At 42.7% G+C, this 45698-nt stretch carries 41 protein-coding genes and 1 pseudogene (1 of these 42 only partly in view); 24 read left to right on the top strand and 18 right to left on the bottom strand.

Annotated features, from left to right (window positions below; genetic code table 11):
* A partial coding sequence (locus QXD64_02335) for a hypothetical protein (GenBank protein ID MEM3396153.1) occupies nt 1-747 on the bottom strand: 747 nt, incomplete at its 3' end.
* Nucleotides 744-896 carry a DUF2080 family transposase-associated protein gene (locus tag QXD64_02330; GenBank protein ID MEM3396152.1) on the bottom strand — a complete coding sequence of 51 codons (153 nt, stop codon included), beginning with the start codon at nt 894-896 and terminating at the stop codon, nt 744-746. The genes QXD64_02330 and QXD64_02335, both read right to left, overlap by 4 nt.
* Before the next feature lie 204 nt (nt 897-1100).
* On the opposite strand from QXD64_02330, the gene QXD64_02325 reads away from it, so the two are divergent.
* Nucleotides 1101-2612, top strand: coding sequence for a tripartite tricarboxylate transporter permease (locus QXD64_02325; protein ID MEM3396151.1), 1512 nt, complete (start codon nt 1101-1103; stop codon nt 2610-2612).
* A gap of 1 nt (nt 2613) precedes the next feature.
* Here QXD64_02325 and QXD64_02320 read toward each other — a convergent pair whose 3' ends face one another.
* Complete coding sequence (locus QXD64_02320; GenBank protein MEM3396150.1) at nt 2614-3276, bottom strand: diphthine--ammonia ligase; 663 nt, start codon at nt 3274-3276, stop codon at nt 2614-2616.
* 1 nt (nt 3277) lies between these two features.
* A complete protein-coding gene (locus QXD64_02315; GenBank protein MEM3396149.1) occupies nt 3278-4051 on the bottom strand; it encodes a PAC2 family protein in 774 nt (257 codons plus the stop codon).
* A 58-nt stretch (nt 4052-4109) separates the two neighbouring features.
* On the opposite strand from QXD64_02315, the gene QXD64_02310 reads away from it, so the two are divergent.
* The 3 genes from QXD64_02310 to QXD64_02300 are packed head-to-tail and all read left to right on the top strand — an operon-like array spanning nt 4110 to nt 6432.
* Nucleotides 4110-4460: an FKBP-type peptidyl-prolyl cis-trans isomerase gene (locus QXD64_02310; GenBank protein MEM3396148.1), complete on the top strand. Its 351-nt coding sequence runs from the start codon at nt 4110-4112 to the stop codon at nt 4458-4460.
* Nucleotides 4461-4465: 5 nt separating this feature from the next.
* On the top strand, nt 4466-5293 hold the full coding sequence (locus QXD64_02305; GenBank protein MEM3396147.1) for a bifunctional 5,10-methylenetetrahydrofolate dehydrogenase/5,10-methenyltetrahydrofolate cyclohydrolase: 828 nt from the start codon (nt 4466-4468) through the stop codon (nt 5291-5293).
* 56 nt (nt 5294-5349) lie between these two features.
* Complete coding sequence (locus tag QXD64_02300; GenBank protein MEM3396146.1) at nt 5350-6432, top strand: hypothetical protein; 1083 nt, start codon at nt 5350-5352, stop codon at nt 6430-6432.
* Here QXD64_02300 and mptA read toward each other — a convergent pair.
* On the bottom strand, nt 6407-7300 hold the full coding sequence (gene mptA / locus QXD64_02295; protein MEM3396145.1) for a GTP cyclohydrolase MptA: 894 nt from the start codon (nt 7298-7300) through the stop codon (nt 6407-6409). The genes QXD64_02300 and mptA overlap by 26 nt on opposite strands.
* Before the next feature lie 96 nt (nt 7301-7396).
* Here mptA and QXD64_02290 point away from each other — a divergent pair, with 96 nt between their 5' ends.
* A complete protein-coding gene (locus QXD64_02290; GenBank protein ID MEM3396144.1) occupies nt 7397-7750 on the top strand; it encodes a hypothetical protein in 354 nt (117 codons plus the stop codon).
* A 4-nt stretch (nt 7751-7754) separates the two neighbouring features.
* Nucleotides 7755-9134 (top strand): phosphoglucosamine mutase, encoded by a 1380-nt coding sequence (locus tag QXD64_02285; protein ID MEM3396143.1) that lies wholly within the window; start codon nt 7755-7757, stop codon nt 9132-9134.
* A gap of 3 nt (nt 9135-9137) precedes the next feature.
* Here QXD64_02285 and rfbB read toward each other — a convergent pair whose 3' ends face one another.
* On the bottom strand, nt 9138-10109 hold the full coding sequence (gene rfbB, locus QXD64_02280; protein ID MEM3396142.1) for a dTDP-glucose 4,6-dehydratase: 972 nt from the start codon (nt 10107-10109) through the stop codon (nt 9138-9140).
* A 134-nt stretch (nt 10110-10243) separates the two neighbouring features.
* Between rfbB and QXD64_02275 the strand changes: the two genes are divergently transcribed.
* The 3 genes from QXD64_02275 to QXD64_02265 all read left to right on the top strand — a co-directional run bounded on the left by QXD64_02275 (nt 10244) and on the right by QXD64_02265 (nt 13636).
* Entirely contained in the window at nt 10244-11185 is a 942-nt protein-coding gene (locus QXD64_02275) for a hypothetical protein (protein MEM3396141.1), read from the top strand.
* A gap of 70 nt (nt 11186-11255) precedes the next feature.
* Nucleotides 11256-12920 carry a signal peptidase I gene (locus QXD64_02270; protein MEM3396140.1) on the top strand — a complete coding sequence of 555 codons (1665 nt, stop codon included), beginning with the start codon at nt 11256-11258 and terminating at the stop codon, nt 12918-12920.
* On the top strand, nt 12920-13636 hold the full coding sequence (locus QXD64_02265; GenBank protein MEM3396139.1) for a hypothetical protein: 717 nt from the start codon (nt 12920-12922) through the stop codon (nt 13634-13636). The genes QXD64_02270 and QXD64_02265 overlap by 1 nt, the downstream gene beginning before the upstream one ends.
* On the opposite strand, the gene QXD64_02260 is transcribed toward QXD64_02265, so the two are convergent.
* Nucleotides 13633-14709, bottom strand: coding sequence for a glycosyltransferase (locus QXD64_02260; GenBank protein ID MEM3396138.1), 1077 nt, complete (start codon nt 14707-14709; stop codon nt 13633-13635). The genes QXD64_02265 and QXD64_02260 overlap by 4 nt on opposite strands.
* A 104-nt stretch (nt 14710-14813) precedes the next feature.
* Between QXD64_02260 and QXD64_02255 the strand changes: the two genes are divergently transcribed.
* The 6 genes from QXD64_02255 to QXD64_02230 all read left to right on the top strand — a co-directional run bounded on the left by QXD64_02255 (nt 14814) and on the right by QXD64_02230 (nt 21034).
* On the top strand, nt 14814-15773 hold the full coding sequence (locus QXD64_02255) for a MoxR family ATPase (GenBank protein MEM3396137.1): 960 nt from the start codon (nt 14814-14816) through the stop codon (nt 15771-15773).
* Nucleotides 15770-17020, top strand: a complete 1251-nt coding sequence (locus QXD64_02250; protein MEM3396136.1) for a DUF58 domain-containing protein — start codon at nt 15770-15772, stop codon at nt 17018-17020. The genes QXD64_02255 and QXD64_02250 overlap by 4 nt, the downstream gene beginning before the upstream one ends.
* Nucleotides 17021-17163: 143 nt before the next feature.
* On the top strand, nt 17164-17529 hold the full coding sequence (locus QXD64_02245) for a hypothetical protein (GenBank protein MEM3396135.1): 366 nt from the start codon (nt 17164-17166) through the stop codon (nt 17527-17529).
* Nucleotides 17530-17584: 55 nt separating this feature from the next.
* Nucleotides 17585-18847: a serine--tRNA ligase gene (gene serS / locus QXD64_02240; protein ID MEM3396134.1), complete on the top strand. Its 1263-nt coding sequence runs from the start codon at nt 17585-17587 to the stop codon at nt 18845-18847.
* Nucleotides 18848-19169: 322 nt separating this feature from the next.
* The gene (locus QXD64_02235) at nt 19170-20216 is read left to right on the top strand and encodes a HEAT repeat domain-containing protein (GenBank protein ID MEM3396133.1); all 1047 of its coding nucleotides are present in this window, start codon (nt 19170-19172) and stop codon (nt 20214-20216) included.
* Complete coding sequence (locus tag QXD64_02230) at nt 20213-21034, top strand: MBL fold metallo-hydrolase (GenBank protein MEM3396132.1); 822 nt, start codon at nt 20213-20215, stop codon at nt 21032-21034. The genes QXD64_02235 and QXD64_02230 overlap by 4 nt, the downstream gene beginning before the upstream one ends.
* A gap of 1 nt (nt 21035) precedes the next feature.
* Here QXD64_02230 and QXD64_02225 read toward each other — a convergent pair whose 3' ends face one another.
* Both QXD64_02225 and moaC read right to left on the bottom strand, forming a co-directional pair.
* Nucleotides 21036-21539, bottom strand: a complete 504-nt coding sequence (locus QXD64_02225; protein MEM3396131.1) for a MogA/MoaB family molybdenum cofactor biosynthesis protein — start codon at nt 21537-21539, stop codon at nt 21036-21038.
* Nucleotides 21520-22686 (bottom strand): annotated as a pseudogene (moaC, locus tag QXD64_02220) (cyclic pyranopterin monophosphate synthase MoaC). Before moaC ends, QXD64_02225 begins: the two are co-directional and overlap by 20 nt.
* Nucleotides 22687-22814: 128 nt before the next feature.
* On the opposite strand from moaC, the gene lonB reads away from it, so the two are divergent.
* From lonB to QXD64_02200, 4 genes are read left to right on the top strand one after another with little or no spacing between them, the layout of a single operon-like run.
* Nucleotides 22815-24821 carry an ATP-dependent protease LonB gene (gene lonB / locus QXD64_02215; protein MEM3396130.1) on the top strand — a complete coding sequence of 669 codons (2007 nt, stop codon included), beginning with the start codon at nt 22815-22817 and terminating at the stop codon, nt 24819-24821.
* Between the two features lies 1 nt (nt 24822).
* A complete protein-coding gene (locus QXD64_02210; GenBank protein MEM3396129.1) occupies nt 24823-25068 on the top strand; it encodes a hypothetical protein in 246 nt (81 codons plus the stop codon).
* Nucleotides 25065-25595: a nicotinamide-nucleotide adenylyltransferase gene (locus QXD64_02205; protein MEM3396128.1), complete on the top strand. Its 531-nt coding sequence runs from the start codon at nt 25065-25067 to the stop codon at nt 25593-25595. The genes QXD64_02210 and QXD64_02205 overlap by 4 nt, the downstream gene beginning before the upstream one ends.
* Entirely contained in the window at nt 25570-26043 is a 474-nt protein-coding gene (locus QXD64_02200) for a CinA family protein (GenBank protein MEM3396127.1), read from the top strand. The genes QXD64_02205 and QXD64_02200 overlap by 26 nt, the downstream gene beginning before the upstream one ends.
* An 11-nt stretch (nt 26044-26054) precedes the next feature.
* Here QXD64_02200 and QXD64_02195 read toward each other — a convergent pair whose 3' ends face one another.
* Nucleotides 26055-30329, bottom strand: coding sequence for a CARDB domain-containing protein (locus tag QXD64_02195; GenBank protein ID MEM3396126.1), 4275 nt, complete (start codon nt 30327-30329; stop codon nt 26055-26057).
* A gap of 125 nt (nt 30330-30454) precedes the next feature.
* Between QXD64_02195 and QXD64_02190 the strand changes: the two genes are divergently transcribed.
* Together QXD64_02190 and QXD64_02185 are read left to right on the top strand one after the other, a co-directional pair.
* On the top strand, nt 30455-33124 hold the full coding sequence (locus QXD64_02190) for a tetratricopeptide repeat protein (protein MEM3396125.1): 2670 nt from the start codon (nt 30455-30457) through the stop codon (nt 33122-33124).
* On the top strand, nt 33124-35703 hold the full coding sequence (locus QXD64_02185; GenBank protein MEM3396124.1) for a carboxypeptidase regulatory-like domain-containing protein: 2580 nt from the start codon (nt 33124-33126) through the stop codon (nt 35701-35703). The genes QXD64_02190 and QXD64_02185 overlap by 1 nt, the downstream gene beginning before the upstream one ends.
* Nucleotides 35704-35718: 15 nt before the next feature.
* Here the strand turns inward: QXD64_02185 and QXD64_02180 are convergent, their stop codons facing one another.
* From QXD64_02180 to QXD64_02145, 8 genes are all read right to left on the bottom strand, one after another.
* Entirely contained in the window at nt 35719-36420 is a 702-nt protein-coding gene (locus QXD64_02180; GenBank protein ID MEM3396123.1) for an ATPase domain-containing protein, read from the bottom strand.
* 123 nt (nt 36421-36543) lie between these two features.
* A complete protein-coding gene (locus QXD64_02175) occupies nt 36544-36726 on the bottom strand; it encodes a hypothetical protein (GenBank protein ID MEM3396122.1) in 183 nt (60 codons plus the stop codon).
* Nucleotide 36727: 1 nt separating this feature from the next.
* Nucleotides 36728-37405 carry a DNA repair protein RadC gene (gene radC, locus QXD64_02170; protein MEM3396121.1) on the bottom strand — a complete coding sequence of 226 codons (678 nt, stop codon included), beginning with the start codon at nt 37403-37405 and terminating at the stop codon, nt 36728-36730.
* Between the two features lie 59 nt (nt 37406-37464).
* Entirely contained in the window at nt 37465-38622 is a 1158-nt protein-coding gene (locus QXD64_02165) for an MFS transporter (protein ID MEM3396120.1), read from the bottom strand.
* 4 nt (nt 38623-38626) lie between these two features.
* Complete coding sequence (locus QXD64_02160) at nt 38627-39841, bottom strand: 2,3-bisphosphoglycerate-independent phosphoglycerate mutase (GenBank protein MEM3396119.1); 1215 nt, start codon at nt 39839-39841, stop codon at nt 38627-38629.
* A gap of 5 nt (nt 39842-39846) precedes the next feature.
* Nucleotides 39847-40581: a DUF92 domain-containing protein gene (locus QXD64_02155; GenBank protein ID MEM3396118.1), complete on the bottom strand. Its 735-nt coding sequence runs from the start codon at nt 40579-40581 to the stop codon at nt 39847-39849.
* Nucleotides 40582-40617: 36 nt separating this feature from the next.
* The gene (locus QXD64_02150) at nt 40618-40770 is read right to left on the bottom strand and encodes a hypothetical protein (protein ID MEM3396117.1); all 153 of its coding nucleotides are present in this window, start codon (nt 40768-40770) and stop codon (nt 40618-40620) included.
* Between the two features lie 11 nt (nt 40771-40781).
* Complete coding sequence (locus QXD64_02145) at nt 40782-41573, bottom strand: S-methyl-5'-thioadenosine phosphorylase (GenBank protein ID MEM3396116.1); 792 nt, start codon at nt 41571-41573, stop codon at nt 40782-40784.
* A 166-nt stretch (nt 41574-41739) separates the two neighbouring features.
* Here QXD64_02145 and QXD64_02140 point away from each other — a divergent pair, with 166 nt between their 5' ends.
* The 3 genes in view from QXD64_02140 to QXD64_02130 are tightly spaced (at most 21 nt apart) and all read left to right on the top strand, a layout consistent with a single transcriptional unit that may run on beyond the window.
* A complete protein-coding gene (locus QXD64_02140; protein MEM3396115.1) occupies nt 41740-42864 on the top strand; it encodes a zinc ribbon domain-containing protein in 1125 nt (374 codons plus the stop codon).
* Between the two features lie 2 nt (nt 42865-42866).
* A complete protein-coding gene (locus tag QXD64_02135; protein ID MEM3396114.1) occupies nt 42867-43610 on the top strand; it encodes a hypothetical protein in 744 nt (247 codons plus the stop codon).
* 21 nt (nt 43611-43631) lie between these two features.
* Nucleotides 43632-45698, top strand: the 5' portion of a protein-coding gene (locus QXD64_02130; protein ID MEM3396113.1) for a hypothetical protein. It continues 612 nt past the right edge of the window; only the first 2067 of its 2679 coding nucleotides appear in the window; it begins with the start codon at nt 43632-43634; the stop codon falls past the right edge of the window.

Below are 45698 nucleotides of genomic sequence, written 5' to 3'. Positions count from 1 at the left end.
TTGTTTCAAGAAAACCAAGGTAGTTTCGCCACGAAGAATCGTTTTCTCTTTGTTCAATTCAAACTGATAATTAATCTTCTTTTTCTCTTGGTCAACCATTTGTTCTAGTTCTCGTTTAATTTGCTTGGTTTTTGGTACAAATATCAGGGATGGAGTGCTTGCATTACTAAGTGTTAACATCAGTTCTTTTGAATAAAATCCCCTATCAAAGAGGCAGAGTGAGATAGAATGAACAAGTGGTCTTATGATAGAAAGCATCCACATTACTTCTTTAGCCATATTCTGGCCTACACGAATAGGCACAGAGATCAAAGGAATCCGCTCAGGGATATCTGAATTCACTATTGCACAAGTAAGGAATTTGAATTTACCTCTGACACCGTTTTCACCAGTGTATTTATGAATCCAAAAACCCTGGGGATCGCCATAAAATTCTTCATCGGTTGAGTCAAACGCAAGAATTACATCTCTTCCACTGAGATTAAACCTAGGTGAAAGGACTGATACTGTGTTATAATATGCCCAGTAAATATTGGAAGACGGGATTTGTTTAATAGCAAGATGTAAGGAATCTGCTAAAGAACTTACAGTTTCTACATATGTATTGGTCATAGCCGATTTGAGAAGTGGTAGATCGTAGTGAAAACCTGAGAGCGTGTTGGAATATGGTTTGAGTTCAAGTGCTCTATCAACAAATGTATCTAAGGTTTTGAGCGTCCGATAGTATCTATCATGTAGTTCTGTCAAATTATCACCAGGTAAACAGTTCTTCCAAGATGTTCTTTGGGGCAATCAACCTTGGCGCTGGTGCCGAAAGGCGTCACCTTACGAATATAGAATCCCCGTATGTTCCTGATAGTCAGTTCAGTTGCGGGTGTTATAGGTATTCGTTTCATGAGATATCTATAAGATATCTTAAATATTTAACACTTTCGGTGCATCGGTGGAATTTTGAATGACCCGTTTGAAAATTTATAAGAAAAATGTATCAGGAGCTTTGCATACTGGCATCAATTTTTAAATTTTAGCCAGTATCTTTCGGAGATACTGCCCTACATGTAGGGCTTGAATTAATAACTTGCATAGTACATCTGATTTTCATGATAACACTCATAATCCTAGTGTTTGTATCTGTGGTCCTAGGTGCCCTCCTCGGGCTTCTCTGTGGGATTGTACCAGCCCTGCATCAAAACAATCTTGCAATTCTGCTGCTTCTTATTTTTCCCGCATATACCACCCTCTCCTCTCATCTATGCCCCACAGGTGTCTTTTTTGGATTTATTGCAATGTTCATTGCTGCCATCTGCGCCCACAATTTCTCAGACATCCTAGGCAGTGTGCTCACAGGTGTGCCCGATGGGAGTGAACTTCTTACTCTACAGCCAGCTCAACGACTTATGTTGAAAGGAGAGGGCCATAAGTTAATCTCCGCCGCTCTTTATGGATCTGTTGCTGGAATTCTAATCGGCTTGGCTTTGCTCCTCCCTGTAAAACTTCTCCTTTCAGAGCCAGTAAACCTTTATGAAAGCGCCAGGAAATGGATTCCACTTGTGCTCGTCAGTGTAGCTGCCCTTATCGTCCTGTCTGAAAAAAGCACTTTTGAAAGGATTGGAAAAAAATTTTTTGTAGTAGATGTAGGCGAAGGTCCATCGGACTGCACTGCTTTGAGAAGCATCCGCGGTAAGATTCTACAATTGGAAAACGGAAGAAAGGGTAAAATTCAGGTGGCAAAACGGATAATCTCTTTTGATGCAAAGAAAAATTTGAAACTAAAGCAGGGCGAAATTGCGACCTTGCAAGGAATTTTTGTTCCCGAGTTGAAAGAGAATCGCAGCAAACCTGTGCTTCTTGCCCTCTCCATTTTCCTTCTCTCTGGGTTTCTAGGTTGGACTGTACTCTTTACTCCTCTCGCCTCCAGCTCCTCTTTTACCCTTCTCTTCCCACTATTCACAGGGCTTTTTGGTGTTGCTGGGCTCATTGTAAATATTACTTCTCCTGCAAAACTACCCGAGCAGAAGGAGATTCATGACACAAAAGCAGGCAACGGGAACGGGAAAGTAGTAGGTGGTGCAATTGCTGGAATGGTAATTGGAATTTTTCCTGGGATAACTCCGGGCTGTGGGGCAGTCCTACTCAATACAAAAGGGACGAAACCTGAACAATACATTGCTTTGACTTCCGCTATCGAAACCTCTGCATTTGTGTTCAATATTGCAGCCCTTTTCATCATCCAGAAAACTAGGTCAGGGGCGATTGCAACCCTTGAACAATTTTATGGACTCTCTACGGCATGGAACAATGTATCAGATATCTCACCACTACTCTCACTTGCTCTCTTTGCTGTGTCTCTATCCACACTTTGTGCACTCCTGGTACTACCTAAACTTGGGAGATTATTGTTGAGAAAAGCCAAATTCTTCGTTAGAAAGGAGTTCCAGATTGGAATTCTTATTGTAATTGTTATCTCAGTTTTCATTGTTTGTGGTATTACTGGGATTTTAGTGCTCTGCATTGCTACTCTCATAGGTCTAATTCCATTGTTGCTCAACCTTAGGAGGATTCATCTGATGGGTTCTATTTTGCTTCCAGTTACGATTGTGCTAATGGTATAATTTAGCTTTTGGCCTCAACCACTGCCTCTACGCTCAGCATCCCGCTATTAAGGTTGGAGTGAATGACAGTATTTAGAATCCTCAACCGCTTGTTAAAGAACGGGGCATCCAGAACAAGGGTCTCATACTCTCCACCCTCACCACTAGGATTTATACCATATCTTTCTTTGAGTTTCTCTAGCTCTCCAATAGTTTCCTCACACAAAACCTTTCCAAGCCATTCTTCACTTAGCCCTTCCGCAAATCTCCCAACAAAAATCACTTTCATGCCAGAAGCGACAATTTCTCTCAATAGTTCAAGTTCATTTTTTCGCCAGAGTGGAGAGAGACAGTTTTTACCTGTAGAATAGGCAGCTTTTTCAAACCTCTCCTTCTGATATTCCGAGGCAATCGCCCCTGTTATTACGTACTCTTCCTCGATCTCGCTGAGAACTTTTTCAATGCTTTCAACCTCATCACCCTTAACTCTCACCTCAACTGGAGTGAGACCCATGCATTCGGAGACGAGCGAAGCCATGCGAATGTTTGGACAGTGAAACATGTAGGAATCTAGTTGTTCGGGAATAAAAATCAGGCTTCTCTCGACCTTAAGTCCAAGTTGCATTCCAAGATAACCCGCGTACACAGAATCCTTTCCACCAGAGAGACAGAGAATTCCCCGCATTTTATCTGTATATTGAGGATGTGGGTGGAGCTACTGCCTTCTGGGTCTTGCTCTTTTCTCTTATCCGCTGTAATTCCTTCTCAATTCTTAAGGCCTCATCGTAAAGTGGTTTTGCATCAAGTTTGGTGTGAAGCAGAATTCTATCTAGCACCTCAATGACTTTTGCTGCTGCCCTTGCATCAGGTATGTCCTGGTATGCCTCTGCAAGTAAGCATATGACATCAAAGTCCCTAATCTTACCTTCGTTAAGAAGCACACCTGCAATTCCAGTTATTATGCCCTCCGTGAACGGAAACACATTGGGTTCCACAAGTAACTCTCTCGCTTTCCTCGTGCTCCCTACCCCATATACCTTCATCTCAGCTCTGCGTTCTTCAGGGCTTCCATCTTCTATCACTAGACCCTCCGGAGAGACGAGCAATCCACATTTTTGCTCCTCAATCCAGTCAAGCATCGTCGTAGCGATCACTTTCACCATGTTAGGAGGTGGCTGAAGTTCTGATGTGAAAACAACGAGCTTATCTCCATCTCCCTTAGAAGTCGTCTTCGAACCAGCATAAATTCTAACAGGGTGATGTGGCTCAGAGTTCTTTATTAATGAAACTACTGGGAACTGTGGAGCATCAATAATTCCTATCTGCTCAAGTCGCAGTTCCGTTATCAAGAAATTTGCAACAATAGAACTGACGAGCCCAACACTAGGAAAGCCATCAATCACAATCGCATTTTTAAGGTCCATCTTTTTCAGTTCATAGATTTGCACATCATCGCTCATGGTCTCGAAACCCCTATGAAAAGGAAATACTTAAATTTAAGTATGATAATTACTGCCCATGCAGAAAAATCCAGGACAGATAAAAGCTGAAAAAGGAGATACTGTAAGCGTGGAGTATGTTGGGTTTTTCACGAATGGTGAGATTTTTGATACGAACATTCTTGATGTGGCGAAACAACACAGATTATATAACCCAAGACAGGACTACGCCCCACTTACCTTCCGCCTAGGGGAGGGAAAGTTAATTAAGGGATTTGAAGAGGCAGTTGTGGGAATGCACGTAGGCGAGAAGAAAAGGGTTACTATTCCACCAGAACTTGGATACGGAAAAACAGGCACACATCCACTTGCAGGCAAAACCCTGATCTTCGATATTTCAATCGTGGACATCCAGAAAAGGAAAAAGTGAGGACTTTGGCTGAAGTTATTGACGGCCGAAAAATTGCCGCCAATGTTTATAAAGAGATAAAAGAGGGGATAGAGGGTTGCGAAATTGGTATTGTGCGGTCTACTGGAGAGGATGCAGAAATATATGCTGGCGTGGTGAAAAGAACTGCCAAAATGCTGAGCGTGGGCTGCAAAGAAATTTGTCTTGATACAACCTCAACACTTTCTGATGTTATAGATGCGATTAATGGATTGGAAAGTACAGATGGAATTGTGCTTATGGGCTTCAGGCACCTAGATTTAGAATATGTATATACACATCTACCGGAGGAAAAGGACATTGAAGGCATGTGCCCAAAACATCTTGGCTACCTCTACAGAAATGTATTCTTGGATGCACCTTTTCCCTGCACACCCTCGGCTGTGATGAGAATAATTGACGAGGTAGGTTTTGAGCTTGAGGGAAAAGATGTGTGCATCATTAATCATTCCCCTGTGATCGGAAAGCCCCTTGCAACGATGATGCTCAATCGCAACGCAACTGTTTCGGTATGCCATGCCTTCACTAAAAATCTGAGCCAGCATACACAAAATGCAGATGTTCTAGTATGTGGTGTAGGAATTCCTGGTTTTCTAAAACCTGAGATGGTAAAGACAAATGCATTTATTATTGATTGTGGAATGAATCGTGTAGATGGAAAAATTGTTGGAGATGCTGAGTTTGAAAAGGTGGTTGAAAATTGTAGCTACATCACTCCAGTGCCTGGTGGTGTAGGGCCAGTCACTACTAGCATGCTTTTTCTGAACCTAGCAAAGTTGCTGAAGCAAAAGAAGATTACAAAAAAAATTGATTGAAATAAAAAGAGGAAGATTATTTATAAATCTTTGTTATCCTATGATTAGGTGTGACAATGGGAAGACGGAAGAAAAGCGCTGTGATCCCGAAGGGAGATGAAAAGTCAAATGAGCCAAAAGCTGAAGAGAAGTCTGAAATCACTGAACCGCAAATTCCAGTTCAGACAACAGAGACGAGTACACCCCCATTAGAAAAAAATGTGAAAAAAGAAAATTCAGACATTCAGTTTATAAAAAATCTGGGTTATGACACTTCGGAGCTCGAAAAAATTACTGACCCTGTAATGCTGAGATCAGCAATTACTAGTGCTAAGGAGAATATAATAAAAATAGAGGAGATAAAAAAGCAAATTGGAAAATACGAACTTCCTGAATTGGAGGGAAAAATTGCCTCAATAAAGGAAAAATTTGGTAATTTTAACGCAATCGAGGAAATTACCCAGATGTTTGAGGCTCTGAAAGAGGAGTGGAAAACACTCAAGGAACTGAAATTGAAAGAAGAACTGGCAAGCATTGAAGTGCCTGGTTTTGAGGATGACTTGCTCAAAATCTGGAAGATGTTCGGTGTCCAGAGTTTGGAAGAGATCGAGAAGCAAGTGGTTTTGCTGAAGCAGAGAGTAAAAGAGCGATTCTTTGAAATGCAAATTGTAAGTTCAATTGTCACTGCTCCAGACAAAACAGGTGCGCAGAAAGTAATAAAAGCAAGAGCAGAAGAAGTATTTATAATGGACCTCGATGGGAAAATTCTGATAAGGTATATGAGAAAATGGAGAACTGGGAATAAGAATGTATTTGCCAAACTTCTGGCCGAAACCTACAAATTGCAGAAAGAGCTAACTACGGCTTATGCTTTTGCCACAAAAAAGTTTGATTCTGGTGTTTATGAGATTGGTCTGATGAAAGGCACAAAATTTTGCATGGGGATCGTTGCCACTAAGGAATTGCACGCCATGACTAAACAGTTCCTAGACAAAACCCTTCACCTTCTAGAAGAGAGATACACCCCACAATCCCTCTCAGCTGCTGGTGCAAACATGGTGTTAAAAGCATTGTTGAATGTATACAACAAGGTAAGCCAGATCTCAGAAGATTTAAATACAGAATTTGAAATGCTCACTGAGACCTACACTGAGACCTAAACTCTTTTTTAAGTTCCCCCATGTTTGTAGTCTTCTCCGCAAAAGCGTTGTGCTTATGGATACTTTCCTCACTTTCACTGCAAACCTTCACATAGGTATTCTCTGGAAAATTCCCGTATTTTTCAAGGATAAGTTCCAGTGCATCTCGCACTACATCTTCCACAAACTTAGGATTTTTGTGGGCTTGAAGCACTATTTCTGCCTCATTCCCTCTTTTCAGAATGCCATATGTTGGCGTGCTAAGCGCCCTTTCACCGATTTCTATTAGATCGTCTGCCTCTATTTCCTCCCCAGCAGGTATTTCCAGTTCAATCCGGATGCGGTTCCGTTGATTGTGTGTGATCACAGGCATCTTTTCCAAGATTTCCCTGTTCCCATGCTCTTCAATTAATTTTTCCCGTAATGTTTCCATAGCACATGGACAAGCAGTCATACCCGCGACCTCAACACCTAAAAATCTTCTAAAGTGCCCATTTCGGTTGGAAATGGACTTAGCAAACAACAGATAACTCTCCATTGATGGTTTCGTTCCTTTTTCCAAGAAATAAACCGCTTCCATTGACACCTCAGCAACACTTGCATACTCATGCCTCTCCAGTATGCTATTAGCACATCTAAGACATAGGGATTCCAAGCTTTCTGCAGGGGTGCGAACACTGTTATCTATGATTTCAGTCAGAACCTCCATGTTTCTAGAGAGGTGCGCACCTTTGAGGTCTGGAGGTAAATCCACAGCAACATCAATTTTTGCTGTAAGCATCACAACTTTGTCAGGTCTCTGAATGCACGCAGGTTTTAGCACCTCACTTATTCCTACACGATTCAATGCAAAGCTCTTCGTCGTATTGTGATTCTGCACATCCTTCATCAACTTTCTGTATGGATAGAGGGATTTTAATGTTTCTGAAGGAACATGCAAGGTGATTAGAAAAATCTTTTAATACACAGACCCCATTTCTCTTCCATGGAATCCCTTGAAATTTACCAGAAACTGGTGGATTTGAGAAAAAATTACAGTTGCACAGGGACTATGATAATAGATGACACAGGCAAAATTTTTGCATCAGACATTGAGAAATTTACACCAGGACCTTTGCTCGCAATGATGTGTCAGGCAGCAATTGAAGCTGGAGAAAAAATCTGCAAGCAAATGAAGATGGAGATGCCAGATGGAATGCTGTGTATGAAGGGAAGTGCGCGAGTGCTGATGAAGAGAGCAGGAAAAATGCTCTTTGTGTGTATTTACGATGCAAAAACTACAAAGCCAGAAATGTTTGAGGAAATTGAGAGGATAGTGCAAACAATAAAGGAAGGCTGAAATTATGAAACTTTTTGGAACTGCAGGAATCCGTGGGCGGATTAACGAATACATCACGCCAGAATTTGCACTACAGGTGGGTGAGGCATTTGGGTGTTATTTAGGTCAGGGCGCAAAAGTGGCGGTGGGAAGAGATTCCAGATTTGGAGCTCAAAGTATTGCAATGGCTTTTATCGCAGGTTTGAACTCACAAGGTGTGAATGTGGATTACTGCGACATTATTCCCACACCTGGACTTGCATCCTACATCGTTGACCAAAAACTACCTGGCGGAGCAATGATTACTGGCTCTCACACACCACCTGAAATTTCTGGGATTGTTTTGATGAACCCAGATGGAAGTGACATCGGCGGTGAAACAGGCGAGAAAATTGAGAAGATTTTTGAGAGCAAGAAATATGTGCAAACTCGTTGTCCGATGGAAAAATTTGGAAGCTTTGTTAACCTTTTTGCACTGAATGTGTATGCAGAAATCCTCAAAGAAAGTGCTGATTTCGAGAAAATAAAAAAGAGGAAATTCAGGGTGCTTGTGGATACTGCAAACGGATGTGCTCACCAGATTCTACCAAAACTCCTAATAAGTGCAGATTGCGAGGTCCTGAGCATCAACTCAATTCCTTCTCCACAGCCGGCGAGAATGCCTGAGCCGAGAAGGCACACCCTTCAGAAGACAGCAAAACAGGTGAAGGAGGAGAGTTGCGACCTCGGTATAGCAACTGACACTGATGCAGACCGTGTGCTTTTTATTACTGCTGATGGTGAGGTGGTTTCGGAAGATGTGATTGCTGCAATCTTCGCAACTGAGATTTTGAGCAAGAAGAAAGGCAAGATTGTGACGCCAATAAATTCCTCTGGTTTAATATACTGGGTCGCTCAGCAATATGGTGTTGAGGTTGTTCCAACGAGAGTTGGGCCTCCAGAAATCTCAATTGCAATTCGTGAAAATCCAGACACTGTGTTTGCATACGAAGAAACCGGAAAATATTTCTTTCTCCCAAGAAAGTTTGCTGATGGGCTGCTGAGCACATTCAAACTTCTGGAGATATTGATAGATAAGGAAAAGACACTGAAGGAGCTTGCGGATACGTTTCCAAAATTCTACCAGAGGAAAGAGGCATTGCATTGTGAAGATACGCTAAAAGAAAAAGTGATGAAACGGGTTTTGAAAGTTCTCAAAACTGAATTCCCGGGCGAGAAGTTCGTTGACATAGATGGATATAAGGTGTGTTTTGGGGATAATGCTTGGCTCCTTGTAAGAAAGTCAGGCACGGAACCCCTGATAAGAGTTTTTTCAGATGCTCCAAGCGATGCAAGAGCAAATACCCTTGTGCAGAAAGGGCTTCAGATTCTGAAAGAGGCGATAGAAGAAGAGAGGAAAAAGTAAATCTCAGGCGAAGCCCACACCCAGAACCTTCTCATTAACCAGTGGTTTCCACCACCATTCGTTTTCCATATACCATTTTACAGTGGCTTTTAGTCCTTCGGGAATTCTTGTTTTCGGCTTCCAGCCAAGGGCTTCAAGATTCTGCCCTTTCAAACTGTATCTGAGGTCGTGTCCTGGCCTATCCTCCACATGCCTGATTTTCATCTCCTTATTCATTACCTCTCCTATCATTTTCACTATCTGAATGTTCTCCACCTCATCGCTGCCGGGTATGTTGTAAATCTCACCTTTTTTCCCCTTCAGGAGTACAGTGTGGATTGCCTCTGCATTGTCACGGACATAGAGCCAGCTCCGAATCTGTTGTCCCGAGCCATAAACAATTATGTCCAGATTGTTCATCGCCCGTATTATTGTTTTCGGAATAAACTTCTCAGGGAATTGATATGGCCCGTAGTTGTTTGCTGAGCGTGTAATAGAAATGTTTAAACCATAGGTGCGGACATATGCCAGCACAAACATGTCCTGAGAGGCCTTGGTGGCGGAGTAGGGATTAGAAGGTTTCAGGGTGGATTCCTCAGTGAAAGAACCTTCTAAAATCTCTCCATAAACTTCATCTGTAGAAATGTGGACCATTCTCACCTCTCTCTTTGCCTTTCGCATCCACTCCAGAATTCTAAACAAGCTTTCTACATTGTTTCTGTAGAATTCCTCCGGATTTTTTATGCTCCTGTCCACATGCGTCTCAGATGCGAAATTCACAATGTAGTCAATCTCTGCATTCTCTGGTAAATCCTGCTTTGCAAGGTCTAGTTTGAGAAATTCGTGGTTGAGCGAAAGATTTTTCAGATTGTCCATATTTGAGCCAATACCAAGCTTATCCACATTGATTACTTTCTCACTAAATCCAATGCTCTCTAAATGCCTTATGTAGTTCGAGCCGATAAAACCATAGCCACCAGTCACAAGCAATACCATTTTTACCACCATTGAACTTTGAGAGAAAAAAGACGGGGATGATATTAATCTTTTTGCAAAAGCCCGGAAAATTAACATAGACCACCAATCACCGCATCGGTAACTTTAAATCCACCTGCTTTCTGATATGTATTATGCCTGGAATCACAATTGCGATGCTTAACGACATGGAACTGGCAGCAAAACTTGGAAAAAAAGGCACAACTAGTGATATACAGATGTATAATTACAGGGTGAGGGAAAAGGACCTAACTGTTGCCTATCCTCTAAAGTACCCAGAAAAACTGCAATCGCTCCTTTATGTGCTGGATCTCTGTGATGTCCCGTTGTTTGTAGTGAAGGATTTTTCCTCGGTGCTTGGTGAAGAAATTGTTGCCACCAGCAGATTCGGCTTTACCAACGGATTTGTGGTTTTTGAAGAAACACTGCAAAAGGATACCTGGGAAAAAATTGTGAAAAACACAACCTTGAGCAAATTTGAAGTTGTTGAAAAGAGTATTCCACACTTGCTGGAACATTTTGCAACTCTGGAACCAGTTAAGAAATCTGATTTTGAACATGTGTGTATTGACCATTTCTTTAATGTCAAGGGTGTTGGGACTGTGATACTTGGAGTAGCCAGAGGCACGGTAAAAAAGCATGATAAACTTCGCCTATTCCCGCTTGACAAAATTGTGGAAGTGAAATCAATTCAGGTGCATGATGTGGATGTAGAGCAGGCAGAAAACGGAGAGCGTGTCGGCCTGGCTTTAAAGGGTGTAGAGGCAACTGAGCTTGACCGGGGATTTGTGCTTGCCCCTCCAGATGCCCTGCGAGTAGGACAAAAAATTAAGATAATTGGTGAGATGGAAAGATATTACAAGGGCATGCCTGAAAATATCACCCACATCTATGTGCGGCTCTCACTTGTTCCCGCCAAACTCAGAGTTCTGGAAAGAAATGGAGAAAAACTCACAGCGGAGATTGAACTGCAGAAGCAAGTGGCTCTAAAACCTGGAGACAACCTCATCCTCGTGGACCTCAACGCTAAGGGGCTGAGAATTGCAGGTTCAGGAAGAGTGGAACAGATATTTTAGAACGGGAGACAGGGTGCTGGACCACACTTAACAAATAAATTAAAATATCTGAATTAGATTACTTACCCGAATGCGTTTCAGTTTGAAGAAGCATGTCTCTGATGTGGTCTTCATAGTTATTGTGCTTGTGCTGACAGCCAGGTTTTTCTCAATCTCTGAAGTCAGACCAATGCCAGTGAGTGTAGTCACAAGTGGAAGCATGGAACCAGCCCTATCAAAGGGAGACATAATTTTCTGGCATCCATGTAAAATTTCAGATGTTAGGGTTGGAGACATTATTGTTTACAAAAGTTACATTGAAAAAGACAAGTATGTGTTGCATAGAGTAATTGAGGTGAGGGTGGAAAACGGAGAAATTCTTCTCACCACGAAGGGAGATGCAAACGAATACCCAGACCAGGCAGGCCCTCACATTGTAGAACCCTATATCAGGGAGAACCATTTCCTGGGCAAAGCTGTGGGAATTGGAAGTTTACCTCTAAAAATTCCGTTCGTGGGCAGTCTTTTTATTGCACTTGGAGAGCTGACAAGCTATGTGTCAAAAAGCATCACTACTGCAGGAACCCCATTTGCTGTAACTCCACTGGTGGTGCCCGCAATCGCCTTCATCCTTCTCCTTTTCATGTGGGAAGATGAAGGCACAAAGAAATACAGGAAACTCAACCTCATTCTCGGCCCTGAGAAATTGAGATTAAGAAGGGTATTTCTCTACACATTTATTGCGTTTATGGCTATGATGCTCTCCACCATTCTCTTTGCTAACTCCATAGTCACGGTTTCTGTAGGTGTCGGACAGCAGCCAGAACCAGCAAATCTCGAGGTTACACTTGCTGGAAACAGCACCACAAGCCAGGAAATCACAGTGACCAACGATGGCTTTTTGCCCCTGAAGTGTGTGGTGTTTATGGAAGGTGACATTACAAATGTGGCCACAGTTAGCCAGAATGTAAAGAAGATAGAGGGTGGGAAATATGAGACAATCTCCACCACATTCTTCGCTTATTCTACAACAAGGCCAGGTGTTTACAACGGAAAAATTGTAGCTTACTCTTCACCATTCTGGGTGGTTTTACCTGATGATTTCATCTCCGCAATGTTGGACTACAATCCCTATATTGCAGTGATTGTTTTTGACATAATTTCAAGCTTGGTTTTTGCAGTGCTCATCGTTGCGGTAATGCTTCTGCTCTCCCTTCTTGTGGATGAAATCCTGCTATGGGGCGTGTATGTGAAAGGAAGATACCAGATAAAAAAAGTTCAGATAGGACTGTTCGAGCGATTTAAACCCGCATTGAAAGAAAAATCTGCAAAGGTGTTTGGATTTCTGATGAAGGTTGACTGGATAAAGGTGAAAGGGAAAAAGATTGTGGGACAGGCCGCACTCATCTCAGTTCCATTTCTTCCTGTGGCTCTATTTTCCCTGCCCTTAGCTGTGCTTCTGTCCGCAGCAATCCTCACCTTAATTTTCTTCAAACTTGGCTACCGTTATAGAGCAGAATTCTATCTGGGCGTTTTGGCCAGCACCATTCTCCTCACAATCTTTGTCTATCTCTATCCACAGTTGTTCTCTCCACCTTTGGATATGGTCTCCTTGCTGAGTGCTAGTGCAGTAGCCCTCCTCCTTTATCTCTTGTTTCTAATTCCAGTGCTCGTAGTTTCCTACATCACGGCAAGAATCGCATTCCACATCGGAGAGGAAAAACATCCAGAGCTCATGTTTGAAGGCGATGTCTGATGGAGAAAAAACGGGTTTCACTTGTGGTTATACTCACCATAATCGCAGTTCTAGCTACATTTTCTCTCTTCCTCTACAGCATCCAGCTAAAGCCAGAATTCGTTCCCCTTGGTGAAATTTCTCAAGAGCATATTGGAAAAAGAATTGCTACAGAAGGAATCCTGTGGAAATGCAGAATGAGCAAGAATGCTGCAAATGGAGAACTTCGGGATTGTGAGAGCAATGCCACAATCAGTTTCTATGTTGTAAACAATGCCTTTGAAGATTTCAAGCGACTCAATCCCCTTCCTGGTGCAAAATTGCGGCTTGCTGGTGTGGTGAAGGAGTATGCTGATGAAATTGAGATTTATGTGAGCGAGCAAAATGCCATTGTGGTTCTGGAGAGCCCGTCCGAGTTAAATCTTGGAATTGAAGAGCTCCTTGAAAGTCCTGAGCGGTTTGATGGCCTCTATCTCAACACTACTGGCTGCATTGCTTCGCTCTCAATTCTTAAAAACACTACAACAGGAAAACTGATAGGAACCCAAATAGAACTCAATGATGGCAATTATACCCTTTCCTGCATTGCATACAATGTCTGCGTTCAGACAGATTGTAATGGTGCCTCTCTTGAGAAAGGACGCTTTGTGCGAATTTTCGGACAGTTCAATTACAACTCCCACTACGGAAAATGGAATCTCGTTTTCGGGGATGAAAAGAGCATTCAAATCATCTAAACCTGCTCGATCAATGCTTTCATCTTTTCCACAAAAACTTTCACATCAAATCTTTTGGCTTGGGTAATGCACGCCTCCCTCATTTCAAAAAGTTTTTTCTCCTCAAGCTCCTGGATTTTTCGAGCAAAAGCATCTGGCTGTGGTGGTAAAAGCCAGCCAGTGACTCCATCAATCACAGTTTCTCTGTAGCCACCTTCATTTACAGCCAGCACGACTTTACCAGATGCCATTGCCTCAAGCGGTGTCATTCCAAAGTCCTCATCAATTGCTGTGGTTATCAGACCCCTGCAGTTTGCATACAGTTTTATCAAATCCGCCTCGTTGCATTCTCCCACAAACCGCACATTTTCAGGTGGCTGGAGAGATGCAAAGTAATCCTTTGCCTGCCGTTCTATCTTTCCTACCACAACCAGCTTTTCATTTTTCAACTTTCTGAAAATTTCGCACTGGAGTTCTATCCGTTTATCTGGAGTTATGCGATTAACTGAAAGCCAGTAATCTCCTATGCTCTTAAATCCGTACTTTTTTGTATCCACTGGTGGATGCACAATCACTGAGTTTCTCCCATAATACTTTCTAATCCGTTGCTGCACATTCCTGCTGTTCGCCACAATCTTATCCACATGTCTTACAGTAAACTTATCATACCTGCTCTGCACCCAGATTGCAGTTCTCAGAATGCTTCCCACAAATGGGGAAAAATTTTTGAGAAATCGCTCCTTGGAATCATAGAAATATCGCACTGGGGTGTGGCAATAGAAAATGTTAGGGTGATGATGGAGGGCAGCACAGTGTGCCCAGTTGCCTGAAAGAATGTAAGCATCATATTTTTCTTTTAACTGGAGCGTGGAATACCAGAATGTGGCAATTTCTGCAGCAAGAAACTGGTTGGTTGGAACTTGTCCGACAGAGCGCACTGACACATCCTCATATCCAAGATTTTTTAAAACACTCCTTTCGACATGCGTTGTGTACACATCTGCTCCAAGTGCCTTCGCCAGTGTAAGAATTAATTTCTCGCCGCCTCCAGCACTGAAAAAGAAATCGTGCAAGATGCAGATTTTTCTATACATCTTAAAAGGAAAAGAGATGGAAGGTATAAATTGGTTTTGAGGGGTTTATTCAAAGCATGAGCAAACCATTATTTCCCTGTGAGTGTTTTCACCTCGGTGAAACAATGGACGCTCTGGAAATGAAGCGATTGTGCCAGATGCTCGTGACAGAGGTGGAAAAGGCAATTGTGGGCAAGAAAGATGTGGTTGAAAAACTGCTTGCCTGCATTCTTGCAGAAGGCCATGTGCTTTTTGAGGACTATCCCGGGTTAGCAAAAACCCTCCTTGCCAAATCTTTCGCAAAGGCGCTGGGCTGTCAATTCAAGCGTATCCAGTTTGTACCTGATTTACTGCCCGCAGACATTACAGGTGGTTATGTATTTGAGAGGAAAAGCAATGAATTCATGCTGAGAAAAGGACCAATCTTCACAAACATTTTGCTCGCTGATGAGATTAACCGTGCGCCGCCAAAAACCCAGGCAGCATTGCTTGAGGCAATGCAGGAAAGACAGGTGACGATTGAGGGCACCACTTACATGCTTGAAAACCCATTCGTTGTGATTGCCACCCAGAACCCGATAGAGTATGAAGGGACCTACCCTCTGCCAGAAGCCCAGCTTGACCGTTTTATTGCGCGCCTTTCCATTGGTTACCCCTCAAAAGAGGCAGAACGAGAAATCCTTGCAAGAAGGAAGGCAAGAATGAAAGAGGAGGTGGACATCGCTACGGTTGTCTCCCATGAGAAGCTTGTGGAAATGCAGAAATATGTTGAGCATGTGGAAATTCATCCTGACCTTCAGAATTATATTGTGGAGATTGTGAACACCACAAGGAGCGACTCACAGGTGGAAATCGGCTCGAGCCCTAGAGGTTCGCTGGCCCTCCAGAAACTTGCATGTGCAAGGGCTGCAATGCTCGGCAGAGATTTCGTAATTCCAGATGATGTGAAGTTCATGTGCGTGGAAGCGCTCTCACACCGTCTCATCCTCAAGGTGGAGCCCTGGATTCAGGGCGTGAAAAATGAGGCAATTGTGAAGAAAGTGCTTACAGAGGTGCCAGTGCCCAAAGTCGTGAAGAGAGCATGAACCCAAGAAACTTGTTTGCGTTCACAGCCCTCTTTCTTATCTTTCTGGCAATAATTCTCCGCACCACCGTGCCTCTATTTTTTACAGTTTTCCTTATTTCAATTCTTTTCATCTCCTATCTCCTGCGTCCCAAAGTGGAAATTGACCCAGCAATTGTTGTAGAGCGTTCAGAGTGGTTTCAAAGTGAAAAGATAAAAGGGAAATTACGGATAAAAAATGCTGGGCCCAGTTGCGTGCTCAATCTCTCAATCGATGCCCTTGAGATTTTTAAAATTTCAGTCGAACCATCTGTGATTGCTCTGAAGCAAGGGGAGACAAAAACTCTGGATGTTAAAGTACATGCCAGAACACCTGCAAGATTAAAAGCGATTCGCCTGAGAGTAAGTTCCTCAGACCCTCTTGGTTTCTATAATTTTGAGAAGATGTATGATCTCAGTGTAAACCTTAGAATTCTGCCCACACTTGAGGATGTGCGGAAGGCAAAACTCGTGCCTGCACAAACCCGTGGCATTGTTGGTAATGTGGTTTCGCGTGTTCGTGGTTCAGGGCTTGAATTTCATTCACTCAGAGAATACCAGAGTGGAGATACAATGAAGACGATAAACTGGAAAGCGACTGCAAAATACTCTCGCCTGATTTCAAAACAGTTTTATGTGGAACGAAGCGGTGATGTTGTCCTCTGCGTGGACCTCAGAAAAGGAAGTTATTTAATGGAAGAACGCGAAAAAATCCAGACAAAAATGGTTTCTGCAGCGTTTTCGCTGGCAACAAAAGTGGTTAACAACAGGGATAGAGTAGGCGCCATAGTGATTGCTGATACTGTTCGCTACATCATGCCTGGCTACGGAAAAAAGCAGATTTACAGAGTCCTGGAGTTGCTCATGCACAGGAGAAGCGGTGAGGATGCACCTATTGAAAATCTGGAGTTTATTCTTCCAAGACTTTTCCGCACAAATGCGCTGTTCGTGGTGCTCTCGCCTTTAATGGACGAGGAGTTACCAAGGGTGTTAATTGAGAATGCAAGGAGAGGTTTCAAAATTGTCTGCATTTCACCCGATCCACTGGACTATATTCAGAAAGACGAGAAGCGAGAAACCCAGATTGTGCGTGGCGTTCTGGGCTTAAAGAGGAAAAGTTTGATTGCGACTATATCGAGATACATGGAGATTGTGAACTGGAGAAAAGATGTGAGCTTGGCTGCAGTGCTCAGGGGGGTGAAAGCATACAGAGAAAGAGTTTCGGTTTAAGTGCATTCATAGGTTGCCTTCTATTTGCCTCCATCTCGCTTCAGTTTGGAGGTACACGCATAGCTGCATTTCTGTTTCTCGGGCTGGTACTTGGCCTTTTTTACCTTCTTCTTTCTGCCTACAAGCGATTTGGTCTCGCAAGTATGCTTCCTGGAATTTCTGTGGCACTTATCTCATTCTCTGCTGTGTTTTACATGGGGAACCTGACCTTTCTTTACTATCCTTTGGTTGGACTCTTGCTTTCCCTTCTTTCAATTTTCCTCCACAACCAGCTGGAGCAATTTGCCAGCTCCGACGATGTTGCAAGTATTTATACAGCCATCAAATCAAAGTCCCTTCAGCTTGCAGGAATAATTGCTGGTGGAATTCTCCTGAGCATTGTCTATTTTCCCTTCCTCGGGATTTTCCCGAGAGTGCAAACGGGTGTCCTGGATGTGCTTCTTGCCCTGGTTGCGGTCTGTGTCTCTCTCCTTATTCTGGGATGGTACATGGTGAGAACTGCTGAATAGTGCTTACTACAATCTCTCCGCTATCCATAAATACTCTTTTCCTCTTGCCATTCTGATGTTGGATATAAAGCTGATAAGGGAAAAGCCGGAGTATGTGAAGGAAAGACTGGCAGCTAGGTGCAAGGATTACCCACTTGAGCAGTTACTCTCTGTAGATAAAGAATGGCGAGAGCTTACAAGCAAAGTTGGAAAACTCAGGGCTGAGAAAAACAAGATGGCAAGGTTGATAAGCAAAAGTGAAGACAAGGCGAAGGCAATTGCTGAGGTGGAAAAAATAAACCAGGAAATTGAGCAGTGCGAAGCAAAGCTTGCAGAATTGGATACAGAACGCACAAAAATTCTGGCAGTGCTTCCAAATCTCCCACACGAAACTGTACCTGTTGGCCCAGACGAGAAGTCAAATGTTGTGGTAAGAGAGTGGGGCTCTATTCCAAATTTCAAATTTAAACCAAAAGACCATATTGAACTTGGAGAACTCCATGGATTGATTGATGTGGAAAGGGCCGGAAAGGTTTCGGGTGCAAGATTTGCCTACCTCAAAAAGGAACTTGTGTTTCTTGAATTTGCGATTGTGCAGTTTGCACTCAACGAACTTGTCAAGGAGGGGTTTGTGCCTGTGCTTCCGCCTGTGCTCGTGAGGGAGATGGCTTTGTTTGGAACTGGCTTTCTGCCCACGGGTAGAGAAGATGTTTACAAAATAGAGGGCGAGGATCTTTACCTTGTTGGCACTGCAGAAGTGCCGCTCGGCGCAATGCACGCAGAAGAAATTTTGGAGAAAAAGGAACTGCCGAAGTACTATGCTGGCTTCTCAACATGCTTCCGCACTGAAGCAGGAGCACATGGGAGGGACACGAAGGGGATTTTCAGGGTGCACCAGTTTGACAAGATAGAGATGTTCAAGTTCGTTCTACCTGAAAACTCGTGGGAAGAACACGAAAAACTGCTTGCGAGTGCTGAAAATTTAGTCAGAAAACTAAAACTGCCTTACAGGGTTGTGAACATTGCTAGCGGTGAACTCGGGCCTTCTGCAGCGAAAAAATACGACATAGAGGTTTATTTGCCAGGGCAAGGAAAATACAGGGAGATGGTTTCTTGCAGCAATTGCACCGACTATCAGGCAAGGCGGCTGAACATTCGGTATAGAGATGTTGATGGGCTTAAATTCGTGCATACTCTAAACAGTACCGCCCTTGCAATAGGAAGGACGATTGTGGCAATAATGGAAAACTATCAGACAGAGGATGGAACAATAGAAATGCCAGAAGTATTAAAACCATACTTGTACTTTAATGTGATTGAACCTTTTTCAGAAGCTTAGGTCCCCAAAAAACATGCTGCGGTCTTTTGCTTGCTGAAACCGTAAAAACGCTCCCGGAAAAAAGGTAGGTTTGGGGATACCAAATGTATCCCCTTGGCACAGGTTACCGTAAGGGGCGTAGCCCCTCGGATTACCGTAGGGTGCATACTCCAACCGTAGGGCGGTCAGCCCCGACCATAAGACAATCAATCTAGAAAAAATTGTTTGCATCGTTCGGGGATGCCAAAGGCATCACCTTTACACAGGTATCGTAGGGCGTAGCTCCGAGGCAAACTTTTTTTACCCTTAAAGTATATCTCCCACTCGAGCACGAGTTGATCTCATGGCAGATGCTGGGCAACCAGAACAAGAAAAACTCTCGATAAGGGACATGCTATGGCAAGGGAGATATGAGGATGTAGCTAGCATCGTCAATACTCAGGAAGAGGCATTTCAGGTGATTGAGTGCCTAAACGATTCCGACCTAATGACAAGGAAATCCGCAGCCCATGCCCTTGTGGTGATAGGCATAAGACACCCAGATTTTGTTATACCCTACTTAAAAAGGTTACTTCACTACCCAAATCGAAGTGTTCTAAGCAATGTAATTTTTGTTGTAGGAAAGCTTGGCACCCAAATGCCAAAAGAGATCGAGCCGATAATTCCTGATTTGATTGCGCTCATTGACGAAAAACATTGGAACATAAAGATGAGTGCAATTTCTGCAATCGGAGATATTGGTGCTGCTGACGCAGACATCGTGTTGAGCGCCGTCCCCAAACTTATAGATGCCCTTTCTGATACACATAACCAAGTGGCAGTCACCGCTGCAAATGCACTCAGCAAAATTTGTCCCGTTGATGTCGACTGGACCACTGAAACCGTTGATGCCCTCCATGACCTCCTGAGAGACGGGGACCCATGGGTCAAGGTTGATGCTCTGGACACAATCACTAGAATTGCAGATGAGCACAGCGAACCTGTCGTTAAAGAATTAGATGCGATTGCGTCACTGCTGAGTGATGAAAATCTTTCTGTGCGAGAAAAGGCAATTGATGCAATTTCAGTCATACTCAGAAATAAGCCAGAACTGATAGAAAGGGTAAAAGACGGAATTTTCAATATTCTCGTCAATGATACTGCCTTTCTCAAGATTAAGTGCATAGATATTCTCATGGATGTGTTTTCAGCAAATCCAGATAGCATTCGCTCCTTAATTCCCTCTGTTATCGCCTGCCTCACTGAACAAAATCCCGATATGAAGGAAAAGGCAAGGCAGCTACTTTCCGAAGTCGCTAGGGGAAAACCAGAGTTTCTTTTGGAATATCAGGGCACTCTCTCTGCCTTGCATGCTGATGACATTCTAGAGGCGATGAGGCAGAGAAGATGATAAAAATCAATTGTCTGGTTGAGAATTCTGTGAAGTTCGGCACACATTTTTGGGGAGAACATGGACTTTGCTTGTTTGTAGAAAAAAAAGATTTCAGATTTTTTGTGGATGCTGGTGGAAGCAAGGAGGTGCTCCAACATAATATAGAGATTGCAAAGCTGAATCCTGAGATTACAGAGGTAATTACAATTTCTCACGGGCACTACGACCACACTACAGGCCTACCCTGGCTATTACAAAGAATGAGAATGCCTAAACTCTACGCTCACCCAGAGATTTTTGCAGAACATTATGCTTATTCTAATGAGAAATACAGATACATCGGAGTCCAGTTTGAAAAAGATGAGATTGCTGCTCTCTGTGAACTCAAACTTACGAGAGAACCGGTAGAAATCTCAGAAGGTGTTTACTTCTCTGGTGAAATCCCAGGAGCAAGGCAAAAAAAAGGGAAATTCTATCTAAAGGTAGAAGAGAAATATGTGGAGGATAAATTGATTGATGATACTGCAGTTTATTTGACCACAAAAAAAGGTGCAATTGTGATTTTTGGTTGTGGGCATGCGGGTGTAATCAACACGCTTGAACATGCAAAGACAGTTACAGGACAGAAAATTTATGCTATTTTCGGAGGTACTCACCTTGTCTCAGCTTCAAGCAATGAACTCAAGGAAGTTGTAGAATATTTGAAGGCAGAGGATGTGGAGATGCTTCGCTTATCCCACTGTACTGGTAATGAGGCAGCATGGATGCTAACAAAGGAGTTTGGAAAAAAATTTGAAAATTTCACTGCTGGCAGTTTAGAATTGATTGAGGCTTGATTTACCTTCTTGCCTCCCAGACCATGTGTCCGATCTCGTTGAGCAGGATTTCACTCACGGCAAGTTTTACTGCACTTGCGCTGCCCGGCAAACAAACAACAATCTTCTCATTTAGCACGCCAGCGATAGCACGGCTCATCACTGCAGCACTGCCAATTTCTTTGTAAGAGAGCTGACGGAAGATTTCGCCAAAACCCTCCAGTTTTTTGTCCAGCTTACTGGAAACAACTTCAACTGTGATGTCTCGCTTGCTTATCCCAGTGCCACCGATGGTTATTATTACATCAATTTCTGGGTCAGCAGTAAGGGTTTCAAGCAACTGCTCGAGTTTTTCTCTGTCATTGGAAATAAAGTGATATGCTACCATCTTATGTCCAGCTACCCCCAGAATTTCTTTCGCAATCCTCCCTGATTCGTCTGTTTTCTCAGTTCGTTTATCACTTAATGTGATGATTGCAAATTTTACATAGGATGGAGACAGCTCTTTATGCTCCTTTGACCCCATCCTTCTCACCCTTCCTTTTTGAAACAACAATTACCTCTGTGATTTTCGTCCCTGGATAATTGCCACTTTCATCCTTTTCAAGATATTTCACCATATCCCAGATTGTAAGGAGAGCTGTGGTAACACCACAGAGTGCCTCCATCTCCACACCTGTCTTATAGAACGCCTCCACCCTACACCTTGCCTCAATAAAATCTTCGTGAATTGCGAAGAAAAAATCTACTCCAGTTATAGGGATCGGATGGCAGTGCGGAATGCTCTCCCATGTTTTTTTCACAGCAAGCATTCCAGATGTTTCAGCGACAGCGAGGGGATTACCCTTCTTCACACGGTTCTCTTTTATTGCTTTAATTGTATCTCGCCTTAAAAGAATCTTACCACTTGCCTCTGCGACCCTCAGCACATTTTCCTTGCCTGAAACATTTATCATGCCGCACATGGCTCACTGCTCTATCAACGGCCCAAGGACCTTTATGCCGCCTTTCTTCACATCAAGCGCAAATTTTTCCATACTATGCTGGCAAGCACGCATCTTCTCCACCTGGAGATATCTCACAATCGTGCCTTTCGAGCGGTCAATTCCAAGCGAAATTATTCCATCAACAAGAAAGCCCTCATTTCCGAGAATCTGCGATTCACCGCCTGGGCTCCTTTCCATAACCACAAAAGAAACCAGGTTATTGTCCCTCAGCATCTTGAAGAAATAAAACATCTTGTTCCGCATGTTCTTCTGGTCTTCCATCAGGGAATAGAGGGCTCCAAGTGAATCTAGACAGAATACTGTAAATTTATCTCCATGAAGTTGTTTAAAGTGCTTAATTATTTTTTCTATGAAATACATGTAGTCAGTTCTCTGCTCCTCTGGAACAACCTGGTCAATCTCTCTGAGTTCTGTAAAATCAGAAATCTGCATCTTGAGCGATAGGTCAATTCCCAAACTGTCCATGTTTTTGAGATGGCTCTCCACTGTTTCTTCCAGTGTAGTATAGAGACCAAACTCATCCCTTGTTTCTAGATACTTGGACATTATGGTATAAACGAAGCTGGTCTTCATGCTACCAGGTGGCCCTGTGACCAGAATTACCTTCGGCGGTTCAATATCCGTCTTGAACACTTTATCCAGCCCTTCAATCGTATCCCTGAACATAGATTACACCAGCATCCCTAAATGTTTTCTACAATTTAAATTTTTGTTAGGAGGAAATAAGGTAACAACATGCATGCCTTTCTTCCCGTTTAGAAACTTTTATCTTCATGTAAATTTATATGCAATCTGTGTCAGACAGTGAAGAACTCCCCCCTGTTGAAAAATGGATAGAAACCCAGAATTTCACAACAACGAAAGATGTACCAGTGCCACCACTGCTTTCAGATCAGGTTATTGGTCAAGACGAAGCAGTGGATGTAGTAAAAAAGGCAGCAATTCAGAAAAGGCATGTATTACTAATAGGTGAGCCAGGGACTGGCAAATCAATGCTTGCTCGCTCAATGGTTGATTTTCTGCCACGAGAAGAACTGGAAGATGTTTTGGTCTATCACAACCAGTCCGACCCAAACGAACCACTAATTCGCACAGTTCCTGCGGGTAAGGGAAAAGAAATCGTCCAGCATGCAAAAAGAGAGGCAGAGGAGAAGAAAGCTCAGAAAGGGCTCTTTTTCATCCTAATTATAGCAGTGGTAATCATTGTGGCAGTGTTCCTCTCTTTCAAAACGACAACAATCTATGACAATGCCACAGGGACCACGAAAACTGAGTGGAGCTTTGACCCTATCGTGCTGTTTGCAGGCATCGTAGCAGTAGCTATGCTCATAATCGCCCTCCGACTTATAACCCCTAGAAGTGAAAACATCCATATTCCTAAACTTCTGGTTTCCCATAACCCATCAGATAAACCACCTTTCATTGACGGCACAGGAGCGCATGCAGGCGCATTACTTGGCGATGTGAGACACGACCCATTTCAGTCAGGTGGGCTAGAGACACCCCCCCATGAGAGAGTAGAGGCAGGTGCAATTCACAAAGCCCACAAAGGTGTGCTGTTTATTGACGAAATTAACATGTTGAGAATGGAAAGCCAGCACTCACTGCTTTCTGCAATGCAAGAAAAGAAATTTTCAATAGTTGGACAGAGTGAACGCTCCGCTGGTGCCCTTGTGAAAACGGAACCAGTCCCATGTGATTTTGTGCTTGTAGCTGCAGGTAATGTGGATGCAGTCCAAGGTATGCATCCTGCCCTTCGTTCAAGGATAAGGGGCTATGGATACGAGGTCTACATGAATAATGTGATGCCAGACACCGATGAAAACAGAAAGAAACTTATAAGATTTGTCGCACAGGAAGTTGTCAAAGATGGGAAGATCCCTCATTTTGATAAATCCGCTGTGTGCGAAATCATTCGTGAGGCACAGAGAAGGGCTGGGAGAAAGGGACAGCTTACACTGCGGCTCAGAGAACTCGGAGGACTTGTAAGGGTCGCAGGTGACATTGCAAAGGCAGAACATGCTATGGTTGTGTCTGCTAAACATGTGCTTCAGGCAAAAGCAAAAGCTAAAAGTGTGGAGCAACAGATTGCTGACAAATACCTTGAGAAGAAAAAAGAATACAGGACATTTAGAGTTTCTGGTTCTGCGGTGGGTGTGGTGAATGGACTTGCTGCGATCGGTGCAGATACATCTATGGCAGAATATTCTGGTGTGGTTTTACCAATTGTGGCTGAAGTCACTCCTGCTCACACAAAGTATGGTGGAAAGATTATTGCAACTGGTAAACTTGGAGAAATCGCGAAAGAAGCCGTTCAGAATGTTGCTGCACTTATAAAGAAGTACACTGGTGAAGATATATCTAACCATGATATTCACATCCAGTTCATAGGTACATATGAAGGTGTTGAAGGTGATTCCGCATCGGTCTCAGTCGCTACTGCGGTAATCTCTGCTCTAGCAGGTGTAGAAGTAATGCAGGATGTAGCGATGACAGGTTCATTGGATGTGAGAGGAAATGTCCTGCCAGTAGGTGGAATTACTGCAAAAATTGAGGCGGCTGCAGAGGCGGGAATAAAGAAAGTGATAATTCCAAAGGAGAATTTAAGAGATGTGTTAATTGATGACAAATACAAAGACAAAATAGAAATCATTCCTGCCACAACGCTCGGAGATGTACTAAAGGCCTCCCTAGTTGGACCTAGAAAGGATTCTTTGCTTAAGAAACTTATGAGCTACGTATCTGAAACACCCTTAACTTCAATCCCCCAGCCAAAAGAAACTCCTAACAGAGGTGTTTGATTTGGCAAGAGGTAAAAAGAGAAGGAAAAAGGGACCTGTTGAGCAGACCGACAAAACAACGCACAAATATGAGTTCGGAGAGCAAGCGGTACAATCGAGACAATTGGAGTGCTATGTATTTAACGATTCGCTGGATGCAATACTAGACGATGGTACTTGTGAACACTGTAGATACTTTCTAACAACTAGGTGCCCACATGTGGATGAATTCTTAGAAGAAGTCGAAGATATGGAGCCAGATCTATGAGAGGATTGTTCATTGGCAGGTTTCAACCCCTTCATTTCGGACATGTCAAAGTAGTGGAGTTTGTTCTGAATAGATGCGATGAACTTATCGTCGGAATAGGGAGTGCGCAGTATAGCCACACGCCAGAAAATCCATTCAGTGCTGGTGAGCGTTTCGAAATGCTCACCTCTGTCTTCAAGAAGAAAATGGAATCTACAAAAATATTCATAGTTCCAATTCCAGACATACACAACCACAACCTCTGGGTTCCTCATGTAGAATCGCTCGTGCCAGCATTTGATGTGGTTTTTGCAAGCAATCCACTCACTGAGCTCCTTTTCTCAAAGCGGGAATATAGAGTAGAACCTGTGCCAGTATACGATAGGCTCGTCTTTTCATCCAGTGAAGTTCGAAGGAGAATGGCCACTGGAGAAAACTGGGAAGAGCTTGTCCCGCCTCAGGTCGTGGAATATATTAAAAAAATAGATGGAGTCAAGCGTGTAAAAGTCCTATGTGACTGGTATGTCAACGATAGAAGAAATAAGTGAGTTGTTAAAACGAAAAAAATTAAGAATTGCAGTTGCAGAGTCATGTACTGGTGGTTCAGTTTCAAATGCATTTACAAACATTCCTGGCGCTTCAAAATTTTTTATAGCTGGAGTTGTGGCTTACTCTGATTTCGCAAAGATAAATATTCTTGGTGTTCCACCAGAAATTATAGTGAAACATGGAGCAGTAAGTGCCGATGTCGCCAAGGAAATGTGTATCGGTGTGAAAAAGCTAACGGGTGCGGATATTGGACTCTCCGTCACCGGCTATGCTTCTGGAGGTGAAGGAATTCCAGAAGTAATGGTCGGACTCGTGTATATGGGTATCCATTTCAGGGATCTTATTGTCTTTGAGAGAAGATTTTCAGGGCAGAGGAACGAAATTAAGACGACCATCACTGAACACATTTCCGAAAAATTACTGGAAATAATTAAAAAAGATTTGTAGGGAAGAGATTTTTACCTAACTATTGCCCCACAGTATGGACATACCACGAATTCAGCACTGATTTCTTTTCCGCACTTTGGACAGAGTTTACCAGATGGTTTCTCTGGCATGGGTTCAACTGCCTCCGGCCGTTTTATCACTTTCTTCGGAGGAACTGGTGTTGAAGGCACTGGTGGCTGCTGAGTAGGCGGTGCAGATGGAGGTGTGGACTTCAGCACAACAGGCTTTGCAGGCGGTGGAGCATAGGCCGCAGGTGCAGGCTGTCTTTCAGGTCTTGGTGCGGGAGGTTGTGTCGGCGGTGCATATACTGGTGCCTGCGGCTGATAGGGCGGAGTGTAATCTGGCTGTTGAGGCTGTGGTGTGTATCTCCCTTCTGGTGGCGGTGTATATGCCGGCTGCTGTGCAGGTGCTCTTTGAGTTGGAGGCAGAATTGCAGTTCCACATCTATAACAAACTCTAGCACCTCTCTCGTTTATTGCTCCACAGCTTGGGCATTTAGTGGTTTCTCTCTTTGTAGCCTCTTCCTTATGGAGCCATTGATTGTATGTCATGTAAGATGGCTGAGTTCTCCACCATCTCCAAAATGCAGTTTCTGAGAAACTTCCTCCCATTTCCCGCTTTGCCTGGGCTCTATATTTGTCCACATATGCCTCATATTGCTGTCGCATTGTCTTCTCATAGCTAGATTCCTCAACCTTCTTGCCCGAGAAGACCGTACCACATTCTGGGCAGGTCTTTGCACTTGCAGGTATCCAAGCACCGCATTCACTGCATCTAACAGTGCTTGTCTCGAATTCAGCACCGCACTTCGGACACTTGGTTGCATTTTCTGGTATCGGAGCGCCACATTCACCGCATTCTCCTAGCTTTCCAACACCAACCTTGGATATCATTACGAAGGCAATTATCACCACCACTACTATGATGATGATTATTACAATCAACCATATCAAGAAAGAAGGAGTGCCTGGTCCCTGTCCCCCTACAACACTCACGCTAGGCACAGGGTACCTAAGTTCATTCACTTCTTCACCTGAGACCACGACTGTCAGTGTGTATGTTCCTGGATTGTCAAATTTCACAGGTATCGTAAACTGTCCTGAACCATCAGTAGAAAATGTGCCTGGGTAACTACCTATAAATCTTCCGCTGCTGTCTGTTACATTCAGCTGCACCTGCAACCTAGATGTATCAATTGGAACAGGGGCACTTATCTGACCTGTAAGGAAATAGTCCTGGTTTACATTGTAACTCGTTGAGATATAAGGAGGTGCACTCCATTCGATGTTCAATCTTTCAACAAATATTGAGTTAGAGGCATTCATTCCTGTATTGTTTACCCTCGCATAAATGGTGTGATTCAAATTGACCCTCTGGACGTTTGCTGTCCATTTGTACTCGCACACACTCGTACTCATCCCCGGAACTTTCGAAACAGTTGCCTTCCCAAGATAGTTCGACTTTGTGAGACCATCAAGATAGAAATCCACATTTAGTTCTGACGAATCGATGTCTCCAGTGTTTGTAATATTTACCCTTACAATTACAGTTGTACCTGGCTGGACTGAACTGATTAGATTGTTTTCTTCATCATAGAACCAGACCTTGGTGTCCATCGAGAGGCGAGGTGCAAACTTTACATAGGTGCTGGTTTTCATCTCTTCTGTGACTGAACCTTCTTTAGAAGATGTGACTTGTACGCTAACATTCCTTGTACCACCATATCCTATTGGGAGATACCAATCAATCGAGGCAATCACTGTAGATTTAGCATTAATCTTTGAGATTGTCTTTGTCCCGATAGTGTCGCTATCTGTTTTGAATACAACGATTACATCAGAGGCAAAACCATTTCCATCATTGTAAATTTCTACCGAAATTGTCGTCGAACCATTTTCTGCGGGTTCTGGTGAGAGAGTTAGTGTATTGAGGTTTATCGCAAGATTCGGATATGTGATAATTACTGACTTCGTAGCGATATTGTCTCCCTTATCTACATCAGATTCAGATGGAGATGATGAGACAATAGTTGCTGTTATAGTGTAAGCTGTGCCCACAGATGGGGTCCATGTAACACTTGCATCCCTACTTTCGCCTATCGGAATTGTGGAAATAGTATCTGTTCCAATGATTCCTGCTTCAGTTCTAAATTGGACTGAGACACTTGAGGCAATTCCGTCTCCGTTGTTTCTAATTGTAGCTCGAATCTCAGCAGTTTGATTTACATTCACACTCTCAGATGGTGCTCCACTTACAAGCACAAATAAATATTCAATTACAAGGGAAGGTCTACCGGCAATGCTGAAAATCGAAGAATATGTATTGTCATTTTCATCCATCTCAGAGACAAGATTGTCTGGATCAACCACGGCAGTTATTGAAACCTGTCCTGAGTAGTCAAATGTGTAGGGATACGCAAAATTCTGGCTTCCACCCTGGGCCACGTCGACGGGTGCTGCATCACCTAACTCGATCCCATTTACGAAAAACCTAACAGTAACCCCTCTTGCCATAGCCAATCCGGTGTTCTCCACCCTTGCTGTGAGGTTAACAACATCTCCTTTCAATGGTTGAGACGGAGATGTGAAAACGCTAGTTATCCTCAGGTTTGGCAGGTCTATTGATATCCCAACAGGTGATGTGGTGAACACGTTATCATTCTCGACCATGTCTGGATAGGCAGGAAGAGTTATGATTCCAGTGCCCCTCTTTGTCCCAAGGTAGGTGCAGTTTGCCACATAGGAACCAATGAACAAGCTATTTGGGAGTGTAGTTATATTTATGTAATCTGAAGCTACAGGGTATTTGATTATGCCCGCTGCGTCGGATCTGTTAGTGATTCCATTTGCTGTCAGATACATTTTGATCATTGGATGTGCATCCATATCATTTGCCTGAGTAGCAACACTGTACTGTATCATCGAAGAGGAGGGCGTGTACTCAATTGATACAAGCTGAGCATTTGGGATTGGCATCTTGTTTTGGTCATAGACAGGAATTTTCGCCCATCTATATACAAACACCTGGCTATTATTGTAAGCAATAATTGCAGGTGCATACTTTTGACCATGCCCATTTGCATCTAAAGGAGGAGTTTCTGCTTCATCAAAACTCACATTCAAAAGTTCCAGTGTAGCATTGTTGTAAAGGATAAGCTTGTTGGAGGTCCCTACAGTAAGGGTTGTTGTATCCCAGTCAATTGAAATGTTGGAATTGATAACCGTCATCTGTGTTGTACCCGCAAGTGTGATGTTGAATTCATAGCCAGGTCTCACAACCACATCAAACCTTGTGATTGTGATATTGCCAGTATTACCGTTATGGGTAAATCTGAACCGCAGATTTGTTAGGCCGTTTAGCGTTGTAACAGCAAGAGGCACAACTTCACTCGCTTGAGTGTCAGCCACAGGATTCACAGGGAGATTCTGCCATGAACTACCACCATTATAAGACACCTGGAAACTGTTAGTACCATTATAGTCTGGTGTAGTTGTGTACTCAACGAGAAGAGAAACACTGCTTAGCTTATCATAAGTTATCTCAGAAACATCTAACTGAGATATTGTCATGGTCTGTGAGGGTTGCAATTCAATGTACCCGGGGAAGTCCTTGGGTGTTAATTGATAGTCAACAATGTTTACATTCTCGTAGTACTTATCTATGATAGAATCAGAGATGTATATTTTCGAATTCAAAGCCGAAATTATTGGTGCATCGTCATTGTCATCAATTTTTGCTACATCGTTCTGCCATACCGAGGGCATCTCAGAAAGCCCTGTAATTTGTGAATTATTGATATATACCTCAGAATTCACGAGATAGAGATAGCCTGGAAAAGCAAGTTTTGAGTTTTTCATTATAATTTTGCCCCCATCTGACGAAAGATTAAATTTAAGGAAGGGATTCACCATCATCGTGGAGACAGTGATTGTGCTATCCTCTAGATAAAGGGTCCCACCGGAGTTGACTTTGAGGAAATATTTTTTCGGAAGAGTCACTGGGTATAACCCCCCATCTTGCAAAAACTGAATCTCTATATTTCTAACGGTCAGATTTCCACCAGAATTTATAGTAATGTTACCATCCATGCCTAGGATTCCACTTGGGGCCGTAGACCTATCTAGAATTACTGTGGTATCAACAACCAGATCGTTCACTGCTCTTATTGTATCGTTCGTTCCCATAAAAAGAGCTGCACTACTTACAGATATAGGGAGCGAGACCAGTATTGCCACGCACATTGTCCAAACCACTTGCCCAGTTTTGTTTTTTGAAATTCTGTTCATAATTTATCATCCCTCTCAATTTCGTTTTTGTTGTTATCCCAAATAGAGATTTTGTATATATACCTATTGGCAACTCTTCCGCAAAATCTATTATATAGGAAAGATTGTGGAATGTGAGGGATAACTTGGGCAAAGCACTGGTCAACAGAGAAAAAGAAATGGGAATGATACTTGGAGCTCTGGAAAACGCAAAAAAAGGCAAAGGAAGAACATTGATAATCTCAGGAGAAACTGGAATAGGAAAAACAAGGCTCCTTGAAGAGTTGAGGAATAGATGCAATGCGGAGAACCTGGAAGTTTACTGGGGAAGTGGTATTGACGAAAATGCAATGCCCTACCATCCGTTTCTCACTCTCATTCAAAGAAACAGAGATTTGATCGAGGAGTTGAGAACCAATGCACCTCCCGCAATTTCACTCCTCCTCGGAGAGCAAGTAAAGACCCCAGTTTCTGGTGAAATTGATTTTACGCTAGAAAGCAGAAGATTGAGAGAACTTATTTTCCGAATAATAAAAATGAGAGCAATGAAAAATACTATAGTCCTACTCTTTGACGATATCCAGTGGTTTGATCCATCTTCAATTGCACTCCTGCACTACTTGGCAAGAAATATTGCAGATATTCCTGTTCTAATATGTTGTTCTTACAACACAGAGGAGATCAAAGAAAGCAAAACTAGTAAGTTATTGTCAGAACTAAGACAGATGAACATTGAGAGAATCATAGATACAATCGAAGTCAAACCACTTTCACCAGAGGATGTGCACAATTTCATCAAAACCATGATAGAAAAAGAGCCAAGAAAGGATGTTGCAAAAAAAGTATACGAAAAAACAGACGGAAACCCTCTGTTTATTGAGGAAATTATAAAAGCCTACGGCGAGAAAATTGTGCATAGAAGCTTTGCAATAGACGAAGAAGACACAGAAATCCCTCAAACTGTAAAATACATCATTACCAGAAAACTGGAGAGAATGACACCAGAAAAGAAAAAGATTCTTACACTTGCAAGCGTATTTGGAAGAGAGTTTTATTTTTCAATAATCCAGAAATTGTGTGAGATGAGTGAGGAGAGTGTCCTCGAGAACCTTGAAGAACTGATTGAAGAGGGAGTACTCTTTGAGAAAGGATATGAAGAAATTTTCTGCTTTAGACATAATTTGATGAGGGAAGTAATTTACTCTTCGATGAATACAGTAAGAAGAAAACAAATTCATGCTAGAATTGCAGCAGAACTTGCAGCCCATAAAACTATGAAAAATACGGGAGATATTGCGATGCACTATTTCCTTGCTGGCAATTACAAAGAAGCATTCAACTACGCAAAGGAGGCCGGAGAAAACTTCGCAAGGTTGTATGCTTCTGAAGAGTCGTTGTTTTATTTAGATATCGCAATGAAATCCCTTGAAAAGCTGAATGAAGGAACACTAGAAAATCTTTTAGATGTGCTAAAAAATGCTACTGAAATTTCTTTCCACGCTGGGAGATACATGGATACTCTAACATATTTGCAAAGAATTGAAGAATTGGCTCAGGAAGAAAATGATGAGGATCTACTACTTGAAACCATGGTAAGGATGGGTGAAGCATACTTCCGACTAGGGGCATATGAAGAAGCCCTGTTCAGATTTGAGGATGCTTTGGGTAAAGCTGGCACCAACGAAATTCTGCGTGGAAAAATTTTCAAAGGAATTTCAGAGGTCTACCGAGAGAAAGGAAAGCTAGCGTACGCAATAGAATATGCAGAGCATGCAATAGAAATTGCCAGAAGACACAATGACATGAAATTGCTTGGCGATGGATATATGGACCTGGCTCTTGCGTACTACCGGAAGGGCGCATTTGAAGATGCCATTGAGAACATTGAGAAATCTGTTGTAGTCAGGAAAGAGATAAAGGACGAAAAAGGACTAATGAGTGCGGTTAACAACCTCGGTGCAATCCACATGGAAAGAGGAAATTATGAGGAGGCCTTGCGTTGCTTTGAAGAATATGGGAGATTTGCAGAAAAAACAGGTGACCTGTGGGGAGTGGCAATTGCCCAGAATAATCTAGGTGTGTTGTGGAGTGAAAAAGGAGACCTCAAAAAATCGCTTATGCATTATGAAAACTCTGTGCAAGCATACCAAAGAGTGGGAGATGAAAATGGGATTGCTGTGACTAAAATGAACATCGGGATTATTTATCACTACCTGGGAGAATATGACACCGCACTTGAATATTATACGCAGTGCCTAAGATATGCAGAGAGCCAGAAAGACATGATCACTGAGCAAATGGTTCAGGATAATATCGGGTTGGTCTATCTTGAAAAAGAAAGTTACGATGAGGCCCTAGTTGCATTCGAAAAAGCATTGGACCTTGCTCAACGAATTGGTGCAAGAAAAGAAATTGCCTCCTCTAAAATTGGAATCGCACACACCTATTCTTCACTCACATTTTATGGGAAAGCAATAGAGTATGCAGAAGATGCGCTTGAGATTGCGAAAGAATTGAAAACAAGTGTGGATGAAGCTAGGGCATACAGAGTGCTTGGGATAATCTACGCAGAAATGAATGACTTTCAGAAGGCGAGACAGTATCTAGAACGGAGTTATAAGATTGCAAGGGATGTAGGCAACCTTATGCGGATTATAGAGGTCCATGAGGCCCTACTTGACTTAAGTATCAAAACTGGCGATAGAGTTGAAACCATGAGAATCTTTGAAACACTGAAGGGAATATACAATCAAATTGGAGCACAGAAAAAATTAGAAAGGTTAAGCTGGAAGATACAGAAGGTGGAGGCGCGCTGATGCGAATTTTAGGGACAAGCCTGATTCTCCTTATTTTACTCCCAAACATTATCCAGAACTGGTCAAGTGAAGAAGTTGAAGCCAAACCTGAATCGACAATCTTAACTGGCTATGTTTATGATGGTTTTGGGAATGGAATAAAGGATGCTATGGTAATGGCAACAGATTACCTAAATAGCGCAGAATACTCAACCACAACTGACGCAAACGGGTTGTTCCAGTTTCTCGGACTGGAGACAGACAAGATGTATTTCCTGAGAGTGAGTGCGAATGGATACTATCACCAAAGCAAGCATGATTGTGTACCTGGAAATTCCTATACATTTGTACTTGAGCGATCAGCTGGAATTGTAGGGAGAATTGCTGGAGATAGTGGAGAACCAGTAGAAAATGCTACTCTCATCCTTTCAAATCCAAAGTTCAACGTAGAACTCTATGCTCAATCGGATGCAAGTGGTGCTTTCAGGTTCACCTCCTCGAACTTTGAAAACCAACTTTACCCTGGAGATGGTTACGAAATCTATGCTTCTGCAGAAGGCTATCTTTCTTCTATTCTCATCCAGAACCTCAGTGTATCCAAGGGTGTTGATACTTTCGTGAATTTTACCCTCAACAGATCTGGGGTGATTATGGGGACTGTGAGAGGCAACACAGGAGAACGGGTAAGCAATGCAAGTGTGTATGCGTACGACCGAGACGGATTGCCTATTTGCACAGATTTGACTGATGATAATGGAGAGTATATTCTCAACACTAACCTAGCTCCAGGCAGTTATAAAATCCAAGTGTTTCCTCCAACTGAACCAAATGGATCATGGCTAAACAGTGCACCCTTAAATGTTTCAATCGCTATCATGGGAGGAAGCGTCAATAATGTGGATTTCAACCTAAACCCAGCTGCAATTTTTCGTGGCAATGTTTCGGATGAAAATGGCGCTCTGGTAAATGCGATGGTAACCATCAGCAGCCAAGATGGAAGATTTGCCTATGGAGTGACTGATTTAAATGGCTTCTTCTCAATCTCCTCACCCACACTTACAACAGGAACTTACACAATTGAAGCAGTGTGTGCGCATCACATCCGGGAAGAAAAGATATGGGTACTTACAGAGGGTGAAATTGCATGGTTAGACCTCAATCTTTCATTGTCCCGTTCTGTATCTGGTTATCTCAGAACAGCGTACGATAACTTCTTATTTGGAAGTGTTGAAATTTTTAGCGCAGAAGGAAGGAGCGTGGAAAAGATTTACACGAACCAGAATGGTTACTACAAACTCGACACTAATCTTGTTGCTGGGACTTATCGAATTGAGGCATGTGCACCAGGTTACATCCCCTCAAGCAGAACAGTGGATTTGACTAATTCATTTGAAATTGAGAACTTCAACATTACCCTCAGTGAATCAGGAAAGGCTATTGTTAACCTCACAGATTATGCAGGTTTACCAGTAGCAAATGCCGTTGGCTATTTAGTCCAAAAATCAGGAAACAATTACATTATCTGTGAAACAAGGTCCTCAGGTAACAATGGAACATTGGTATTTGGAGATGGCTGGCAAAATCTCCCTTCGGGAACATACGACCTGCTCGTGAGAAATGCACCTGGGTGCTGTGAGAATTTCTTTGAAAATTTGATCGTAATTAGTCATGGAACTACAAATTGGTACTCCGTAACTTTGAACAAAAGTGCAGAGGTCTATGGTCATGTATATTACAGAAAAATCACTGCGCCACTCGCAGATGTTCAAATTGAATTTATTCTCTCAAGCACCTCTCTCCCCTTTCCAACTTCAACGATTGTATGGACGGACACGAATGGATATTACCACATTCTAACCGGTTTACCCTCAGGTGACTACAGCATCGCTGCCCATCATTACTTTTATGGATTTGCAGTGCAGAATACAACTCTCATCTCGGCTACAAAAACGGAGGTGGACATTTTCTTTTGTCCTAGCAGTGGCACTGGTGGAATTCTAGGAATTGTAAAAGAAAAAAGTGGCAACGAATTAAGTGGTGTCACTGTGAATGTCTATAACGGCACGAAAAAGATAAAGAGTTGTATTACAAATGAAAGTGGATGGTTTCTCCTAACAGATATCCCTGAAGGGAATTACAGAGTTACTTTTACCAAAGAGGGTTATGCACAACAGGAATTCACAAACATCACTGTCCTTTCCGAGGAAAATACGGATATAGGTGTTGTGGAGATGGAGAAATACATACCTCCGCCAGGCAACATAACAGGTTATGTAATTGATGCAAGTGGGAAACCTATAGCTGGGGCTAGCATCGTTGTGGAAGGCACAGAAATTTCCGTGATTTCAAATACGATGGGAGAATTTCAGATTATAGGGCTAAAGGAAGGGGTGTATTCCCTTCTTATTTCCTGCCCCGGATACAAGGATGCACGTGATACTGTGAGCGTAACTGCAGGCAACAACACCACTGTTTGGATTCAACTTGAAAAAGAAATTCCGGTTAAGACCACACCTGATTTTACTGTGATCCAGTTAATTTTGATAGGAGTTGTTGTGCTTCTTTTCACAGCAAAAACAATGAGGAAGAGGTACCAGTAAGTAGTTTTCGGGCGTTTATTCTGTGATTATCGGTGTGGTCACAAATTTTCCGTCCCTCAGTATCAGAGCCTTGTAACCATGATGAACTTTTGTATGTCTCATCTTTACAATTCTGATGCGCAGCGAGACATCACTCTCTCCCAATGATGTGAACTTAAGCTGAATGATACCATCTGCAAGATAGTCCTCTCGATAAAGGCCGAACGCACTTTCTTCACTCACTGCTTCACAAATGAGCAGCACAGTAACACCCAGTTCTCTGAGAAAACCAAAGAAGTGGAAAAGTTCGTTTCTCGGATTTGTAAAGGCAACAAGGGAATAAAGCGCTGTGAGTGAGTCAATTGCCACAATTTCAAAGTGCTCATCTCTTACCCTTCTGAAAATATATTCCTTTAAAATTTTTAGCCAGTCTCTTGCCTCATCTGCTTCCTGATGTTCCAGGCGCAGCTTTGCAACATCCACTATAAACAGCTTTCTTTCATCAAGAGGTGTGAGACCCAGATTCTCCATTGTAGCCACTAAACTTTCTTTGCTCTCTTCAACTGAAATATAGAGGGATTTCATATTGTTGTGGAGTGCGTTCTGAAACATCACATTCAGCACAAGTGAAGATTTCATAGTACCTGGAGTACCAGTTATCAGTATTATGTGTCCCTTGGGAAACCCTCCATTTAAGTCCTCATCTAGCCCTTCCACGAAGGTTTTTATTCTGTCCAAACCATCACCTATGCACTTCCATATGCACATCCTAAATATATAGATTATGGAGACCTTGCTCTTTTTCCTCAATAAAGAAAAACAAAAAAGTTTTGGAAGGGTCTTCCGAAAAATGGAAAAGATTTACTGCAGGCGATGCCTTCTGTCAGCAATAAGTCCCACACACACGAAAACACAGAGCACGATGAGGATTGCACCGCTCTCAAAGACACCACCCACACTGATGAAGTGGGGTGTTGCGGCATTTCCGTGAGTTGCTGCATTTCCAGCAAGGTCTGTCGCGTCTATGTAGTAATCGACTGTCATCTTAAATCAACCCCTTCTCCCTCAAACTCGTAAATCCATTTCCAAGAACAATGTGGTCCAGCAATGTGAGGTTCAGCAGCAGGCACCCCTCCTTTATTCTTCTCGTGAGCTTCAAATCTTCCTCGCTTGGCTCTGTCTCGCCGGAGGGATGGTTGTGAGCAATGATTACGCCTGTTGCTTTCAGCAACAATGCCTTCGAAAAAATTTCTCTCGGCTCTACAATTGACATGTTGGAAATACCCACGCTCGTTGTCTCCGCCTTAACAATTCTGTTCTTGCCATTTAGAAAAATTGTGATGAAATTCTCCTTTGTGTCATCTACGATGTATCTCCTAGCAACTCTGGCTGCTTCTGATGCACTCTGAATCTGTTCAGGCACATACTGCATCTCCTCGGACAACCTTCGTGCAAGCTCAAATGCAGCCGCGATAATGCAGCCCGCAGTGAGACCAACACCAAATCTTGATGCAATTTCCTGGGCAGAGAGTTTTGAGAGTTCCAGTACCGTAGTTTCTGCCAGCATTTTTTTAGCGAGGTCCAGTGCACTTCCCTGCTTGTTTCCCGTTCTTATCAGAATTGCGAGCAACTCCGTGTTGCTCAGCTTGTTCGTGCCAAACATCAGTAATCTTTCTCTTGGCCTCTCTGCCGGAGGCATGTCCTTGATTTTCACAGACCACATGATTCACATTACCTCAACCCTGAATTTAAAAGCAATCCCTACATGTAGGCCTGAAAAAACTATCTCCTCTTTTTATAGGCGACAACCACAAGCACCAGAAGCGGAATACAGAGGCAAACTAAGGAAACTATTGCAAGCTGAAGTGAAATATCCGCTAGAAAACCACAGAGCGGTGAAAGTGGTATCAAAATAGCCGTATAAATCACGCTAATGTAGCTGAGCATCACACCTCGCTTCTCAGAAGGTACCTCTAAGTTCACATAATAAACCATCAAAGGCATTGTAAGACCAGTAGTAAATCCAACCATAATCACACCAGTCACAGCTAGAAGCCCAGGCACAACCACCATCACCACTACGCTCAAGAGAGGAAGAAGGCCAACTAGAACCAGGATCTGTTTACCCATTGCCTTTTCCAATTTGTACATCGTAAAAGACGCAAATGCACCCACGAAAGTAAATATAAGGTAAATCAAACCAATCTGATCCACCGTAAATCCAATAAAATACATAAATGGTTGCTTTAATATAATAAAAACACCATCAAATGCAGCATACACGCCCCCAATGAGGAGTAAAATGTAGAGCTTTCTGTTATTTCTCAGAATTTTAATACTTTGCATTAAATTTTCAATCACATTTTCTTTTCTATGAATTGTAGAAGAGCAGGGAAGTTGAAAAGGTAGGATTGCCGAGAATAGAATTATTATCCCACTAAGCAAAATTGGAAACTGAAGAGAAAAGTGATTTCCAAGGTAACCTCCCAATATTGCACCTACTCCAATTGCTACCTCCGAAATTGCCCATCCATACCCATAAACCTTTGTAAATTTATTCTGTTCACCAACTGTATACATGTAATCAAAGAGCCAGGCAGCATCGCCGACATTCTTCATTGCCACACCTGCAGCCCAGAGCACATAAGAGAACACCACGATCCAAAATGAAAACGGAAACGAAAAAACAATAATTGCAACTCCTACAAGAAGCGAACTAATTGCCATTATGTAAATTCTCGGATACTTATCGGATAACAGCCCTGCAGGAATCTGAAACACAAACAATGCTAGCCAGTAAATTGCATCTATAATTCCAATCTCCACCATCGTAAAATTATGGTTAAGAAGAAAAATAATCCATATCGGTGAGAACATGAAAAGATAACTAAAAAATGTATAACTATAGTAAATAAAGTTTATATTGTTTGTTTTATCCAAAATCTCAGCTTCCGAATTTTTCCGAACGTGCAGTTAGCTGAAGCAGCAATGGCAACAAATTCTTTCCAAGAATTGTGCCCAATCCTCCTCTTGCACAACTAATCTCGTCGAACGCTCTCACACTGTCTTTCCGAACACCCTCTCCACAGATTGCGAGAGGCACAGCATCTCCAGTGTGGTCTTTAACACTTACTGGTGTCGTGTGGTCTGCAGTTAGGGCGATTACATAGTTCTGGTTTGCATTCTTCAGTATGTAATCGAGGGCGGCATCAATCCTTTCAATCACTTTTACTTTCTCTTTAGCGTTGCCATCATGTCCACAAATGTCAGGGGCTTTAATGTTGACAAACACAAGGTCATAGGCGTCCAGTGCCTTCACCACCGCTTCTGCCTTTGCCATCATGTCCGTATCCAGACCTCCTGTAGCCCCTTTCACATCTATAATATCAAGACCAGCAACTCTGCACACTCCTTTCACAAGTGCAATTCCAGTTATTGCAGCCCCTTTTATGTGGTACAGTTCTCCCACTTTTGGTATGTGAGGCACAATTCCTGCACCCCTTGGCAACACGATGTTAGCTGGGGGCAAACCCTTCGCAATTCTCTCTTTGTTCACAGGATGCTCTTTTAAAATTCTATAGCTCTCATTCACAAACTTGTTTACCACTCTTGCAGTAAGTTCTGCTTCTGGCTTCAGGGCCTTCACCTCACTTACCTTCTTGTTTTCTCCATGTGGGTCTGCATCCGTAATGTAGGGACTCAAGCCATCGCCTCGCAAAACCAGAACAGCCCGATGCTCTATTGACTCCTTGAATAGCACTTTCACACCCTCTATTTCCATGCCATCCAGTGCTCTTGCAATTTCGTTAGTCCTCTCCTTGATTCTACCTGCTCTCCTATCTTTAACAACTAAGTTCTCATCAACTGTTGAGAAATTGCATCTGAAGGCAACATCGCCACCCCTGACTTCAAGCCCGACACCAGCTGCCTCATATGGGCCCCTGCCAGTGTAAAGTTTATAAGGGTCGTATCCCAGAATTGCAAGATGAGAAGTATCGCTGCCAGCTCTCACACCAACATCAATCGGATACATCATCCCGCAGATTCCGCTACTCGCAAGTTTATTAATTGCTGGTCTCTTCGCTACCTGGAGGGGGGTTTTCCCTTTGAACTCTTTCACTGGCCTGTCTCCAAGCCCATCGCAAATTACAATCAGCATCTTTCCTAAATCAGCCACAGTATCACCACCGCAATTATTATCGTGCACCCGATAGAGAGAAGATTATTTGTGCCTTTTGTTAGCAACCTCTTGTTCTCAAGCACTGCACCAAACAAACTGTCAAGCTGGCACCCTAAGAAACCCAATCCTGAAATCAAAAGTAGATTAAGCAAGTTGAACTCTATTTCACCGAACAAAGCAAGGAAACCAAGCCCCACAACAGATACAAACAAGCTTCCATTAAACGCCCAGAGTTCACCAAGCAAAGAAATACCTCCATTTGTGCCCTGCTTCACCCGCTTAAAATTTGTTATTAGGTAAACCCTGTCAGAAAGCACTCCAATTTCGCTTGCAAGTGTGTCTGAAGCAGCGACAGCCAGGGCGGTGAGATACATGAACACAATGGCTTCGCGTATTTCTGGTAAGCCGAATGAATAGGCAACCCCAAGAAACATCGGGACAACGCCATTTGCAAGCACATTCCTCCAGCTCCGCTCTCCCCTTTTTCCCTCCTGAACACCCAGTTTTTTCTTGGTCTCAAATTTGAACTTTGTTGCGCCGAAACTGGCAATGAGGAAGAGTAGAAGCAGGGCAAGCCAAGGAATGCTCGCAATACCAATTGGAAAACCCACAAGGAACGCAGTGATCGTGCCCTCAAAATCCAGCACATGCTTCCAGTATGCAATTACTCCGATAATAAAGCATAGCAAAGCACTAAGTAGAACATTCTCAAGTGCCATATTTCTACCTTTTTCCCCATCTTAAATTTTATTTTTTCACATTTTTGTTTTTGGAAATTCATGTCCACACTTAGGACATTTCACATATCCGCAATCCCCAAATGTTGCAGATGCACAACCCTTGCAGGCAAAACTTCTACCGTAACTTGTGTCAAACTTGAAACCACATTTGGGGCAGGTGACCAGCATTTAGACGCCCCCTACACTCCCGCAAACTCAAGGGCATTCTTACATTCGCATGAGCGTTGCTCTGGTGTGGCGGGCACACATACTGAGAGAATCTTCTTTATGCTGGCTATGTTTTTCTGCATCGTGGAAATAATCTCATGGGCATCCACTGGCTTCTCAGCCCAGACATCATAATCAGTAATCTGGCATAAACTTGCATAGCAGATCTCAAGCTCTCTGGCAAGCTGGGCTTCTGGCACAAGCGTCATACCAATGATGTCTGCAAAGTTCTTGAACATCTTGCTCTCTGCCCTGGTGGAAAATCTAGGACCTTCTATGCAAACATAAGTTCCCGCTTGATGAACCTTTATTCCAAGCTTTTCCGCTGTGCTCCAGAGCAGTTTGCGAAGTTCACCGCAGAATGGGTCTGCCATCGAGATGTGGTAGGTTCTGCCACCATCGTAAAATGAGTAATCTCGCTTCTTTGTGAAATCTATGAACTGGTCTGGAACAACAAGATGACCTGGCTCCATTTCCATCTTCAGTGAGCCAACTGTTTGGATGGAATAAATTCTCTCCACACCAACGGACTTCAACGCCCAGATGTTTGCTCTGTAATTCACTTTGTGGGCTGGTATCACATGCCCCTTTCCATGCCTTGCAAGAAACGCTACCCTTACATTTTCTATTTTTCCAATCTCTACATTTGATGAGGGCGCTCCATATGGTGTTGAGATTTTCAGTGTTTCCTCTGGTGTGAAAAGACCAGAATCGTAGAGGCCTGAACCACCAATCACGCCAATTTTTGCCTTTATCTGTTCCATAGATGCAGGGAACAGGTTGGGGGATTTTAGGTTTTCTATTGACATCTCCCACATTGGTATAGACCTGTTTTCTTTCGTTGACACTGGGTCTTCGCTCCATTGCACCCTATTCTACTTACAGAATGTTCAGCAAAGTTTATAATCTGATGTTTAATACAGTGTTCAAATGGTGTTTAAGGCCTATCTGCCTGATGGCAGAATCGTCTGTTCTTCGTGCAAATCGGAAGTAAAACAGAAAGATAACCGGTGTGAGGTCTGTCTCTCTCTGCTGGAAGTGGAAAAGGAAGGCATTGAATGCCCCTACTGCGGAAAAGTAGTCGATAGATACGCTACAATATGTGAGTACTGCGGCAAGGTGTTGCGGGAGACTAGAACCAAAGACAGCACAGCAGTAGATGAAGAATTTCTTCTGAAATTGCTTGACCTCGGAAAAAAAGTGGAAAAAGAGACCCCAGAAGACATTGAGGAACGCACTAAGGCACTGGAAGTGATAAAGGCAGTTGCTGGCGTTGTGGACGAAACTACCCAGCATGCGGAAAAGGTGGAAAAACCGCGTGACACAAAGCTAGAAGTTGAAAAAGAACTAGAAAAAGAGCAGGAAGTTGAAGTGAAGTCAATAGTGATTCCTGATGAATTAAGAAAACAATTTTCGAAAATTCTTGAAACAGACATTGCGAAGTTGAAGGAAAAGATAGACACACTGCCTCAGGGAACTCTGAAAGACGCACTGGCTACATTCATAGAAACAATTTCTTCTGTAGCTGAGACAAAGATAGGTGGTCAGATTGAAAAGGATAAATTTCTAGTTGAAATCGTATCCCTCCTGAATGAAAACATAGAATGTATAAATAGCGTTATCGACCAGTATCTCGATTTTACAAAAATGCAAACTGCTATGGAAGAGACAATTTCTAAGGCGACGCAAACCTCAGGAGGCAAAATCTCCAAGAAGGACTGGCTTGCAGCTCAGAAACAGGTGCAGGCAGAACTTTTTAAGGTGAAAAAAGAGCTGGACGAGGAAACTGAGAAACGGGTAAAGAAGGCAACAAAGAAGGCAGAAGAGGAGATTGAAAAACTGAAGAGCCAGATTGCTGAACTCACCACTGAAAATGAAAAACTGAAGAAAATGGCAGTTACTGACGAAGAAATTGAAGAACTTCGCACGATGCTTAAGACCTTAGATGACCTCTTAGGAGAATTGCCAGATAACAAAATTGAAGAGTTTGCAAAATCTGAAAAATTCAAATTGTATGAAAAAATTCTGGATAAATATAAAGTAGGAGAGGATTGAAGATGGGTTTGAGAGATAAAGCCAAGGAAAAACTAGCTGAGATTTCGGAGGGAAAAACCACAAGCCAGCAGGAAATGCAAAAAATCCCAACGCCTCCTCAGATGCCCTCTCAGACACAGATATCACAACTAGTGGCACAAAAAGATACCTCTGAGATGGATAAGCAGAGAATGATTATTGTGAAGATTAAACAGGAACTGGAGGCAAGGAGAAAAGAGCTGATTGCCAAGGAGGAAGAGCTTTTAAATAAGGAGAAAGAAATCGCAAACAAAAGCAACGAGATTGAAGCGAAAAGTGCTGAGCTGAGAAAGCTCCATGAGGAGATAGAGAGAAAAAGGAGAGAAATTGAAGAGGAACTGGCAGTAAAGACAAAAGAGGTAGGTGAAAAAGAAGAGAAGATCCTGGCGATGGAGCAAGAGCTAATTGAAAAAGTGAAGAAATTGGAGGAAAAAGAGAAAGCCATTGCTCAACTTGAGGAAAATCTCAGGACAAGAATGGTGGAAGTTGCAAAAATGGAGGAGAAAACCGTTGCCGCAATTGGTGAAATTGTAACTGAGCTTTCTGATCTTGGAATCACAAGGGAGGCTTTTGAGAACCTTATGAACACATCAGAAGCGGAGACAAAAAGACTGCTGATTGTTCTTGATGAATTGCTGGGTGAATTGCCAGATGAGACGATTGAAAAGTTTGCCAAATCACCAGATTACCGACTGTATGAAAAGGTACTGAAGATGTATGGAATTTAACTCCTTTAACAGGTGGAAATAATGGGGCTCAGAGATAAAGCAAGGGCAAAACTCGAAGAAGAGACAAAACCTGAAGAAGAGGTTACAAAAGGCCTCATAAAGAGTACTCAGTCTCCAGAGGTTGAATCAGAGAAAAAAGAGCAGAAGGTAGAGATGGGACTCTCGCCGATTGCTAAGTTAAAGGAGGAGATTGTTGAAAGAGAAAAGAAGGTAAGTGAGAAAGAAAAAACACTGGAAGAAAAAGAGAAAGAGATTGCGAAGAAGGAAAAAGAGATTGCTTCGAAAGAAGTGGAACTGGAAAATGAGAAAGAACGTGTGCAAAAAGTGGAGAAAACCCTAGCCGAGAAAGAAAAAGAAATTGAGTTGGAAAAGGCAAAAATTGAGGAAGAGAAAAAGAGGCTCAGTGAAAAAGAAACGGAGGTGAATGCTAAGCTAGGAGAATACGAAAATCTTTTGAGAGAAATCGAGGAGCAAAAGAAAGAAGTGGAGAGAGCAAAAACAGAAATTGATAGAGGTAGAGAGGAACTGAAGAAAGAAAAAGAGAGAGTTGAAAGTGAAAAAGAAAAAATTGAGAGAGAGCGAAAGGAACTGGACGAAATGAGAAGAGAAAGTGCCAATCTAATCGAAATGGAAAAGGAATTAAAGAAGCGGGAGGCAGATGTAGAAAAGGCATGGGCGGAGATTTCAAATGCAAGGAAAGAAATAGAGACAAAACAACGAAGTTTTCATACTCGTGAGAAGGAACTTAGCGAGGCATTTCGAGGAATCAAGGAGAAGGAGAGAAACCTAAGAGATGCAGAACTTAAGATTGAGAAACTGAACGAGGAGTACAATCGAAAACTGGAAGAGTTAAAGAAGCGAGAAAACTTGCTGGAACGCAAAGAACGTGAGGTGGAAATTGCAAAGGGAGAATTGGAGAACGCTTATGGAAAACTGGAGGAGGAAAAACGCAGGATAAAAGAAATGCAGGAAAAAATTGAGGAAGAAAGAAAATATCTGGATGCGGAAAAAGAGGAAATTGGAATTGAAAAAGCTAGGTTAGGCAAGTTGGAATCTGAGCTGAAGAAAAGGGAGGAAGAGTTGAAGGAGAAGGAGATAAAGGTTGAAAAAGAGAGGAGCAAGTGGGAAGAAAGAGAAAAAGAACTGGACACAAGGGAAAGAAAAATTGAGGAGATGGAAAAAGAGGTAGGGAGGGAAAAAAGAGAACTGGATTTGAAGATTAAGGCATTTGAAAGCGAAGCAGAAGAAGTGACGCAGAAAATGAGGGGACTTGAAGAGCGAGAGAGAAATCTGAAAAATCTAGAAAGTAAGATTGGAATGGAGAAAGATGAAGTTAATCGTGTCTGGAGAAACATAGAACGGGAAACTGCACGGCTTGAAGCAGAAGATAGAAGATTGAGAGAACTTTCTGAACGTTTAGACAAGGATAAAAGTGAAATAGAGAAATTGAAACGAGAGCTTGAGATGAAGGATGCGGACATAAGCGCAAAATTGAAAGCTATTTCATCAAAGGAAAACGAAATTAAGGGGCTTGAAAGAAGATATGCCGAAGAAATGGAAAAGTTAACAGCAAAGACCTCAATGCTTGATGCTCTCCAGATTGAGTTGAAACGGAAGGAGGAGGAGTTGCACAGGAAAGAACTGCAGTTGGACAGAGAAGCTGAGAATGTAGTTAGCGCCCTCAACGAGATAGAAGCAAAAAAGAAAGAACTGGCTAAAGAAGCAGAAAAAATTCACGAAAAAGAACTCGAACTCCAGGAAATTGAAAATCAACTGGCATCAGAAAGAAAGAAGTATAACGAGCTTCTCCAACGTGAAAAAATTCTTGAGGAGGAATTTGAGAAAAAAGAGGCAGAGCTTGATGAGATAAAACAGGCAGCTATTGCTCTGATGAAGTATGCAAAAACAATGGAACAGCGGAGAAATGAGGAAATTCTCACAAAAATACGGGAGGAAAAAGAACTTCTAGCCAAAGAAAAGGAAGAACTTGAAAATGACTTGCGGAAACGGGCTAAGGAGCTAGAAGCAAGGGAAAACCAGATTAGAAATCTGGAGAGAGAACTTGATGTGAAAAGAAAAGAGGTGGCG

The organism is Thermoplasmata archaeon (assembly GCA_038874435.1).
In the GTDB taxonomy this organism is placed as follows: Archaea; Thermoplasmatota; Thermoplasmata; order Lutacidiplasmatales; family SKW197; genus SKW197.
The sequence above is the reverse complement of the archived record's forward strand: the minus strand, read 5'-3'. Positions and strand labels throughout refer to the sequence as shown.

Bases quoted from the DNA above. Each gene is read 5' to 3' on its own strand.
- QXD64_02285 (MEM3396143.1), top strand. From the start codon at position 7,755: ATGAAACTTTTTGGAACTGCAGGAATCCGTGGGCGGATTAACGAATAC.
- radC (MEM3396121.1), bottom strand. From the start codon at position 37,405: ATGTGGTCTGTGAAAATCAAGGACATGCCTCCGGCAGAGAGGCCAAGA.
- mptA (MEM3396145.1), bottom strand. From the start codon at position 7,300: ATGAAGGATGTGCAGAATCACAATACGACGAAGAGCTTTGCATTGAAT.
- QXD64_02330 (MEM3396152.1), bottom strand. From the start codon at position 896: ATGAAACGAATACCTATAACACCCGCAACTGAACTGACTATCAGGAAC.
- QXD64_02315 (MEM3396149.1), bottom strand. From the start codon at position 4,051: ATGAGCGATGATGTGCAAATCTATGAACTGAAAAAGATGGACCTTAAA.
- QXD64_02135 (MEM3396114.1), top strand. From the start codon at position 42,867: ATGGGTTTGAGAGATAAAGCCAAGGAAAAACTAGCTGAGATTTCGGAG.
- QXD64_02255 (MEM3396137.1), top strand. From the start codon at position 14,814: ATGGACGCTCTGGAAATGAAGCGATTGTGCCAGATGCTCGTGACAGAG.
- QXD64_02300 (MEM3396146.1), top strand. From the start codon at position 5,350: ATGGGAAGACGGAAGAAAAGCGCTGTGATCCCGAAGGGAGATGAAAAG.
- QXD64_02150 (MEM3396117.1), bottom strand. From the start codon at position 40,770: ATGCTGGTCACCTGCCCCAAATGTGGTTTCAAGTTTGACACAAGTTAC.
- QXD64_02310 (MEM3396148.1), top strand. From the start codon at position 4,110: ATGCAGAAAAATCCAGGACAGATAAAAGCTGAAAAAGGAGATACTGTA.
- QXD64_02260 (MEM3396138.1), bottom strand. From the start codon at position 14,709: ATGTATAGAAAAATCTGCATCTTGCACGATTTCTTTTTCAGTGCTGGA.
- QXD64_02320 (MEM3396150.1), bottom strand. From the start codon at position 3,276: ATGCGGGGAATTCTCTGTCTCTCTGGTGGAAAGGATTCTGTGTACGCG.
- QXD64_02290 (MEM3396144.1), top strand. From the start codon at position 7,397: ATGGAATCCCTTGAAATTTACCAGAAACTGGTGGATTTGAGAAAAAAT.
- QXD64_02175 (MEM3396122.1), bottom strand. From the start codon at position 36,726: ATGACAGTCGATTACTACATAGACGCGACAGACCTTGCTGGAAATGCA.
- QXD64_02140 (MEM3396115.1), top strand. From the start codon at position 41,740: ATGGTGTTTAAGGCCTATCTGCCTGATGGCAGAATCGTCTGTTCTTCG.
- QXD64_02185 (MEM3396124.1), top strand. From the start codon at position 33,124: ATGCGAATTTTAGGGACAAGCCTGATTCTCCTTATTTTACTCCCAAAC.
- QXD64_02145 (MEM3396116.1), bottom strand. From the start codon at position 41,573: ATGGAACAGATAAAGGCAAAAATTGGCGTGATTGGTGGTTCAGGCCTC.
- rfbB (MEM3396142.1), bottom strand. From the start codon at position 10,109: ATGGTATTGCTTGTGACTGGTGGCTATGGTTTTATCGGCTCGAACTAC.
- QXD64_02250 (MEM3396136.1), top strand. From the start codon at position 15,770: ATGAACCCAAGAAACTTGTTTGCGTTCACAGCCCTCTTTCTTATCTTT.
- QXD64_02160 (MEM3396119.1), bottom strand. From the start codon at position 39,841: ATGCTGATTGTAATTTGCGATGGGCTTGGAGACAGGCCAGTGAAAGAG.
- QXD64_02325 (MEM3396151.1), top strand. From the start codon at position 1,101: ATGATAACACTCATAATCCTAGTGTTTGTATCTGTGGTCCTAGGTGCC.
- QXD64_02155 (MEM3396118.1), bottom strand. From the start codon at position 40,581: ATGGCACTTGAGAATGTTCTACTTAGTGCTTTGCTATGCTTTATTATC.
- QXD64_02235 (MEM3396133.1), top strand. From the start codon at position 19,170: ATGGCAGATGCTGGGCAACCAGAACAAGAAAAACTCTCGATAAGGGAC.
- QXD64_02270 (MEM3396140.1), top strand. From the start codon at position 11,256: ATGCGTTTCAGTTTGAAGAAGCATGTCTCTGATGTGGTCTTCATAGTT.
- QXD64_02245 (MEM3396135.1), top strand. From the start codon at position 17,164: ATGCTTCCTGGAATTTCTGTGGCACTTATCTCATTCTCTGCTGTGTTT.
- QXD64_02275 (MEM3396141.1), top strand. From the start codon at position 10,244: ATGCCTGGAATCACAATTGCGATGCTTAACGACATGGAACTGGCAGCA.
- serS (MEM3396134.1), top strand. From the start codon at position 17,585: ATGTTGGATATAAAGCTGATAAGGGAAAAGCCGGAGTATGTGAAGGAA.
- QXD64_02265 (MEM3396139.1), top strand. From the start codon at position 12,920: ATGGAGAAAAAACGGGTTTCACTTGTGGTTATACTCACCATAATCGCA.
- QXD64_02225 (MEM3396131.1), bottom strand. From the start codon at position 21,539: ATGGGGTCAAAGGAGCATAAAGAGCTGTCTCCATCCTATGTAAAATTT.
- QXD64_02195 (MEM3396126.1), bottom strand. From the start codon at position 30,329: ATGAACAGAATTTCAAAAAACAAAACTGGGCAAGTGGTTTGGACAATG.
- QXD64_02205 (MEM3396128.1), top strand. From the start codon at position 25,065: ATGAGAGGATTGTTCATTGGCAGGTTTCAACCCCTTCATTTCGGACAT.
- QXD64_02200 (MEM3396127.1), top strand. From the start codon at position 25,570: ATGTCAACGATAGAAGAAATAAGTGAGTTGTTAAAACGAAAAAAATTA.
- QXD64_02230 (MEM3396132.1), top strand. From the start codon at position 20,213: ATGATAAAAATCAATTGTCTGGTTGAGAATTCTGTGAAGTTCGGCACA.